Annotated in this window: 45 protein-coding genes and 1 pseudogene (1 of these 46 cut by a window edge); 26 read left to right on the top strand and 20 right to left on the bottom strand. The window is 69.7% G+C overall.

Going from position 1 to position 41,268, the window contains the following annotated elements:
- The 7 genes from ACLF3M_RS24955 to ACLF3M_RS24985 all read right to left on the bottom strand — a co-directional run.
- Positions 1–941: the 5' portion of a CaiB/BaiF CoA transferase family protein gene (locus ACLF3M_RS24955; protein ID WP_430659698.1), read on the bottom strand. The gene continues 235 nt to the left of window position 1, outside the view; only the first 941 of its 1,176 coding nucleotides appear in the window; its start codon is at positions 939–941; its stop codon lies off the left edge, out of view.
- Positions 938–1,981, bottom strand: coding sequence for an amidohydrolase family protein (locus ACLF3M_RS24960; RefSeq protein WP_430659699.1), 1,044 nt, complete (start codon positions 1,979–1,981; stop codon positions 938–940). The genes ACLF3M_RS24955 and ACLF3M_RS24960 overlap by 4 nt, the downstream gene beginning before the upstream one ends.
- A gap of 4 nt (positions 1,982–1,985) precedes the next feature.
- The gene (locus tag ACLF3M_RS24965) at positions 1,986–2,738 is read right to left on the bottom strand and encodes an RraA family protein (protein ID WP_430659700.1); all 753 of its coding nucleotides are present in this window, start codon (positions 2,736–2,738) and stop codon (positions 1,986–1,988) included.
- Entirely contained in the window at positions 2,735–3,718 is a 984-nt protein-coding gene (locus tag ACLF3M_RS24970; protein WP_430659701.1) for a Bug family tripartite tricarboxylate transporter substrate binding protein, read from the bottom strand. Before ACLF3M_RS24970 ends, ACLF3M_RS24965 begins: the two co-directional genes overlap by 4 nt.
- Before the next feature lie 50 nt (positions 3,719–3,768).
- A complete protein-coding gene (locus ACLF3M_RS24975) occupies positions 3,769–3,990 on the bottom strand; it encodes a ferredoxin (RefSeq protein WP_430659702.1) in 222 nt (73 codons plus the stop codon).
- A gap of 147 nt (positions 3,991–4,137) precedes the next feature.
- The gene (locus ACLF3M_RS24980; RefSeq protein ID WP_430659703.1) at positions 4,138–5,040 is read right to left on the bottom strand and encodes a LysR substrate-binding domain-containing protein; all 903 of its coding nucleotides are present in this window, start codon (positions 5,038–5,040) and stop codon (positions 4,138–4,140) included.
- On the bottom strand, positions 5,037–5,975 hold the full coding sequence (locus ACLF3M_RS24985; protein ID WP_430659704.1) for a LysR family transcriptional regulator: 939 nt from the start codon (positions 5,973–5,975) through the stop codon (positions 5,037–5,039). The genes ACLF3M_RS24980 and ACLF3M_RS24985 overlap by 4 nt, the downstream gene beginning before the upstream one ends.
- A 138-nt stretch (positions 5,976–6,113) precedes the next feature.
- Between ACLF3M_RS24985 and ACLF3M_RS24990 the strand changes: the two genes are divergently transcribed.
- From ACLF3M_RS24990 to ACLF3M_RS25030, 9 genes are all read left to right on the top strand, one after another.
- Positions 6,114–6,611: a Rieske (2Fe-2S) protein gene (locus ACLF3M_RS24990; protein WP_430659705.1), complete on the top strand. Its 498-nt coding sequence runs from the start codon at positions 6,114–6,116 to the stop codon at positions 6,609–6,611.
- A 26-nt stretch (positions 6,612–6,637) separates the two neighbouring features.
- Entirely contained in the window at positions 6,638–7,615 is a 978-nt protein-coding gene (locus ACLF3M_RS24995) for a phosphotriesterase family protein (protein WP_430659706.1), read from the top strand.
- A 13-nt stretch (positions 7,616–7,628) separates the two neighbouring features.
- A complete protein-coding gene (locus tag ACLF3M_RS25000; protein WP_430659707.1) occupies positions 7,629–8,879 on the top strand; it encodes an alpha-hydroxy acid oxidase in 1,251 nt (416 codons plus the stop codon).
- 2 nt (positions 8,880–8,881) lie between these two features.
- A complete protein-coding gene (locus ACLF3M_RS25005; RefSeq protein WP_430659739.1) occupies positions 8,882–10,114 on the top strand; it encodes an NADH-ubiquinone oxidoreductase-F iron-sulfur binding region domain-containing protein in 1,233 nt (410 codons plus the stop codon).
- 19 nt (positions 10,115–10,133) lie between these two features.
- Positions 10,134–11,105 (top strand): Bug family tripartite tricarboxylate transporter substrate binding protein, encoded by a 972-nt coding sequence (locus ACLF3M_RS25010; RefSeq protein WP_430659708.1) that lies wholly within the window; start codon positions 10,134–10,136, stop codon positions 11,103–11,105.
- A 4-nt stretch (positions 11,106–11,109) separates the two neighbouring features.
- On the top strand, positions 11,110–12,198 hold the full coding sequence (locus tag ACLF3M_RS25015) for an amidohydrolase family protein (protein WP_430659709.1): 1,089 nt from the start codon (positions 11,110–11,112) through the stop codon (positions 12,196–12,198).
- Entirely contained in the window at positions 12,195–12,986 is a 792-nt protein-coding gene (locus ACLF3M_RS25020; protein WP_430659710.1) for an HpcH/HpaI aldolase family protein, read from the top strand. Before ACLF3M_RS25015 ends, ACLF3M_RS25020 begins: the two co-directional genes overlap by 4 nt.
- Positions 12,987–12,996: 10 nt before the next feature.
- Positions 12,997–14,154 (top strand): amidohydrolase family protein, encoded by a 1,158-nt coding sequence (locus ACLF3M_RS25025; protein ID WP_430659711.1) that lies wholly within the window; start codon positions 12,997–12,999, stop codon positions 14,152–14,154.
- A 153-nt stretch (positions 14,155–14,307) separates the two neighbouring features.
- The gene (locus ACLF3M_RS25030; protein ID WP_430659712.1) at positions 14,308–14,457 is read left to right on the top strand and encodes a hypothetical protein; all 150 of its coding nucleotides are present in this window, start codon (positions 14,308–14,310) and stop codon (positions 14,455–14,457) included.
- A 51-nt stretch (positions 14,458–14,508) separates the two neighbouring features.
- Here the strand turns inward: ACLF3M_RS25030 and ACLF3M_RS25035 are convergent, their stop codons facing one another.
- Positions 14,509–15,501, bottom strand: a complete 993-nt coding sequence (locus ACLF3M_RS25035; RefSeq protein ID WP_430659713.1) for a tripartite tricarboxylate transporter substrate binding protein — start codon at positions 15,499–15,501, stop codon at positions 14,509–14,511.
- Here ACLF3M_RS25035 and ACLF3M_RS25040 point away from each other — a divergent pair.
- The 6 genes from ACLF3M_RS25040 (at position 15,388) to ACLF3M_RS25065 (ending at position 19,024) form a co-directional block, all read left to right on the top strand.
- Positions 15,388–15,636, top strand: a complete 249-nt coding sequence (locus ACLF3M_RS25040; RefSeq protein WP_430659714.1) for a hypothetical protein — start codon at positions 15,388–15,390, stop codon at positions 15,634–15,636. The genes ACLF3M_RS25035 and ACLF3M_RS25040 overlap by 114 nt on opposite strands.
- Positions 15,576–15,875 (top strand): hypothetical protein, encoded by a 300-nt coding sequence (locus tag ACLF3M_RS25045; protein WP_430659742.1) that lies wholly within the window; start codon positions 15,576–15,578, stop codon positions 15,873–15,875. The genes ACLF3M_RS25040 and ACLF3M_RS25045 overlap by 61 nt, the downstream gene beginning before the upstream one ends.
- A gap of 88 nt (positions 15,876–15,963) precedes the next feature.
- Positions 15,964–16,806, top strand: a complete 843-nt coding sequence (locus ACLF3M_RS25050; protein ID WP_430659715.1) for an amidohydrolase family protein — start codon at positions 15,964–15,966, stop codon at positions 16,804–16,806.
- Positions 16,807–16,816: 10 nt separating this feature from the next.
- Entirely contained in the window at positions 16,817–17,641 is an 825-nt protein-coding gene (locus ACLF3M_RS25055) for an amidohydrolase family protein (RefSeq protein WP_430659716.1), read from the top strand.
- Between the two features lie 19 nt (positions 17,642–17,660).
- Positions 17,661–18,611 carry a Bug family tripartite tricarboxylate transporter substrate binding protein gene (locus ACLF3M_RS25060; RefSeq protein ID WP_430659717.1) on the top strand — a complete coding sequence of 317 codons (951 nt, stop codon included), beginning with the start codon at positions 17,661–17,663 and terminating at the stop codon, positions 18,609–18,611.
- Positions 18,608–19,024, top strand: a complete 417-nt coding sequence (locus tag ACLF3M_RS25065) for a PaaI family thioesterase (protein ID WP_430659718.1) — start codon at positions 18,608–18,610, stop codon at positions 19,022–19,024. The genes ACLF3M_RS25060 and ACLF3M_RS25065 overlap by 4 nt, the downstream gene beginning before the upstream one ends.
- Here ACLF3M_RS25065 and ACLF3M_RS25070 read toward each other — a convergent pair whose 3' ends face one another.
- Both ACLF3M_RS25070 and ACLF3M_RS25075 read right to left on the bottom strand, forming a co-directional pair.
- The gene (locus ACLF3M_RS25070; protein WP_430659719.1) at positions 19,025–20,122 is read right to left on the bottom strand and encodes a mandelate racemase/muconate lactonizing enzyme family protein; all 1,098 of its coding nucleotides are present in this window, start codon (positions 20,120–20,122) and stop codon (positions 19,025–19,027) included.
- A complete protein-coding gene (locus ACLF3M_RS25075) occupies positions 20,119–20,964 on the bottom strand; it encodes a hypothetical protein (protein ID WP_430659720.1) in 846 nt (281 codons plus the stop codon). Before ACLF3M_RS25075 ends, ACLF3M_RS25070 begins: the two co-directional genes overlap by 4 nt.
- A gap of 230 nt (positions 20,965–21,194) precedes the next feature.
- Between ACLF3M_RS25075 and ACLF3M_RS25080 the strand changes: the two are divergent.
- The 4 genes and pseudogenes from ACLF3M_RS25080 to egtD form a co-directional block, all read left to right on the top strand.
- Positions 21,195–21,587, top strand: a pseudogene (locus ACLF3M_RS25080) (transposase); the annotation flags it as partial.
- A 250-nt stretch (positions 21,588–21,837) separates the two neighbouring features.
- A complete protein-coding gene (locus ACLF3M_RS25085; RefSeq protein WP_430659721.1) occupies positions 21,838–22,173 on the top strand; it encodes a hypothetical protein in 336 nt (111 codons plus the stop codon).
- 181 nt (positions 22,174–22,354) lie between these two features.
- Positions 22,355–23,557, top strand: a complete 1,203-nt coding sequence (egtB, locus tag ACLF3M_RS25090) for an ergothioneine biosynthesis protein EgtB (protein ID WP_430659722.1) — start codon at positions 22,355–22,357, stop codon at positions 23,555–23,557.
- On the top strand, positions 23,554–24,513 hold the full coding sequence (egtD, locus tag ACLF3M_RS25095; RefSeq protein ID WP_430659723.1) for an L-histidine N(alpha)-methyltransferase: 960 nt from the start codon (positions 23,554–23,556) through the stop codon (positions 24,511–24,513). Before egtB ends, egtD begins: the two co-directional genes overlap by 4 nt.
- Before the next feature lie 631 nt (positions 24,514–25,144).
- Here egtD and ACLF3M_RS25100 read toward each other — a convergent pair.
- The 4 genes from ACLF3M_RS25100 to ACLF3M_RS25115 form a co-directional block, all read right to left on the bottom strand.
- Positions 25,145–26,227 carry a mannonate dehydratase gene (locus ACLF3M_RS25100; protein WP_430659724.1) on the bottom strand — a complete coding sequence of 361 codons (1,083 nt, stop codon included), beginning with the start codon at positions 26,225–26,227 and terminating at the stop codon, positions 25,145–25,147.
- Positions 26,228–26,257: 30 nt separating this feature from the next.
- A complete protein-coding gene (locus tag ACLF3M_RS25105; RefSeq protein WP_430659725.1) occupies positions 26,258–27,241 on the bottom strand; it encodes a Bug family tripartite tricarboxylate transporter substrate binding protein in 984 nt (327 codons plus the stop codon).
- Between the two features lie 49 nt (positions 27,242–27,290).
- Complete coding sequence (locus ACLF3M_RS25110; protein ID WP_430659726.1) at positions 27,291–27,941, bottom strand: GntR family transcriptional regulator; 651 nt, start codon at positions 27,939–27,941, stop codon at positions 27,291–27,293.
- A 199-nt stretch (positions 27,942–28,140) separates the two neighbouring features.
- The gene (locus ACLF3M_RS25115) at positions 28,141–30,177 is read right to left on the bottom strand and encodes an HWE histidine kinase domain-containing protein (protein ID WP_430659727.1); all 2,037 of its coding nucleotides are present in this window, start codon (positions 30,175–30,177) and stop codon (positions 28,141–28,143) included.
- A 217-nt stretch (positions 30,178–30,394) separates the two neighbouring features.
- On the opposite strand from ACLF3M_RS25115, the gene ACLF3M_RS25120 reads away from it, so the two are divergent.
- From ACLF3M_RS25120 to ACLF3M_RS25130, 3 genes are all read left to right on the top strand, one after another.
- Entirely contained in the window at positions 30,395–31,405 is a 1,011-nt protein-coding gene (locus ACLF3M_RS25120) for a manganese catalase family protein (RefSeq protein ID WP_430659728.1), read from the top strand.
- A gap of 97 nt (positions 31,406–31,502) precedes the next feature.
- Positions 31,503–32,060 carry a DUF1003 domain-containing protein gene (locus tag ACLF3M_RS25125; RefSeq protein ID WP_430659729.1) on the top strand — a complete coding sequence of 186 codons (558 nt, stop codon included), beginning with the start codon at positions 31,503–31,505 and terminating at the stop codon, positions 32,058–32,060.
- A gap of 672 nt (positions 32,061–32,732) precedes the next feature.
- Positions 32,733–32,873 carry an SH3 domain-containing protein gene (locus ACLF3M_RS25130; protein ID WP_430659740.1) on the top strand — a complete coding sequence of 47 codons (141 nt, stop codon included), beginning with the start codon at positions 32,733–32,735 and terminating at the stop codon, positions 32,871–32,873.
- Positions 32,874–32,940: 67 nt separating this feature from the next.
- Here ACLF3M_RS25130 and ACLF3M_RS25135 read toward each other — a convergent pair whose 3' ends face one another.
- Positions 32,941–33,612 carry an alpha/beta hydrolase family protein gene (locus ACLF3M_RS25135; protein WP_430659730.1) on the bottom strand — a complete coding sequence of 224 codons (672 nt, stop codon included), beginning with the start codon at positions 33,610–33,612 and terminating at the stop codon, positions 32,941–32,943.
- 59 nt (positions 33,613–33,671) lie between these two features.
- On the opposite strand from ACLF3M_RS25135, the gene xth reads away from it, so the two are divergent.
- The 4 genes from xth (at position 33,672) to ACLF3M_RS25155 (ending at position 36,535) form a co-directional block, all read left to right on the top strand.
- Complete coding sequence (gene xth / locus ACLF3M_RS25140) at positions 33,672–34,514, top strand: exodeoxyribonuclease III (protein ID WP_430659731.1); 843 nt, start codon at positions 33,672–33,674, stop codon at positions 34,512–34,514.
- A gap of 80 nt (positions 34,515–34,594) precedes the next feature.
- Complete coding sequence (locus tag ACLF3M_RS25145) at positions 34,595–34,891, top strand: hypothetical protein (RefSeq protein ID WP_430659732.1); 297 nt, start codon at positions 34,595–34,597, stop codon at positions 34,889–34,891.
- A 28-nt stretch (positions 34,892–34,919) separates the two neighbouring features.
- Complete coding sequence (locus ACLF3M_RS25150) at positions 34,920–35,648, top strand: DUF72 domain-containing protein (protein ID WP_430659733.1); 729 nt, start codon at positions 34,920–34,922, stop codon at positions 35,646–35,648.
- Between the two features lie 314 nt (positions 35,649–35,962).
- Positions 35,963–36,535 (top strand): CoA-transferase, encoded by a 573-nt coding sequence (locus ACLF3M_RS25155; protein ID WP_430659741.1) that lies wholly within the window; start codon positions 35,963–35,965, stop codon positions 36,533–36,535.
- Here ACLF3M_RS25155 and ACLF3M_RS25160 read toward each other — a convergent pair.
- The 5 genes from ACLF3M_RS25160 to ACLF3M_RS25180 all read right to left on the bottom strand — a co-directional run.
- Positions 36,511–37,521, bottom strand: a complete 1,011-nt coding sequence (locus ACLF3M_RS25160; protein ID WP_430659734.1) for a helix-turn-helix domain-containing protein — start codon at positions 37,519–37,521, stop codon at positions 36,511–36,513. The two genes, ACLF3M_RS25155 and ACLF3M_RS25160, sit on opposite strands and share 25 nt — an antisense overlap.
- A 208-nt stretch (positions 37,522–37,729) precedes the next feature.
- Positions 37,730–38,608, bottom strand: a complete 879-nt coding sequence (locus tag ACLF3M_RS25165) for a formate/nitrite transporter family protein (protein ID WP_430659735.1) — start codon at positions 38,606–38,608, stop codon at positions 37,730–37,732.
- A complete protein-coding gene (locus ACLF3M_RS25170; RefSeq protein ID WP_430659736.1) occupies positions 38,601–40,193 on the bottom strand; it encodes an aspartate:alanine exchanger family transporter in 1,593 nt (530 codons plus the stop codon). Before ACLF3M_RS25170 ends, ACLF3M_RS25165 begins: the two co-directional genes overlap by 8 nt.
- A gap of 20 nt (positions 40,194–40,213) precedes the next feature.
- Complete coding sequence (pflA, locus tag ACLF3M_RS25175; protein WP_430659737.1) at positions 40,214–41,044, bottom strand: pyruvate formate-lyase-activating protein; 831 nt, start codon at positions 41,042–41,044, stop codon at positions 40,214–40,216.
- A gap of 10 nt (positions 41,045–41,054) precedes the next feature.
- On the bottom strand, positions 41,055–41,268 hold a 214-nt coding region (locus ACLF3M_RS25180; protein WP_430659738.1), incomplete at its 5' end, for an autonomous glycyl radical cofactor GrcA.

Genomic DNA, 41,268 nt, shown 5'->3' on the forward strand with positions numbered 1-41,268 from the left:
AGGGATCGCACCCGTGCGCCGGGGACGCGGATGTCGCGCAGGAATTCCTCCCACTCGGCGCTCGTGCGCGTCGGCAGGATCTCCTCCAGCGTCGCGCGGATGCGGGGCGTCGCGGCCCAGAGCTCAGGCCAGTTGTCGATCGCCGCCAAATCTGGCCGGCCGAGCGCGGTCCAGAGCCGCTTGGACTGCCGAAAATTGTAGGCACCGAGCTGCAGCCAGCCATCCCTGGTGCGGTAGCACGCAATCCCGGCCTCGGCGGGCACCGGGACCTTCTCGCCGGGATAGTCGTCGGCGACCAGCGCGGGTCCGGTCATGACCAGCGCCAGGTCGAGCATCGAGCAGTCGATGTACTGCCCCTCGCCGGTGCGCTGGCGGTGGAAGAGGGCACTGGCAATCGCGAAGGCCGCGTTCAGCCCCGCGCCGTAGTCGACGAAGGGCGCGCCCGGCATGACCGGCACGCCCGTCGCCGCGCCGGTGCGCTGCATGATGCCGGAGAAGGCCTGCACCGTGGGGTCATAGGCCGTCGCCTGCGCCCAGGGCCCGTCCTGGCCGAAGGCGGTCAGCGAGCAATAGACGACATCGGGATTGATCTCGCGGATGTCCTCGTAGCCCAGGCCCAGCACGGGAAAGGCGCCGCTGCGCCAGTTCTCCACGACCACGTCGGCGTCGGCCGCGAGCCTGCGGAAGATCTCCCGCGCCGCCTCCTGCTTCAAGTCGAGCGTCAGCGCGCGCTTGTTCGATCCCTGCACGAGGTAGTTGAAGCCCAGCCCCTTTGCGTTCAGCGCCGGCACCGGCCCGCGGCCGCGCACGGGATCGGGCTCCTGCGGGTTCTCGACCTTGATGACATCCGCGCCCAGCAGCCCGAGCAGATAGGTGCAGTAGGGCCCCGCCAGCACATGCGTCGCGTCGAGGACGCGGATGCCTTCGAAGGGACGGCTCATTCGAGAAGGTCGATGCGGTAGACCCGCGCCGCCGTGCCGCCCAGCAGGTCGCGCCGCTCGCTGTCCGAATAGCGGGACGCGATCTTCTTGAACGCGTTCCACATCACGGGATAGCTGAACATCGCCTTGTCCACGGGGAAGTTGCTCTCGAGGATGCAGCGCGACGGCCCGAACATCTCGATGCAGGCGTCGACATAGGGCTTCGTGACGGCGACCAGCTCGTCGGAGGTCGGCGGGTCGGGCCGCAGGTGGAAGTCGAAGCCGGTGAAGCGCATGCCGAGCCCCCCGATCTTCAGCACCGTGTTCGGCAGCGCCGCGATGTCCCGCATGCTGGCCTGCCAGGCCGCGAAGACCTCGTCGCGCCGCCCGCGATAGGGGCCGATGCCGATCGGCCCGCCGATATGGTCGATCACGATGGGCAGGCCGGGATGCGCGCGGCAGGTCGCCAGCACCTCGTCCAGCTGCGTGTGGAAGCACCAGATGTCCAGGCTGAGGCCAGCCTTGTCGATGCGCACGATCGCGGCCTGGGTGCGGGGGTCGCGCAGCACGCCGGGCGGCGTCGGCAGCTTGTGCACCTCCTCGCTCGCATCCCAGGAGGTGCGCAGGCGGATGCCGCGGAAGCGTCCACCGCCGGCGCGCAGATGCGCCTCCAGCACGGGCTCGACGCCGTCGCCCAGCGTCGGGTCCAGCGAGCCCACGATCGCGGCGCAGATCCGCGTCGGGCCGTAATTGCCGCTCTCGCTCTGCGCGGCCATGCCGGCCACGAATTCGGTCTCGCCGATCGGGCGCAGCTCGGGCGGGCCGAAGGCGCGGTACATCGAATGGCACTGCACGAAGACCGTTGCGACGATGCGGTGGCCCGTGGACAGATCGGCCAGGAATTCGTCGAAGAGGTAGCGCCGCCCCGGCGCATCCCAGAGATGGTGATGCGCGTCGATGATCGGCCAGTCCGGCTCGAAGATCGGCTCCTCGACCCGCGCCAGCCAGTCCGGCCGGATGTCGAGCTGCGTCGTCGCGGCGGAAGCCGGCGTGGTGGCCATGGGCTCAGGGTCCGGGATGGTCGTCGTAGGTGGCGTCGTGGATCACGCCCTTGCGCGTCGCGACGGCGGTGTGCACGCGCTCGATCCCCAGCACCGGCGCGTCCTTCGGCAGCGCGGCCAGCCGGTCCCGGATCGTGCCGGGCTCGAAGGACGGATGGCCGGCCTTGCCCAGGTTGTCCGCGACCATCCGCACCCAGCGCCGCGGCACGACGCTGATGCCCTCGTGGTCGCCGATGATGGCGTCGCCGGGTTGCACCACCACGCCGCCGCAGGCGATCGGCACGTTCACCTCGCCCCAGCCGGAGGACGTCGTGCCCGATCGCGGCGTGATGCCGCGCGCCATGACGGGCAGGCCGAGCTCCTGGAACTCCGTGATGTCGCGCACCGCGCCATCCACCACCAGGCCGCGCACGCCGCGATGGACCATGTGCATCGCGATGAAGCCGCCGAGGATCGCACGCGTCACGTCGCCATGCGCGTTCACCACGATGATGTCGCCGGGCTGCGCCACGTCGATCGCGGCGCGCAGCATCATCCCGTCGCCCGGTGTCAGGTCCACCGTGATGGCCGGCCCCGCGATGACGGGCATCGGGCTGTAGAGCTGCCGGATCGCGCCATCCGCCGTGCCGGCGCCGCGCGCGACGTCGGAGATCTCGCAGGGACCGGCGGCGGCCAGCCGTGCGATATCGGCGGGATCGGGCCGCTCGATCCGGCGATAGACCCGCAGACCGAGCGTGCAGGGCGGTGCGTCCGTCATGTCGTGATCCCCGCTTCGCGCGCGGCCTTGGTCATCTGCTCGATGTCGGCGGCGATGCGCTGGCGGAACTGCTCGGCGCCGAAGGCCACGGCCTCGTAGCCCTGGGCCTGCACGGCGGTAAGGATGTCCTGTTGCGTCATGATCGCCGCGGCCTCGCGCTCCAGCCGCGACAGGATCGGCGCAGGTGTCGCCTTCGGCGCCAGCAGGCCGAACCAGAAGCTGGTGGCGTAGCCCAGCAGGTTCGCGGCTTCCGCCACCGTCGGCACTTCCGGCAGCAGTGCGTTGCGCCGGGCGGAGGTCACGGCCAGCGCGCGGATCGAGCCGTCCCGCAGGAAGCCCGACGACGTCCCGATGTTGTCCGTCACGACGGGAATGTCGCCGCGGATCAGCGCCGTCAGCTGCGGCGCATTGCCCTGGTAGGGCACGATTTCCGCGTTGATCCCGGCCTGGCGGATGAACATGTCGATGCCGAGGTGGTTGCTGCTGCCCGCGCCGGGGATGCCGATGTTGAGCTTGCCGGGATTGGCGCGCGCCCAGGCCAGCATCTCCTGCAGGGTCGCGAAAGGCGCGTTGCGGGAGGCGACCAGCAGCATCGGCGCCTCGACCAGGTTGTTGATGGGCGCGAGGTCGCGCAGCACCTCGACCGGCGGGTTGCGCATCGTCGCCGCGGTAACGCAGAGCGTCGACGAGCCGAACATGATGGTGTGACCGTCCGGCGCGGCGCGGGCGACGGCCTCTGCCGCGATCATAGCGCCGGCGCCGGGCCGGTTCTCCGGCACCACGGGCTGGCCGATGCGGGCGGCGAGCTTTTCCGCCGCCATGCGCGCGATGATGTCGGACGACCCGCCGGGGGGGAAGGCGATGACCAGGCGCACCGGCCGCGTCGGGAAGTTCGTGTCCTGCGCGAAGGCCGTGCGCGCGACGACGGGCAGCGCCAGCGTGGACAGCATCGTCCGCCGCCGAAGCGGGATCGCGGTCATTCCTGTTCCTCCCTCACACGCGTGCAGTCGGCCGCCGCGGCGGCGCAGTGCTAGTCGGCCGGGGCCTTCGGCGGCTCCTCGACGATCTCGATGATGGCGTTGACGGGGCAGTCCACGATGGCGCGGCGCGTGCGGTCCTCGGCGCCCTCGGGCACCGTGCCGTCGCCGATCACCGAAGCATATCCCCACTCGTCGAGCGCGAAGACCTCCGGCGCGTGCTTCGCGCAGGTGCCGAAGCCGTCGCAGAGAGCCTGCTTGAGCTGAACCTTCATGACGTCATGCCGGCGGCGCCGCATTGCGCGGTGGCCGCCGCTTCCTCCTGCTTCTTCTTCCCGCGGGGCGGGCGTTTCCTTACCAGTCTAGGCAGGCGGAAGCCGATAACGGCAAATCGTATGAATTCGGACCGGTATAACCGCCGTCTATGGAAACGCCTTCTCATGCGCCTGCGCGGCGTCGCGCAGCATGGCGGCGAAGGTCTCCGCCAGCACCGACGGCGCGCGGTTCTCCGGATGGATCAGCCGGAACTCCGCGCGGCGATCGGTATCGAGCGGGATGAGCACGAGGTCGTCGCCGGCGACCTCCCGCGCGACCAGCATGTCCACGATGGCGAGTCCCGCGCCCTGTCGCGCCAGCGCGCAGCCCGCGGCCGAGAAGCTCGCCTCGATCGCCGGGCGAAGCTCACAGCCCGCATCGGCGAAGACCGCTTCCGCCAGCAGCCGGATCGGCGAGCCCGCGCCGAAGGTGATCAGCGCCTCCTCGGCCAGGTCGCGCGCCGCGATGCGCTTCCGGTGCGCCAGCCGGTGCGAGCACTGCAGCGCGACGCCGATGCGCGACCGCCCGATCACCTCCGTCCCGCTGTGCAGGTCCTGGTTCGGACCATAGCCCAGGCCGAGGTCGAATTCGCGCCGGATCACGCGGTCCGCCATCTCGCCGCTGAACACCGCGGTCTGCAGCCGGATGCGGGCGGTGGGATACGCATCGCGGAAGCGCGCGATGGCAGGCGGCACCAGGTTGCTGACCAGCGTCGGATTGCCGATCAGCGCCAGCCGCCCCGACCCGCCGGTGCGCAGGTCGCGCGCGAAAAGCTCGATCCGGTCGAGCTGCGCGTAGATACGCTGCACCTCGGGGAACAGCATCTCGGCTTCCGGCGTCGGCACCAGGCGCCCGCCGATGCGTGCGAAAAGCTTGGCGCCCAGCGTCTGCTCCGCATGTTTCAGCACCGCGCTGACCGAGGGCTGCGCCACGTCCAGCGCCCGCGCGGCGTCGGTGACGGAGCCATGCGTCATGATGGCGTGGAAGACCTGCATCTGGCGGAGGTTCATCGCGCGCCCCGCTTCGAAGGCGCCGCGTCGTCGGTGCGGGCATGCGCCGCCAGCAATTCCTTCGTCGTCGCGCGCAACTCGTCCCGCATCGCGTCGATCAGCCGCGACGGCGGCCGGCTGAGCGGCGAGAGCAGCAGAAGCTCAATCGGCTGCGCCGGGCTGAAAGGGCGGATGACCAGCTCGGGGAAGGCGCCGGACGACAGGATGATGGGATCGATCACTGCGACACCGCCGCCGCCCTGCGCCAGGATGCAGGCGGTGCGGGAATAGGTGACCTCCGCGACCGTCGCGGGCGCCACCCCGGCCTCGCGGCAGGCGGCGTCCAGCCGGTCGCGGATCGGCGCGCCCTTGGGAAAGGTCACGATCGCCTCGCCCGCCAGCTCCTTCGCCGTGATGCGGCGCAGGCGTGCGAAGGGATGGTCGCGCCGCATCGCGCAGGCCACGAAGGTCTGGCCCAGCACCTCCGACGTCACGCCCTGCTTCGGGCTGCTGCCGTAGATCACGCCGAAGTCGAATTCCCGCCCCGCCACGCTGTCCGCGCAGACCCGGGCCGAGGCCGTGTCCATCCGCATCCGGATCTTCGGCCGCTTCGCCCGCAGCTTCAGGAAGGCGCCGGCCACGATGGTGTCCGCCGGCGTCGGCGTCGCGATGACGGAAAGGAAGTCGAAGACGCCCTCGCGTATGCCCTTCGTCATGTGCCTCACCGCCTGCAGCTGGCGGAACAGCCGCTCAACCTCCGGGAACAGCAGCTCGGCTTCCGGCGTCGCGACCAGGCGGCCGCCGAGACGGTGGAAAAGGCGCAGCGCCATCTCCTCCTCCATCTGCTTCAGCGTCGCGCTGACCGCGGGCTGCGACGTGCCGAGCAGCCGCGCCGCCTCCGTCAGCGAGGAGGAGCTCATGATGGCGTAGAGGACCTCGAGCTGGCGCGGCTTCACGCGGCCTCCTCCACATAGAGCCGCCTTATGGCCAGCCCAGAAGATACGATTGGCGCTTATGGTGACGCACTGTCAACCTCAATGCTGACAGGTGTCGGCCATGCGACCGGCGCCACGGTTCGGGGAAGAGACGCGCGCATGTCAGCAGGGGCAGTCAAGGCGCCGCCGGGTGCGAGCCGCTTCGTCGTGGCCAAGGCCAGCGACATCGCCGAAGGCGGCCGGCTGCTGGTCGAGGTCGGCGGGCGCGAGGTCGGCATCTATCGCCTCAACGGCCGCTTCCACGCGCTGCTGAACCGCTGCCCGCATCTCGGTGGCCCGCTCTGCAAGGGCGGCGTGGTCAGCGAGATCTACGCGCCGGTGCCCGGCGACATCCGGCACGACGCCTCGCGACTCTTCGTGACCTGCCCCTGGCACAACTGGGAATTCGACGTCACCACAGGCCAGTCCTACTGGAGCGACCGCGGCCCGCGCGCGCGGCTGTTCCCCGTGGGCGTCGAGAGCGGCGAGAAGGTCGCGGAGGAACTCTCCACCGGCCGCGCCGAGCGCGTCCCCGGCCCCTACAAGGCGGAAACCGTCCCGGTTGCGGTCGAGGACGACTACATCGTCCTGTCCATGCGCCCGACGCGCCCCGCCTGAATCAAGAAGCGAACGGAGGAAGCGTCATGGCGAGTGTGGAGACGGCGCGCGGCCCGGTCCCGGTGGAAAAGCTCGGCGCGACGCTGATGCACGAGCACATCTTCATCCGGAACCCCGAGCTCGAGATCAACTACCCCAACGAGACCTGGACGGGGACCGACTTCATCTCGCTGGCGCGCGACAAGTTCCGTCAACTGAAGGACCGCGGCATCGACAGCCTGGTGGACCTGACGGTGCTCGGCCTCGGGCCCGACATCCGGCTGATCCAGGCGGTGCTGGCGAAGCTCGACTTCGAGTTCAACATCATCCTCGCGACGGGCTACTACACCTACAAGGACGTCGCGCCCTATTTCCGCATGCACGGCCCCGGCCGCCGCGTGGATGAGCCGGAGCCGCTGGACCGCATGTTCCTGCGCGACATCCAGCAGGGCATCGGCGGCACGACCATCAAGGCCGCGCTGATCAAGATCGCGACCGACGAATACGGCTTCACCACGGATCTCGAGCGCGTCTTCGCCGCCGCCGCGCGTGTCCAACTGCAGACTGGCGTGCCGATCACCACGCATACGAGTGCCAAGAAGAAGGGTGGGCTCGACCAGCAGGCCTTCCTCAAGAAGCATGGCGCAGACCTCACGAACGTCATCATCGGGCATTGCGGCGACAGCAACGACCTCGATTACCTGCAAGAGGTCGCGGACCAGGGCTCCATCGTTGGCATGGATCGCTTCGGCATCGACAGCTACAACAGCGGGGAGAACCGCATCGCCACCGTCGCCGCGATGTGCAAGCGCGGCTATGCCGACCGCATGATCCTCTCGCATGACGCCGCGGTGTTCAGCATCAACACGGAGCCGCAACACCGCGCGAAGATCTTCCCGAACTGGCACTACAACTACGTCTCCGACGACGTGATCCCCGCGCTGCGCGACCTCGGCGTAACGGAGGCGCAGATCCGCCAAATGATGGTGGAGAACCCGAAGCGCATCCTCGCCCCGCGCCGCTGAGGATCGCGCGCGCATGATGATCGCCGGCTTTGATGTCCGCCTGCGTCCCCGCGACCGCTACGTCACGGTGGAGGATTACCGCCGCGCCGCGCGCCGACGCCTGCCCGATTTCGTCTGGGCCTATCTGGATGGCGGCGCGGAGGACCTGGTGACGCTGCGGGGCAACCGCACGGGCTTCTCCGCCTGGTCGCTGCGCGCCCACATGCTCACCGGCAACGGCAAGCCCGACCTCTCGACTGAGGCGATGGGCGAGAAGCTCAGCCTGCCCGTGATGATCGCGCCGACCGGCTATTCCGGCCTGGTGCAATGGGACGGCGACATCTGCGCGGCGAAGGCCGCCGCCAAGGCCGGCACGCGGCATGTGCTGAGCACCGCCTCGTCCTGGTCCATCGAAGAAGTCGCCACCGCCGTGCGCGGCCACATGCCGGGCTTCCAGCTCTATCCCCGGGAAGGCGAACTCGCGGCGAACCTGATGCGCCGCGCCTGGAGTGCTGGCTACCACTCGCTCTTCGTCACGGTGGACGTGCCCGCAGTCGGCCTGCGGGAAGGCGAGAAGCGCATGGGATTCTCGATGCCGCCGGTGCTCGCACCGAAGGCGCTGCTGGACATCGCGATGCATCCGCGCTGGGCCGTGGACGTGCTGCGGCACAAGCGCGTCTCCGGCCGCAACTTCGTGAATGGCGGGAAGCTGTCGGACGCCGCGGAATCGCTCGCGATCCAGACGCGCTACGTGACCCAGGCCGCGCTGAGCTGGGAGGACTTGGCCTGGATGCGCGACCAGTGGAAGGGGCGGCTCTACGTGAAGGGCATCCTGGAGCCCGGCGATGCCGAGAAGGCCGTCGCGCTCGGCGCCGAGGGCGTCGTGGTGTCGAACCATGGCGGGCGGCAGCTGGAATACGCGCTGCCCTCCATCACCGCGCTGCCCGGCGTGGTCGCCGCGGTGGCCGGAAGGGCGGAGGTGCTGCTGGACAGCGGCGTCCGCCGCGGCACCGACGTCGTGAAGGCGGTCGCACTGGGCGCGACGGCGGTTTTGGTGGGGCGGCCGTACCTCTATGGCCTCGCGGTCGAAGGCCAGGCCGGGATCGAGAAGGTGCTGGAGATCTTCCGCAGCGAGATCGAGCGCACGCTGATCCTGATGGGCGTGAAGTCCGTGCGCGACCTCACGCCCGACCACCTGATCCCGCGCGACGGGCGCAGCGACGATTCCGACGATCCCTCCACCCGCTTCGCCGCACCGGTGCGGCCACATGCGCCGGGCGCGTGAGCATGATCCCGGCACTGTCCGATCGCGACGACGCCGCGGACGGGCTGGCAGTCGGCGCGCTGACGGCGCGTCTTCTTGCCGATGACGCCGCGCACGGGCCTGGCCTGACCGGCCAGGCGCTGATCGAGGCGGTGGAGGCGGCCGGCCTGCGTGGCCGCGGCGGCGCCGGCTTCCCCGCTGCGGTGAAGCTTGCGACGATGCGCGCCTCGCCCGGTCCGAAATACCTCGTCGCGAATGGCGAGGAAGGCGAGCCTGCATCGATCAAGGATCGCTGGCTGATGCGCCGCCGGCCGCATCTGGTGATCGAGGGCGCACGCCGCGCGGCGGAGGCGATCGGCGCGGAGGAGACGTTCCTCTACGTCTCCGACCCGCACTCCGGCGCCAGCCTGCGCGCGGCGCTCGCCGGGTGCGGCGAGGCGATGACGGTCCACGAGGTCGCGCCAGGCTATGTCGCGGGCGAGGAGACCGCCGTCGTCCGCGCGCTGAACGGCGGCCCCGCCAAGCCAACGGACAAGCCGCCGCGGCCGTATCAGTCAGGCGTCCGCAACCGCCCGACCCTGGTCAGCAATGTCGAGACGCTGGCCACCATCGCGCTGATCGCGATGCAGGGCAGGGGCGGCGACACCATCCTGCTGACCATCACCGGCGCCGTCGAACGTCCCGGGCTGTATGAGGTGCCGCTCGGCACGAAGCTCGGCGAGGCGCTGGACCGACTTGCCCGCCCATTCCCTGGCATGCGCGGCGTGCTGATGGGCGGTTTCTTCGCGGGGCTGCTGAACCGCCGCGCGCTGGATCTCCCGCTGACCCATGATGCGCTGCGCGAGGCCGGCAGCGGCCTCGGCTGCGGCGCCATCATCGTGATTGGCGCTGACGACTGCCCGATCGCCGCCGCCGGCGATGTCATGGCCTACTTCGCGCGCGAGAATGCCGGCCAGTGCGGCGCCTGTTTCCGCGGCACGCCCGCGATGGCCAAGGCGATCGAGGCGCTCGGCCTCGGCACCATCGACGACGCGGGCTTGGCGAAGCTCAAGGACTGGTCGGTGTCGCTGCGCGGCCGCGGCGCCTGCGGCACGCTGGACGGCGCGGCGCATCTCGCCTCCACGATCTTCCGGGAATTCCCGGAGGAGGTCGCGCGCCACCGCGCCGAGCCCTGTCCGCGCTGCCGCGCGCTGCTGCCGGCCGGCACGACGACGCGCTTCCGCGCGTCCCGTCAGTTCGACTGCGCCGCCGCATGACCGGGAGGAGACGAGCGCCATGATGGATCGCCGCCATTTGCTCGGCCTGGTCGGCGCCGCCGCGCTGCCGCAGGCCGCCCTTGCGCAGGGTGCCTTTCCCGCGCGGCCCGTCACGCTGGTCGTGGCCTTCCCGCCCGGCGCCTCCACCGACATCACGGCGCGCCGCATCGCGCCGCGCGCCACGGTGGCGCTCGGTCAGACCATGGTAGTGGAGAACCGCACCGGCGCCGCCGGCAACCTGGCCGCAGGATATGTCGCGCGGGCGCCGGCCGACGGGTACACGCTGCTGCACACCAATTATGTCAGCCTGCTGATCGCCAAGGCGGCCAACACGCGGCTGGACTTCGATCCGTTCGAGGCCTTCGTCCCCGTCGCGCAGATCGGGCCCAACGTGAACATGCTGGTCGTGCGTCCCGACCTGCCGGTGCGCACGCTTCCCGAACTTGTCGCCCTGGCGAAGCGCGATCCCGACAAGCTGACCATGGGCACCATCGGTATCGGCTCCGCCTACCACATGGGGCTGGAATGGCTGAACCTGGCCTTCGGCATGCGCATCACCCACGTGCCGTATCGCGGCGCGGCAGAGGCGGTGAACGACCTGCTGGGCGGGCGCATCGACATGATGTTCTCGAGCCTGACGCTGGCCAAGCCGCATCTTGAGGCCAACCGCATGCGCGCCATTGCGATGACTAACCTGGAACGCGCGCCGATGTTCCCGGACATGCCCACCATTGCGGAGCAGGGCGTGCCGGGCTTCGACCTCATGACCCAGACCGCGATCTTCGCGCCCGCCGGCACGCCGGGCGCCGCCGTCGCCAAGGTGAACGACGCCATCAACGCCGCGCTTGCCGACGGCCAGGTGAAGGCGCAGCTGGAGAGCGACGGCGTGATCCTCACGCCGATGACGCCTGCCGCCTTTGCGCAGCAGCTTCAGGGCCAGCTCGCGACGATCCGCGAGGTCTTCGCCCGCACCGGTATCCGGCTGGAGTAGCGCCATGACCACCGCCCTGCTGGAAGGCACGACGCGCGACGCCGTCTGGACCGGCCTCGTCATCGATTGCGACGTGCACGCCAACGTGCCGTCGCTGACGGCGCTCGATCGCTACCTCGATCCCGTCTGGGTGGTCACCGCGAAGGAACGCGGCTGGAAGGGGCCGGTCGGGCTGCGGCTGAGTTACCCGCCTGGCGCGCCGACCACCGCGCGCGCGGAATGGCGGCACGGCGCCGCCACGCCCGCCTCCGACCTCGCGACCGTGCAGAAGGAAATCCTCGATCCCTGGCGGGTCGAGCGCGCGGTGCTGAACTGCTACTACGCCATCGACGCGATGCGGCACCCCGACTGGGCCGCGGCGCTGTCGCGCGCCGTGAACGACTGGCTGATCGACGAATGGCTGTCGAAGGACCCGCGCCTCGTCGCCTCCCTCGTCGTGCCCGCGCGCGATCCCGTGGCCGCGGCGACGGAGATCGACCGCGTCGGCCACCATCCCGGCTTCGTGCAGGTGCTGATGCCCGTGCGCTCCGAACGCGGCTACGGCCAGCGCATCTTCTGGCCGATCTACGAGGCGATGGCGCGCCATGACCTCGTGATGGGCATCCATTGGGGCGGCCAGGCCGAGCAGGGGCCGTCGCCCACCGGCTTCGCGTCCTGGTACATCGAGGAATACGCGGCCGAACCGCAAGTCTTCGCCGCCCAGCTCACCAGCCTGGTGATCGAGGGCGTGTTCCAGAAGTTCCCGTCGCTCCGCGTCTCCATGCTGGAAGGCGGCTTCACCTGGCTGCCGACCTGGGCCTGGAACCTCAACAAGAAGTGGAAGGGGCTGCGCCGCGACTTCCCCTGGGTGGACCGCCTGCCGACCGAGATCATCCGCGACCATTTCCGCTTCTCGATCGCCCCCACCGACATGGGCCCGCCGGATCAGATGAAGCGCGTCCTACACTGGCTCGGCAGCGAGGACATGCTGATGTTCGCCACCGACTATCCGCACCTCCACACCGACGACCTCGCCGCCCTGCTCGCGCTGATGGCGCCCACGATGAAGGCCAACGTCATGTCCGAGACCGCGCGCCGGTGGTACCGGCTGTGAGCGGCGTCATCTATGGCGAGAGCGGCGCCGACGCGCCCGCCGGGCCGACACTCCGCCATCGCCTGAAGGCCGGCGAGACGGCCTACGGCGCCTCCTGCTCGCTGGGCTCGCCCTTCATCGCGGAGATCATGGTCCGCGCCGGCCTCGACTACATCTACATCGACCAGCAGCACGGCCTGACCTCCTTCGACACGCTCGTGCACATGCTGCGGGCCATCGACCACACGCCGACGGCCGCCATCGTGCGCGTGCTGTCCAACGATGCTGGGCTGATCGGCCAGGTGCTGGATGCCGGCGCCGACGGCGTGATCGTGCCGATGGTCAACAGCGTCGAGGATGCGCGCCGCGCCGCCGCCGCCTGCCGCTACGCGCCGCTAGGGCAGCGCAGCTTCGGCGCCTTCCGCGCCTCCATGACCCGCGGCAGCGACATCCACCAGGCGAACGAGCGCGTGATGTGCTTCGCGATGATCGAGAGCGAGGCCGGCCTGCGAGCCGCGGACGACATCGCGGCGGTGCCCGGCGTGGACGGCATATATATCGGCCAGGCCGATCTCGCGGTCAGCCTCGGCCTGCCCTCGCAGGTGCGCATCCAGCCCGGGAAGCACCAGAACGCGGTGGACGCCATCATGCGGGCCTGCAAGACCGCCGGCATAGTGGTCGGCCTCAGCGGTCACCCCGTCGAGATGCGCGATGCCGGCTTCCGGCTCATCACCATGGCGACCGACCGCAGCATGATCGAGGCCGGGGTCAAGGACCTCAAGGCCAAGATGGCCCTGGCGCGAGGATGAGGAGGCAGCGATGAGCGACGTCATGGCCCGTCTGCCGGCGACCGACGCGGTAGAGAAGCTCGCCGTCATCGACGCGGATTTCCATCCGATGCCGGTGCCGACGGACCCGCAGGTCGCGGTGCACATGTCGCAGCGCTGGAAGGACTACATCGCGCAGTTCGGCATGGGCTACACCAGCACCAGCCCTTTCGCGCCGGCGATGCGGGAATACACGCACCGGCTGGATGCGACGGACGCCAACGGGCGTGTCGGCGTCGATCCCCTGTGGTGCCGCGACCAGGTGCTCGATCCCTTCGACATGTCGGCGGTGATCCTGACCTGCCCGCAATCCTACATTCTGAACTCCGGCGGCAACATGCCGGTGGAGTGCTCTCTGGAGCTCACGCGCGCCTTCAACGACGCGCTGGTTCACACCTGGATGCCCGCCGACCCCCGCTACTATGCCGCCATCGTGCTCGCGCGCGACCTGCCGAACGCGGCAGCCGAGATCCGACGCTGCAAGGAAGGGCCGGGCGGGGACCGCTTCGTCTCCGTCCTCATCTCGCCGGCCGGGCAAGAGCCCCTGGGCCGGCAGCGCTATTGGGAGATCTTCGAGACCTGTGTCCATTACGGCCTGCCGCTGACCTTCCATGTGCCCGGCATGGGCCGCCAGCAGACCGCGGTCGGCAACACGAACTACTACGGCGAGATGCATATGAACTTCGCAAATCTGCCGATGACCCTGGTGCCGAGCCTGATCTTCGAAGGTGTCTTCGACCGGTTTCCGACGCTACGCATTGCGCTCGTCGAGCTCGGCTGGTCCTGGGCGGTGCCCTACTCCTGGCGGCTCGACAATGCCTGGAAGAAGCTCCGGTCCGAAGTGCCGCATCTCCGGCACAAGCCGTCTGACTATCTGCGCGAGCATTTCTGGTTCACCACTCAGCCGCTCGAAGAAGCTGAGCGACCGGAGGACACCGAGGAGGTCTACCGCATGTTCGAGGAATCGGGCTTCGCAGACCGCCTGATGTTCAGCTCGGACTACCCGCACTGGGACTTCGATTCGCCCTACCATTCGATGCCAGAGAGCTTCCCTATCGAGCGCCGGCGCCGGATCCTTGGCCAGAACGCCAGCAAGCTCTTCGGGATTGCGACGAAGCCGAATAGCGGGATCCCGGCGCGAGGCGCGTAGGGTGCCGCGCTCCGAGACGTGGTCAATGGTCCGTCTGAGATCGAGGTGTACGACTACGCATCGGTGCCTGTGGCACGCGTGATCCTGACTTCCATCTAGTAGGCTGCTGAAAAGCTATGAGCGGTGGGCGGTGAAGGCTGCTTTATGGCCGCGATGGAAGCGGATCTCGCCGACGAGGGTGCCATCGGCCTCGAGTTGGGCATCGCCGTCGCCGGAAGCGTGGCCCATCTCGTCGCTGCCCGCCCAGGTGAAGTGGATGCTTTCGCTGCTGGGGTTTTCCGCCGCAGGCAGCGGACGACGTAGTCGTTGTACTGGCCATAGAGGCTGGCCGCCGCGACCACGCCGAAGCCAACATCATGCGTGTCCATCATCGCGAAAAACTGCTCGGCCGTCGCATCCTCGGGCGGATGGTGCCAGGCCCAGGGCTGGATCGGCATGTCGCGGGTGTAGAGGTGGAAATGCGTGTCCACCAAGGGGGCGTCGGGCAGGGCAGGGATCTCCGTCATTCGCGTGGCACGCGGCGGCCTCGGCGACGGATTTCCATAGCGGCACCTCGGCGCGCAGCCGGGCCGCCAGCACAGCGGGGCCGTCCAGTAGCATATCCGCGCCGACCTCTGCCAAGCGTTCGCTGAGCAGGGAGCCCCTAAGCAGCGGCGCGAGCTCGCGCATCAGCGTCGCGACGGCGTCGGCCGGCAGGTCGCGCGGGCCGAACAGGCCGAACAAGAGCTGCACGCCGTCGTAGCTCGGCACGATCTCCGCCACCGCCGGCACCTCGGGCAGCAGGGTGCGCGTCGGCGCGCAATTCGCCAGCGCGCGCAGCCGCCCCGCGCGGATTTGCGGCAGCACCTCGATCGGGCTGAGGAAACTGGCGTCCACCTCGCCCGACTGCAGCGCAGTCGCCGATGGCGCGGAGCCGCGATAGGGCACGTGCAGCAGGTCCACGCCCGCCCGTGCGCGCAGCAACTCGCCGGCCAGGTGCACCGTGGTGCCGATGCCGGATGAGGAGAAGCTGACGTCGGCCGGCTGCGCCCTCGCCCGCCCCAGCATCGCGGCGAGGTCGGGAAAGGGCGAGTCGGCACGTACCATCATCAGGGTCGGCGACGCACAGATCGGCAAGCTGGTGCTCACCGTGTCGGACCTCGCGGAGACCATGCCCCGAGCGACCTGCTCGTCCAATCCGTCCTGCGCGCGCTGACGCTGCTGCGCGAACTCAACCGGCAGCAGAACACCACGGTGGAGCAGCTGCACCGCGCGACGGCGCTGCCCAAGCCGACCATCATGCGGCTGCTCGGCACGCTCGGCGCGGCGGGGCTGGTCGCGAAGGGGACGCGCGGCATCGGCTACCACGTGACGCGGCCGACAGCAGCGTCTCGCCCTTCCACGGCACGATCGGCCTGCGGCACAGCCTGGTTACGCGCGCGTTGGGCCGCGCCTATCTCGCCTGGTGCCCCGAGGCGGAGCGGCGGGTGGTGCGCGCGATGATCGCGACGGTCCGCCGCCAGGGTCATTCGCTGCGCGATCTGAAGGTGGAGCCGCGCTCGTCCAACACCGTCGCCGTGCCGATCATGCAAGGCGAGGAGGTCGCCGGCACCATCGGGCTGAGCTTCTTCCGCTCCGCCGCTACCCAGCGGGCATTGACGGAGGAACTAGTGCCGGCGCTGAAGCAGGCTGCACGGGAGATCGCCGTGTCCATGCAGCGGCTGCGGCGGGGACGGGGCTGAGTGTTCCGCCAGGCGGAATCCACTCGCTTCCTGCTTCCGGAGCGAGGCGCTGAGGCCTAGCCTGCCCGCAGCAGGGCGAGGAAGCGACATGCAGGGCACGGACGCACCGCAGCGCGCGCGCTTCGCCGTGCCGGCGCTTGCCTGCGACGCGCATTGCCATGTCTTCGGCCCGGCCGACCGCTTCCCCTATGCGCCGAGCCGCCGCTACACGCCGGGGGACAAGCCGAAGGAGATGCTGGCCGCGGTGCATGCCGGCCTCGGCCTGGGCCGTGCCGTCATCGTGCAGGCGAGCTGCCACGGCACAGACAACCGCGCCATGCTGGATGCGCTGCGCTGGGCGCCGGCGCGCTATCGCGGCGTCGCGATGATCGACGACGCCACGACCGATGCCGAATTGCGGGCGATGCAGGACGCCGGCGTGCGGGGTATCCGCTTCAACTTCATCAAGGCACTGGGCGGTGCGCCGGACATGCGCGTCTTGCACCGCGCCGCCGACCGCGTGCGGCCGCTGGGCTGGCACATGGTCATGCAGCTTCAGGGCGACGGCGTGCGGGAGATGGAGGCGACGATCCGCAGCCTCGACATGCCCGTCGTCATCGACCACATGGGCCGCGTCGATCCCGCCCTCGGCGTGGAGGGGCCGGCTTTCCGCACCCTGCTCGACCTGCTCCGCGATCCCCGCATTTGGGTGAAGCTGAGTGGGGCGGAGCGCATGACGACCGCGCCCTTCGATCAGGCGCTGCCCTTCGCCCGCGCGCTGCTGGGCGCCGCGCCGGACCGCGTGCTGTGGGGCACCGACTTCCCGCATCCGAACCTGACGACGCCCGTCGACGAGATGGAGCTGCTGAACCTGGTCCCGTCCTTCGCGCCGGAAGAAGCAGACCGCCAGCGCCTTCTCGTCGACAATCCTGCCGCTCTCTACGGCTTCTGAAAGGAACGCGATGCCTGCCGTCGACTCCCATGCGCATGCCTTCGACCTCTCGCGCCAGGGCTGGGGCGGCGATCGCGGCTTCGACGTCCAGCCGAACGAGCTCGGCACGGCCAGGCAGTTCCTTCATGTACTGGAATGCCACGGTTTCACCCATGGATTGCTGATCAACCCGCTCGGTGGCTACGGCGCCAACAACACCTACATGCTGGAGGCGATCGCCGAAGCCAAGGGAAGGCTGAAGGGCGTCGCGCTGCTGCCGAACGAAACGCCGGAAGCCGAGATTCGCCGCATGGTCGAGGGCGGCATCGTCGGCATCCGCTTCAACCTGGAATTCCCGACCAGCCCGCCGCTGCACGGGCCCGCCGGCGAATGGGCGCTCGCCCGCGCGCGGGAGGTCGGGTGGTTCGCTCAGGTCCACTACCACCATGGCCCGTCCATCGTCGCGGCGATGCCGATCCTGCGGAAGGCTGGCGTGCCCGTCGTGGTGGACCATTGCGGCCGGCCGGAGCTGGAGGCAGGCATCGGGCAGCCCGGTTTCCAGGCGCTGCTGGAACTCGGCCGCAGCGCGGATGCCTATGTGAAGCTGTCCGGCATCTTCCGCTTCACCGCCACCGGCTCGCCCTACGAAGACACTGATCCCTATGTCCGTGCGCTGATCGAGGCCTTCGGCGTCGATCGCTGCGTCTGGGCATCCGACTGGCCCTTCCTGCGCGCCAAGGCGCGCACGGATTACGGGCCGCTGCTCGCCGCGCTGCATCGCGTGGTGCCGGATGCGGCGGACCGCGAGAAGATCCTGTGGACCAATCCGGCGCGGCTGTTCCGCATGCAGCCGTGACCGGCAAGGGAGGAAGGCGATGATCACGCGACGCGGCGCCCTGGCGGGCGCCGGCATGATGCTGGCTACGCGCGCGGCTCGGGCGCAGGGCTATCCGACCCGGGCCATCCGCGTGATCGTGCCCTATGCGCCGGGTGGCGCGGACACCTATATCCGCCCGCTGCTTGGCCCGATCTCTCAGGCGCTCGGCCAGTCCGTCATCGTGGATACCGTGCTGGGTGGCGGCGGCTCGCTTGGCGCGAACCGCGTCCGCACCGCCGCGCCGGACGGCTACACGCTGCTCTTTGCCGGCACCGGCGCGCTGACCGCGGCGCCGCGGCTGCAGAACCTCGGCTACACCGCGGCGGATTTCGCGCCGGTCGCCAACCTCGTCTCCATCCCCTTCGTGATGGCGACGCGGCGCGGTGCGAGCTTCACCGACTTCGCGGGCTTCCTGGCCGCGGCGCGCGCCAGGCCCGAGGGGCTGAGCTACGGCTCCACCGGCGTCGGCGGCACGCCGCATCTCATCATGGAGCAACTGTCCAAGGTCGCGGGCATCAGGATGCTGCATGTGCCCTATTCCGGCGTAGCGACGGCCTCCGTCGCGCTGCTCGCCGGCGACATCGACCTGGTGATGGGGGCGCCGAGCTTCGTCATGCCTCTCGCAGATCGCGGCGTCGTGCCGCTGGTCCAGACCGGCGCGCGACGGATGTCGGTGATCCCCGACGTGCCGACCTTCCGCGAGGCCGGACTCGATCTCGAGATGGTCACACGCTTCGGCTTCTTCGCCCCGAAGGGCACCGACGCCGCGATCCTCGATCGCTGGGGCAGCCTGGTGATGGAAGGCGGCGCGGAGCCCGGCTATGTCCAGTCCATGCAGCGCAACTTCAACGAGGTCGAGCTGCTCGACCGGCACCGCTTCGCCGCCTTCCTGGCCGAGGAGGACGCCGCGACCGATCGCCTTCTGCGGGAACTGAACATCAGGGGATGACGGACGGCATGCCACCGGGCTTCGAGCCCTGGCCATCGCGAGCCGGCGACGACTTCCTGTCGCATAACGGCCCGCTTTACCGGCGCTTCGAGGGCGGCTTCACGTTGGGCTTCCGGGTGGAGAAGCGTCATTGCAACCCCGGCGGCACCTGCCATGGCGGCATGCTGTCCTTCTTGGCGGACATGCTGCTGATCGGCGGAAGCCATGCCGCGCTGAATTTCCACGACTTCACGCGGACGATCAGCCTGCATTGCGACTACCTCGACGCGGCGCCGATGGGCGCCTGGCTGGAAGGCCGGATGGAGGTGGTGCGCGCCACCCGCACCCTGATCTTCGGGGAAGGGCGGCTGACGATCGCGGGCAAGCCCGTGCTGCGCGTCGACGGCATCCTGCGCCGGCCGACGCAGCGCTGATCACGGGACGGCGCAGCGCGCCAGGACCTCCGGGTCGGGATCGCAGCCGAGGCCCGGGCCCTGCGGCACGGCAAAGCGCGCGCCCTGCGGCATGACGGCGTCGCCGAAGGGGCCGGCACCGAGGTCGAAGAAATAGGCCTCGACCGGCGTCGTCGGCGCGATGGCCGCCAGCAGGTGGATCGTCGCCAGCAAGGCCGGGCCGAAATAGGGGGAATGCGGCGCGAAGCGCGCGCCGCGTCGCTTCGCGATCTCCGCCACGCGCAGCATGGCCGACAGCCCGCCGAGCTTGGCAACGCTGGGCTGCACCACGTCCACGGCCTGCGCCATGCGGTCGAAATCCAGGATGCTCGCGGCATTCTCGCCGCAGGCGATGACCCGGCCGCTGTCGCGCCGGAGTGCGGCGAGCGCCTCGTAGTCGTCTGGTGGATGCAGCGGCTCCTCGACCCAGGCGAGCTCGACATCGGCGAGTTCCGCCAGGATGGCGCGTGCGCCATCGGCAGACCAGGCGCAGTTCACGTCCACCATGAGTTCGCCCTCGGCGGGCATGCAGCGCGCCGCGACGCGGATGTTCGGCGCCGTGATCTCGTGGAGCTTGATTCCACGGAAGCCGCGCGCCAGGGCTTCCTCCGTGTCGCGCGTCACCGCATCGGGCGCGCCATAGCGCGGCAGGCTCGCATAGGCCGGCACGGTGTCGCAGCCTGCGCCGCCGAGCAGGCTATGCAGCGGCAGCCCGGCTTCCTTGCCCTTGATGTCCCAGAGTGCGACCTCCAGCCCCGAGACCGCATGCATGAAGGCCCCGGATCCGCCGAGGCCGTGAAACCGCCGGATGATCGCGTCGCTGCTGCCGGCGGGATCCGTCGCATCCAGGCCGATGACGCTGGGCCCGACGATCCGTCGCAGCATCTCCCGCACCACGGGCCAAGATTCGTAGAGGCCGAAGCACTCGCCCCAGCCGACCAGCCCGCCCTCGGCTTCCACCCGCACCAGCAGCGCGTCGAAATGGCGCCGCGGCACGCCGGCCAGCGTCGGCGTCGCGCCGCGGTGATGGACGGCCTGGCGGTAGACGACCGCCTCGACCGCGGCGATGCGGCGCATCATCCCTGCCGGGGCATGGGGTAGTCCGCGGCGTTCAGCACCCAGCCCGGCTTCATCGAGAAATCCACCCGAGGCGGGCAGAATATGTCCACCATCTGGCCGGCCTTCTCGGCCCGCGAGGTGTGGATCGAGGGCGGCGGAATCACCGTGACCGACGGCGCGCCGCAATACTCGTGCTCGTCCTCGAACCAGTGGTTCATGTTGGTCGTCCAGGGCCAGCGGATATGGTGGGTGTAGCCGCCGTCCAGCACCAGCGAGCACTGCTCGAAATTGTCGTGATGGTGCGGCGACATCCTGGTGACGTCGCGCGGCCCCTGCGCGGGCTCGAGATAGTTCACCATGAAGGTGGTGCAGCGCCAGATCTTGCCGAAGCGGCCGGGCTCCGGCGGGACATCAAGCGTGTAGCTCCGAACCTTGAAGCCGTCGGACGGCGTCGGCCAGTCCTGCAGCGGCGGGATGGGGGGATCGGGCTCCCTGAAGCCGTCGGCGTTGCTGCACTTCGCCGCCAGATCCTCCGACCGCGGGGTGAACAGCCGCACGATGCGGCCCGCGGCCTTGATCGTGATTCGGCTGTCGCCAGGTGGAACGAAGGTCACGGTGTAGCCCGGGACCTGCTTCGTCTCGGCGCCGGCGGAGACCTCGGCCGCGGTGCCGGCATCGGGCTGCAGCAGCACGTATTCGTCGACCTGGCCCCTGCGCTCGAGCACGGCGCCGGCCGGCACCTCGGAGTAGGCGATGATGAAGTTGCGGCCGCGCGCGAACCAGCTGCGCAGCCCGTTCGCTTCCTCCTGCGGGGGCTGCTCGTAGAACTTCGCGTAATGCGCCCCGAAGAAGGGGCCGCTCACCGCCTTGCGCGCCCGCGCATCAGCTTCCTCTTCCTCGGCTATCGCTGCCCAATCCGAAGGCGTTGAACCCCGGGCTCGAAATCACGAGAGCGTTCGGCACCAGCCTTGGGAGCGGCATCACGCGCCAAACGCATGCCGCCGTACTTGCTGCGGGCGCGATACGCGCTGGTTGCTTCGAGGAAGGCGCGATGCTCAGGCGAACCGAACCTCCCTTTAGCATTACAGTTGCACTTGTGGCGGGCGACGGCACCAAAGGGCCGCGCCTGCACGACTGGGCTTACCTCGAACTCGCCCATCTCGAGGCGGATGACCGCGTCGGGGGCTTCGAGGGCGTCTGGACGCGCGGACTGCTGATTCGTCGCCATGTCACCGATGGCGAGCTCGCCTACTTCACCACATGGTGGCAGACGGGCACCCCGGTCGAGACCCTGGTCACCGTCGAGGGTCATCGCTGGGCCATTGAGGATGCCTTCGAGACGGCAAAGAACGAACTCGGCCTCGACCACAACTAGACGCGCTCCTGGCATGGTTGGCACCGCCACGTCTCGCTCTTGATGCTCGCCTTTGCCGTTCTCGCCGTCACCCGCCATTGCGCAAATGTCGCAGCCGAGCAAACGACACTTCCCGTGAGTCGCAATGCCCGCCGCTCGTCCGCTGGTCGCTCCAGGAGGTCCGTCCGCCGGGTATCCCCGAAAGTACGCGGCCAGCCTCCAACTCGCATAAGCGCCACATCGAACCTTTCAGGAAGCGGTGTAGCTCTGCAGGCAATCGAGCCCTCGACAAAGCCATAGATGAAGAGCAGGCCGAGGGCGCGCCCGGAGTGGAAGCGGTACGGACGGGCTTTGAAGCGGAAGAACCGTTCGCGCCAAGAGCATGTTTCAGCGCGCGGACGAACAACACCGGGTTGCCACTCTCAACGGCTATCTCGCAGTTCCGCCGAACAATGTCATCCTGCCAGTCGGCAAGGGCGTCCGCTTGCTTTTCAATCATCCAACCGCCTCCGATGCGCGCTCCGAAAGGCAGGTGGCGCGGCAGCCCGGTTCGGAGGTCAGGACGGGCGCGACGTTCCTGGCGCGGGTTAACAGCCTTAGCGGGATCAGCGGCGGTGCAGGCCAGCCGACGGCGATGCGGGAGCGTGACGACCTCTGCCACCGGCTGCGCCTTTGTCAGCGCGGCGACGTGCGCCTGCCGCCCGATGAGCGAATTTAACCCGCGAAAACTCGCCCGTCGGGCGGACCGATTTCAGATCCGCGGTCAGGCGCCGGTCAATGAACGCAGCAATGCGGACCCCAGCAGGGCAACCGCAGCCGTGGTGAACCGTCATCAGAAGTCCAGAGTGAGCGTCACGAAGCCCACGGCAGCGCCGCACAAGACTTGGGACCACCGATCCATGAACGTGATTGATCGCCAGCAGACGGAAGCCCCTCACGCCATCGTCGAGCGCTACCGCGGTGTTCGCAACAGGACCGAGGCTCTGGCCGCACCACTTTCGCCCGAGGACCAGGTCGTCCAGTCCATGCCGGATGCGAGCCCAACCAAATGGCACCGGGCCCATACCACTTGGTTCTTCGAGACCTTCCTGTTGCTGCGCTTTTTGCCGGGTTACAGTCGTGTGGATCAGGACTACGCCAGTCTCTTCAACTCCTACTATGTCGCCGCGGGGCCGCGGCATGCGCGCCCCCAGCGCGGTATGGTGACCCGCCCAAGCAATACCGAAGTCGCTGCGTATCGCGCGCTGGTGGACGCCGCCATGACGACGCTGTTGCGCGATCCACCGCCCGAGGCATTGCCGCTGATCGAGCTCGGCCTTCAGCATGAGGAGCAGCATCAGGAGCTGCTTCTGACCGATATCCTGCACGCGCTCTCCAGCAATCCGCTGCGTCCCGCCTATGACCGCGGCTGGCGCGAACCGCCAAGCGCGGAGGGTCCGGCGTGCATGCTCGACGGGCCTGAGGGGGTCGTGGAGATCGGCTGTAGCGGCACGGGCTTCGCCTTCGACAATGAGGCACCGCGCCACCGTACCTTTCTAGCGCCCTTTCGCATCGCAGATCGGCTCGTGAGCAATGGTGACTGGCTCGCCTTCATTGAGGACGGTGGCTATCGGGAGCCACTGCTCTGGATGAGCGATGGCTGGACCGCCTGCCAGGCCGAGGGCTGGGGGGCGCCGCTCTATTGGGAGCAGCGCGACGGTACCTGGATGCAATTCGGCTTCGGTGGGCTGCGGCCTCTCGATCCGACGCTCCCGGTCCGTCACATTTCCTGGTACGAGGCCGACGCTTTCGCGCGCTGGGCCGGCAAGCGCCTGCCAACCGAACAGGAATGGGAAGCAGCCGCTGACCTGCCCGGCTTCGCCGATGCCGCGCGCATCGGTTGGCAATGGACCGGCAGTGCCTATCGCCCCTATCCAGGCTTCAAGCCCTGGGCCGGCGCCGTCGGAGAGTACAATGGCAAGTTCATGATCGGGCAGATGGTGCTGCGCGGCGGATCGCTGGCGACGCCGCCTGGCCATGCGCGCCAGAGCTATCGCAATTTCTTCCCGCCCGGGGCGCGATGGCAATTCACCGGCCTCCGCCTCGCGGAGGATGTGGCGTGAGCGGCGCAGAGGCGCGCGACGCGGCCACGGCCCAGGCTGCGGCGCTGCGCGCCGATGCTCTGGCCGGTTTTTCCGCCAGTCCAAAAACCCTGCCGTGCAAATGGCTCTATGACGCTGAAGGTAGCCGCCTCTTCGAAGCCATCACCCGGCTGCCGGAATACTACCCAACTCGGACCGAGCTGCGGATCCTGGCCGAAAGCGGATCGGACATCGCCTGCGCGGTCGGTCCCGGCGCCGCGGTGGTGGAATTCGGACCCGGTGACGGCACCAAGGCAGTGCAGCTGTTGGGTGCGCTGACGGCGCCGGCAGCCTATCTGCCGGTCGATATTGCTCCTGAATGGTTGGATGCGGCCGCGACCCGCGTGGCGGTGGCCTTCCCCCGCCTGAAGGTCCGACCGGTGGTCGCAGACTTTGCCCTGCCGTTCGATCTCGCCGGACGCGCCGCCGGCAGCACCACTCATCTCGGCTTCTTCCCCGGCTCAACTATCGGCAATTTCGAACGGGAAGGGGCTCTCGCCTTCCTGCGTCGGGCCCGTGCCAGCCTGCGCGCTGGATCGCGAATGCTGCTCGGCGCCGATCTCGTGAAGGATGTCGCGGTGCTGGAGGCAGCCTATGATGACGCCGCCGGCGTGACTGCCGCCTTCAACCTGAACCTGCTCGCACGGCTGAACCGGGAAGCCGGGACAGATTTCGATCCTGGCAGCTTTCGCCATGCGGCGCGCTGGAACTGCAGGCTGGAGCGAATGGAAATGCATCTGGTTTCGCTGCGCGAGCAGTCGGTCAGGCTGGCCGGGCGCGTCTTTCGCTTCGCTGAAGGCGAGAGCATCCACACCGAGAGCAGCCACAAATATCGTCCCGACCGGCTGCGCGAACTGGTGCAGGCGGCCGGCTGGCGCCCGGCCAGGATGTGGACCGATCCGGAGCAACTCTTCTCAGTGTGGCTGCTCGAAGCGTAGAGCGAGGCCGACGATTGGCGGGGCAGGGGGCGCCCCCGAGCAATTAGCCCGCCCCGCGCCGGGCACGCTCGGCAGAGAGGCTCCGTCCATCGGCCGAGCGCCGCGGGCATCAGCGGCAGCCGCTCGCCGCAGCAGATCCTCCGTCGCATCCACGATGTAGGCGCCGTAGTCATCGCCACGCTGGTGTCATGGACCGCGGCGACCAGCCTCACCGGCAGGCCGGCGCGCAGCCCTCGCACGATTGACGAGTGCCGCAGGCAATAGGGCACCAAGTCGGCCGACAGTTCGGCGGCTGCCGGCGCCGAGCGCCACGCCTGGGTCATCTTGCTTGCGACCGTCCAGGCGCGGCGATCCGTCCGGACCCATGCCGGCAGCCGGCCAGTCTCCTTGTCGCCCGCAGCCTGCGTGTGGTGCCATCGTTGCAGCAACGGCTCATGCCCGCGGCGTCCCTTCGTCAGTGCGGTCAGCCTCCCGAGTGTGTCCGCCGGCAGCGGCACCGCGATGTGCGATTGCGACTTGCTACCGCGCCCCTTGTTCGAGGTCGGGACCATGATCCGCGCATTGGTGGCCTGCAGGTCATCCACGGTCAGGCGCGCAGCTTGCTCACGGCGGCAACAGGGGTTCGAATCCCCTATGGCACGCCAGGCCTTCCAGCCTCGTGCCGTTCAGCGATCCACGACCGCGCCGTCGTGCTCTGGATGAGGCCCCGCATGTAGCCGAGCGCAAAGCCGCGGCTGCGGTGACCCCAGGCCGTATCCGCGACGACGTGCGGGTGGTGATCCGGCGTGAAGTAGCCGTCGAAGCCGGCGTCGCGGTACGTCCGTATCGCCCGCACCATGTCCACCTTGCCCTCGTCCCAGAATGCCTCGACGAACTTCTCGCATCCGCCGGTCACGTTGCGGAAGTGCACGAAGGCGATGGCGCCTCGCGCGGCGAAATGCTCGATGGCCCGGTACACGCCCTCCGGCTCCAGCATCTGCGCGAAGCAGCCCTGGCAGAAATTGATCGCGTTCGACGGGCCCGGGTGGATGTCGAGCAGGCGGTCGAACGCCTCCGGGCTCCGCATGATCCGCGCGATGCCGGCGAGCGACGGCACCTGCGGGTCCGCCGGATGCAGCGCCATCCGCACCCCGACCTCGTCCGCGACGGGCAGCACCGCGCGAAGGAAGTAGGTGAGGCTCTCCCAGAGCTGCTCGTCGGACACGATCCCGATCTCCGTCGCCGGCGCGTCGCGGGCGAGGGCGTGATCGAAGCCCTCCGCCAGCGCCCCGCCACGGATGGGGATGCCGACATCGGTGTGCCAGTTCACGTGCCGTGCGCCGGCATTGAGGTGCCAGCTGTATTGCAGGATGCCGATCCCGGCGGCCGCCATGGCGCGGAGGGACCGGCACCAATGCTCAATCTCCTCGTCGCGTCCGGGAAGCCCGAGCAGCGCCCTGAGATAACGGTGCGGCGGGACGTGGCCGATCGCGAAGAGCTCCAAACCCTGCGCGTCGAAGGCCGCGCGCAGTTCGATCAGGTCCTCCGCCGTCCAGTACGGGCCGGAGCGGAGCCGCTCGGTCAGCGCATCCGACACGGCGCGCGTGCCTTCGCGGTTGCCGGCGAGTTCGCCGGCGATGTTGATGGTCGCGCCCTCGGCCCCGAGCTGTCGGATGTAGGCGAGGCTCTCGGTGTCGAAGGCGCCCTTCAGGAAGAACCGGTCGGCGATGCGCAAGGTGAAGATCCCATTATGCCGCGGCGCGCGTCAGTCCGGCCGGATGCCGAGTTCGCGGATGACGGCAGTGTAGCGCCCGAGATCGCGGTCGATGACCTCGGCGAAGGCGTCCGGCGTGCTCGCGACGACCTCCATGTTCTTCTCGGTGAAGCGCCGCCGCATCTCCTCCCCCTGCAGGACGCGGGTGAATTCCGCGTTCAGCCGGGCGATGATGGGGGCAGGCGTCCGCGCCGGTGCGAAGAAGCCGATCCAGACGCCGCTCTCATAACCCGGCAGCCCTGACTCGTTGACGGTCGGGACGTCCGGCAGGAGGCTCGACCGGCGCAGGCCGGCGGTGGCGAGCGCCCGCATGGTGCCGGCCTGGATGTGCGGCACCGCCGAGGTGCCGCTCAGCAGCAGCTGCGCCTCGTTGGCGAGCAGCGCCAGGGTCGCCGGCGCGCCGCCGCGATAGGGCACGTGGACGAGGTCGATGCCGGCCGCGCGCTTCAGCACCTCCATGTCGATGTGCTGCGGCGTTCCGTTGCCGGGCGAAGCGTAGTTGATCCGCCCTGGCTGGGCCTTCGCCAGCGCAATGAGCTCGGCGACGTTGCGCGCCGGCAGTGACGGGTGGGCGACGACGATGATCCCCACCGTCACCGCGAGGGTGATGGGCGCCAAGTCCTTCTGCACGTCGAAGGGCGTCCGACCGAAGAGCGCCGGGTTCATGACGAGGCTCGATTGGTCCACCATGATCGTGTGGCCGTCCGGCGCGGACCGCGACACGAACTCTCCAGCGAGCATGCCGGAGGCGCCAGGCCGGTTCTCGACGACCACCGGGTGGCCCAGGCCGCGTGACACGCCTTCCGCCAGCATCCGGGCGACGTCGTCGTTGCCGCCGCCTGGCGGATAGGGAACCACGAGACGGATCGGGCGCGAGGGATAACCCTCCTGCGCCAGGGACGGCCTGGCGAGGATGGTGGCGGCGGCTGCGGCGACGAGCGACCGGCGCGTGGGCCGGTCGGGCAAGCTGGTCATCGTCGTTCCTCCCGTTTTTCGTCGCGTGCAATCTGCCGTGAGGCGAGTGTCACGCGACGCGCCGTTCCCTGGCCTCGGCGAGTTCGAGCAGGTCCTGCATCGCTCCGCGCGACGCCTCCAGCGCGGCGGCGGTCGCGGTGTCCGCGTCGCGTCGGCGCAGTGCGTCCAGCAGGGCGTGGTGGCTCATCACCGCGCGGGCGAGACGTCCAGGGCCGAAGCCCAGGCGCAGCCGCAGCGCCTCCACTAGCCCCCAGGTCCGTTCCATGACCGCTGCCGCGTCCGGGTTGCGCGCGAGCGCGAGCAGCGCGCGCTGGAAGGCGTGGTTCGCCTGCATGGCCGCGGCGCCCTGACCGGCCGCCACCGCCGCCTCGTAACGATGTTCGAGGAGCTCGAGCTCGTCGAGATCGGCGTTCGACGCATGTCGTGCGACGTCGGGGATCAGCAGCCCCAGCACGGCGCCGCGCAGACGGTAGAGGTTGCGGATATCAGCCGGCGCCAGCGCGCGGACCCAGGCGCCGCGGTTGGCCTGTGATTCGACCAGGCCTTCACCTTCGAGCAGCCGCAGCGCGGCGCGGAGCGGCGTGGGGCTGACCCCCATGCGCGCGCAAAGCGCCGAGACGGTCAGCTTGGCCCCGGGCGGAAGGGTTCCGTTGAGGATCAGGCGACGGAGCTGGGCGGTGACGGCATCTTCGGCGGTCATCCCAGGAATTTATCAAATCCTGCGGATTTGGTAAAGTCCGGACTCGCCCGGGAGCCGATCACCTACCCCCCCCGGCGAGCGCAGCAGCGTGCCGTCGTCTCCCCTCCCGCCATGCCGTTCTTACGAGGCTGCCCGAGCGGGTTTGCTCGGTCTGCGCCGGCGTCCACCGCTCCGTCGCGCGACGGCCGGCGTAGCCTCGTCAGGCTACGCTCGGCTCGCCCGGCGCGAGAGAACGACCGAGAGGCACCGTCATGACGCAGACCAGCCCGTCCGCCTCCCAGGCGCGCTTCACGAGGCCACCGAGCTGGTTCTGCACCGTCGCCTCGATCACCCGGGACCCGAAGCCGCGGCGCACCGGCGTGCTGTCCACCCGCGGCCCGCCGCTCTCGCGCCAGATGATCGTGAGGCTCGCGGTGACCCTGTCCACCGCCCAGGTGACCCAGACGCGCCCCTCCGCCACCGACAGCGCGCCATACTTGGCCGCGTTCGTCGCAAGCTCGTGGAACGCCATCGACAGCGCCTGCACGGCATCCGGCGCCAGGGCGAGGTCGGGTCCCTCGATCGTCACCCGCTGCTCCAACGAGACCGCATCCGCCCGCTCGCCCTCGCCGGGCTGGAAGGTCGCCAGCTCGGCTTCGACGAGCGCGCGCATGGCCGCGCTCTCCCACTGGCCCGCGGCAAGGATCGTGTGCGCCCGCGCCAGGGCAGCGACCCGGCCCTCGATCGCCTGCGCATAGGCTATCGCGTCGTCCTTGCGGGTGAGGCGCAGGGCGGCCTGCACCACGGCCAGCGCGTTCTTGGCGCGATGGCTCACCTCGCGCATCAGCAGCGCCTGCCGCTCCTCGGAGAGCTTGCGCTCGGTGATATCGACGTTCACCCCGAACATGCGGCCGAGCCTGCCATCGGGCCCCGCGAGGCGACGGCCCCTGCCGGTCATCCAGCGCATCTCGCGCGTGCCGTCCGGCCTGCGCCGCCATACCCGGAAGTCGGCGTCGAACTCGCCGGACGCGAAGGCGGCCGCGCCGGCCGCCTCGACCAGCGCGCGGTCCCCGGGATAGACGACCTCGTCGAGGAAGCGCGCGTAGTCCATCGGGCCGTCGGCCGCGCGATCCATCCCGAACAGCGCATATTGCTCATCCGACCAGTCCACCTCGCCCGTGTCGGGGTCCAATACGAAGGTGCCCGTCCGCGCCGCCTGCTGGGCGATCCGCAGCTTCGTCTCGTTGTCGCGCAGCGCGGCCGTCCGTTCCTCCACCCGCCGCTCAAGGCCGGCATTCACGGTGGCGAGGTCGCGCTGCTTGCGCTGCAGGAGAAAGGCCAGGACAACGAACCCCGCCCAGGCCGGCAGCCCCACGGCGAGCTGCAGCAGCAGCGTCCCACGCCAGCGCGCGACGATCACCGGTGTCGGCCGGGCCACGGTCGCGTAGAGCGGCAGCTCGCCGACGCGGCGGAACGCGATGAGGCGGGCCTCGCCGGCGCGCTGGTCGGGCGGCAGGCCGAGCGTCTGCCCCATGTAGGTCCCGGCGGTCTCACCGGCGCTGGCGGCGTCCCGCAGCCTGCTGCGCGGCGGGATTTGCGGCGACGGGACCGGCAGCCCGGTGCTGCGGGCAAGCAGCGCTCCGTCGGCGCGGACGAGGGAGGCCACGTCGCCCTGCGGTCCCGCAATGGCAGCGAGGCCGGCGGACAGGCGGTTCGGGTCCACCGACACGTTGACCAGCCCGTCATAGGCGCCGGCCGGCAACCCGTTGCCCGTCTCGGCGCGCCGGCGGCTGACGCCGAAGAAGAGATTGTTGTCCAGCCGGCCGATGGTGATGGCGCTGATGTGCGGGTCCGGCGCATCGGGCTCGCGCAGGGCGACGACCCATTCGCGGTCCGGGAAGCGCGTGCCGCGCGGCACCGGGTATATGTTCCCGGTGAGCAGGACCTCGGCCTCGCGGTCGAGGACGACGACCGTGTTGACCCCCGGCAGCGAGGGCAGGAGCTGGCGCAGCTCGCGATGCAGGTCGCCCTCGCGCGCGCGGATCTGGTCGTCGGAGAGGCCGCGCAGGACGTGGTTTGTAAGGTCGGCGGCGAGCAGATTAACGTCGAGAACGCGCCGGGCATACTCGGCCGCGGCCTCGGCGCCACGCGCGAGTTCGCGCTCGGCGGAGTTCCAAGTGTCGCGCCAGGCCAGCCAGGCGAACACGACCAGGATGAGCAAGGGAACTGTGAGCGCGGCGATGACGAGTGCGCTCAAGCCCTGGATTGCGCTGCGCGGCGCGGGCCATTGGATGCCTGCGCGCGCCCTGTCCTCCCGCGTGCTCCGCAGGAAGCTCATGTCCTCGCCCCCGAGGCCCTGTGAACCGGGCCGGTTGAGCCGCGAACCCTGCACCTTGCCGCGGTGAAATCAAGTCTGCCGCATGACGGAACCGCGGAGGTGCCGTCGGCAGGCTCGCTGCAGCCCGTGCGACGGCGTGGTCGGCATCGTCCAAGCGGCATGTCCGAACTTCGGCCCTCAAGCTTCGTTGAGTGTGCTCCACGATCGCCCGGAGTGCCACGTAATGTTCTTGCGCGTCGACAAGCTGCAGGTCGAGCTTCCCGCCCCGAAGAAACAGGATCCCAACGCTGCCGCCGCGCTGCAGGAGCTGCTGGGCGGCAAATACGGCGAGATGTCCACGCTCGGGAACTACATGTTCCAGAGCTTCAATTTCCGCAGCAAGGCGAAGCTCCGGCCTTTCTACAGCATCGTCGCCGCCATCACGGCCGAGGAGCTCGGCCATGTCGAGCTGGTGAGCAACGGCGTCGCCATGCTGGCGAACGGGCCGGATTCCGACGGCGACGAGACCGGCGACGCCGATATCTCGAAGGCGCCGTTCGAGGAGATGCGCGATATCCGCCTCGCAGCATCCTTCCTGTCGAACGGGGGCGGGGCCATGCCGGTGGACAGCAACGGGGCATCGTGGAACCGCGACTTCGTCACTACGACGGGCAATGTCGTGGTCGACCTGCTGCACAACTTCCACCTGGAGTGCGGCGCGCGTCTCCACAAGCTGCGGGTCTACGAGACGCTGACGGATCCCACGGGTCGCGAGGTCTGCGGCTACCTGCTGGTCCGCGGCTCGGTGCACGCGCATGCCTACGCGCTCGCGATCAAGCAGATCACCGGGGCGGACATCACCAAGGTTCTTCCGACGCCGAACATCCCGCTGTCGAAGATCCCGGAATGCCAGAAGTACCTGGCCGAAGGCTCCCACCGGCGGCTCTATACCTTCAGCCCGGCCGACTACAAGGAGATCGCCGGGATCTGGGGCAATGGCGAAACTGCGCTGCCCGGGGATCCGCCGGGCGAGCTCGAGGTCGTGGACGGCATGCCGCAGGGCGGCAAGATCCATGATCTGACCGGCGTCGCCTCGGCGTTCACGCCGGACTACGCGCCCGAGGAGATGTTCGAGGTCGCCGCCCGGCTCTACAAGGCGTCGCGCTGAGAGCCCGTTTCGGAGCGGCCTGGATGGAGGGACGCACGGAGCATCGGCGAAGCGGCGCGTCGGCGCCGCTCCACGCACCCGGACGAGGATTGCTCCCTTGGATCAAGTCACGCCGACCGTGCCGCCGCCGAGACCCGAGGACCTGAGCAGCGCGCTCAAGCGGAACATCCAGGCGCTTGACGCACGTCGCAGGCAGGAAGCGGCCGAAGCGCCGATCGAGGCGCGGGTCGCCGAGGCGATCACACGCTTCGCCGGCAGCATGCGGTTCGTCTACGTGCACCTCGCGCTGTACGGCGCCTGGATCGTGGCGAACATCGGCGTCGTGCCCGGCGTGCCGAGGTTCGATCCGTCCTTCGTCGTGCTGGCGATGGTCGCGTCGGTGGAGGCGATCTTCCTCTCCACCTTCGTGCTCATCAGCCAGAACCGCATGGCCGCGGCAGCGGACAAGCGCGCCGATCTCGACCTGCATGTCAGCCTTCTCACCGAGCACGAGCTGACGAAGCTGGTCGAACTCGTCACCGCCATGGCCGAGCGCGCCGGGGTCCGCGCGGATGCCGACCCGGAGATCCAGGAGATCAAGAAGGACGTGGCGCCGGAAGCGGTCCTCGACGAAATCGAGACCAGGCAAGCCACGGACGGCAAAGGGTCGGGCTGACCTCCTTCGGTCGCCGGCACGCGCGAATGCGCCGGCACTCGCTGACTTTGATGGCGTGGCGCCACACCGTCCTGTTCCGGCGAAGCGCAGTACCTCGGCGTATGCGCCGACGCAGCGGGCCGGCTCCATCGTCGCGCGCATTACGTGCAGCCTTTTCGCGGAAACACAGGCTTGTGAGCGGGGTGGGGCCCGGTGATACCGTCCGACGCCTTGGGGGTGGGTGCCATGGCATTGGGAATCGCGAGGCCGTTCACGGCGGGCATGCTTCGTCCGCGTTTGCCGCGATGGCTGTTCGTCTTCTCGCGCCCCAGACCCGAGCCCTTCACGCCTTACGACTGGGACGCCGATCGAAGGCGCCGGGGCTCTTGGATGTTCGCCGGGGTCGCTGTGCTCGGTGCCTTCGCGCTGGTTGCCGTGATGAACGACTGGGCACCGCAGGGATCGGCGCCGCCGGCGGCCCCTGTCGTCCAGGGGCCTCCCCCGGCCCAGCCTTCGGCCACTGAAGCGCAGCCCGATACGCGCGTTCAGCCGGTGGCTTCAGCGACCCCAAGAGCTCAGCCAACCGTCCCGGCGGTCGCCGACGTTCCGGCGGCATCGGCGCCGCCGCGCAGCGCGGCGCGGGAGACCGTCACGACGGGAAGGTCCGGCAACAACATGCGCGCGGCGCCATCCATGTCAGGCGCGGTGGTGTGGACGGCCCCACTCGGGACGCGGCTGCAGATCGTCGGCCAGCAGGGCGTCTGGCTGAACGTGACGACCCCAGGCGGCGAGCACCGGGGCTGGATCCATCGCTCGCTGCTGAGAGACCCATGAAGCGGCCGATCAGCCTTGATGTGCTGCGGCCCCGACCGCGTTTCGCCGGCGTCATCGCTGCGGTCATTCACGACACGCCTCGCTGAATCACCGCGCGACACCACGCAGCGGTGCGGTCAAGCAGGTGCTGCAGGACATCTGCGTGGCTTCGGCCGGATCTGGCAGGAACGTGGAACGAGTGGTCGGCTTCCTCGACCTGCAGCAGCGTCGCGCGCCGGCCCAGCTGCGCGATGACCGGCGCGAGCAGCGATGGCTCGGCCAGAGCATCGCGGGTGCCCTGCAGGAACAGCATCGGCACACGGACCTGCGCGAGGTGCCTCGCGCGCTCGGCGGAGGGCTTGCCCGCGGGATGCAGCGGGAAGCCGAAGAACACGAGACCCCGCACACCGGGCAGCGCCGCCTCGGCTTGCGCCTGCGAGGCCATGCGGCCGCCGAATGATTTGCCGCCCGCGAAGAGCGGAACGGAAGCCAGGAGCTCGCCCGCGGAGGCAACGGCTGCCCGGACCGCCGCCTGCGCCAAGGGAGGCCGGTCCGGCCGTCTCGAGCCGGCCTCCATGTAGGGGAATTGGAACCGCAAGCAGGCAATCTGCCGCTGCACCAGACCGTCCGCGACAGCGGTCATGAAGGGGTGCGTCATGCCCGCCCCCGCACCATGCGCCAGGACGAGGCACGCGACCGGGTCGGACGGCGCCTGCAGCATCGCCGAGACGGCGTGCGTCTCATCCACCCGGATCTTCATGTCACCTCCGGCGCTGACTCGTGGGACCGCTGCGATCCGCCCCGCATGAGACGCCAAGAGTGAAGGTCGCCACGTTCAACATCAACAACGTGAACAAGCGTCTGTCCAACCTGCTGGGCTGGCTCGCCGCGGCACGGCCCGACGTCGTCTGCCTGCAGGAACTCAAGGCGGCACATCATGCCTTCCCGATCGCGGCGATCGAGGCCGCGGGATACCGCGCGGCGTGGCAGGGGCAGGCAAGCTGGAACGGAGTGGCGATCCTGGCGCGCGGCGCCGAGCCGGTGGTGACGTGCCGCGCGCTGCCTGGCGATCCCGCCGACACCCAGGCGCGCTACATCGAGGCGGCCGTCAACGGCGTCCTGATCGGCTGCCTCTACCTGCCCAACGGCAATCCGCAGCCGGGGCCGAAGTTCGACTACAAGCTGGCCTGGTTCGAACGGCTGATCGGGCACGCGGCAGCGCTGCAGGCGACCGGCGCGCCCGTGGTGCTCGCCGGCGACTACAACGTCGTGCCGACGGATGCCGACATCTATCCCTCGAAATCCTGGGGCAACGACGCCCTGCTGCAGCCCGGGAGCCGGGACGCCTTCAGGCGCCTGCTCGCCCAGGGCTGGACCGATGCCCTGCGAGCCCACCAACCGACCGGCCCGATCTACACCTTCTGGGACTACAAGCGGGATCGCTGGCAACGTGACGCCGGGCTGCGCATCGACCACATCCTCGTCAACACGCCGTTGCGCGACCGGCTGCGCAGTGCGGGCGTGGATCGCGAGGAGCGCGGCCGCGAAGGCGCCAGCGATCACGCGCCCGTCTGGGCTGTCCTGGACAGGCCGTCGGCTCATGCCGGGACTGGCCGGCGACGCGCTGAAGCACCTGCGCGACGAAGGGGGGGCGAAGCGTGAGACCGAGGGCTGCGCCTTCTGACGGCGAGGTGACCCACGGGCTGCTGTGCGGTTCGGCCTTTGGCTGCTAGTCCGCGCGCATGAAGAGCCCCCGTGCCAGCAACTCCCCCGAGGCGAACCCGGCAGAAGCGGCGCAAGCCGCGGAGTCCCGTGCCGCCAGGTATCGCGAACGCTTCCGTCAGGCGCAGTTGATCGCTTCGCAGGTCGCCAAGGCACGCATGGCCGGCGCTGTGCCGGGCGAGAACGAGGCGGACCGCCTGGTCGCCGAGTTTCACGCCCGCGGCGGCCAGGTCACCGTCTGCCCTCCGGGCAGCGACGTGCCCCCTGGCACCGAGCCCGGCGGCAAGCCCAGCGGTCGGTCGTCCCGCCGATCCTGAACGGGGGCAGCAGGCCTGCTGCCTCGGCATGACGCAGCGAAGGCCGGCGGTCGGCACTGCGGGCTGGAGCATACCGAAGCAGCACGCGGCCGCCTTTCCCGACGGCGGCACCCATCTCGAGCGCTACGCGCGGCGCTTCCCGGCGGTCGAGATCAACTCGTCCTTCTACCGCTCCCACAAGCGCGCGACCTATGTGCGGTGGGCAGCGAGCGTCGCGCCGGGGTTCCGGTTCGCGGTCAAGGTCCCGAAAGCCGTGACGCATGAGCGCAGGCTGCGCGACGCGGAGGAGCCGCTCGAGCGATTTCTCGGCGAGGCAGAAGGCCTTGGCGACCGGCTTGGCCCGTTGCTCGTGCAGTTGCCGCCCTCGCTCCGCCACGACCGCGGCCTGGTGGACGGGTTCTTCGGCCACCTTCGCCGGCGCTTCGCCGGTGAGCTGGTGTGCGAGCCACGCCATGCCACCTGGTTCGCCGAAGAGGTCGAGGCCCGGCTGTCCGAACTCCGGGTCGCACGCGTCGCCGCGGATCCCGCGGTGGTGCCGAGCGCCGGCGTGCCGGGCGGATGGCCGGGCGTCACGTACCGCCGCCTGCATGGGTCGCCGGAGATGTATCGCTCGGGCTACGCGGGCGCGGTGCTCGACGAACTGGCGAGGCAGATCCGAAGCGACCAGCAGGACGGGCGAGAGGCCTGGTGCATCTTCGACAACACGGCGCTCGGCGAGGCGACGCGCAATGCGCTGGACCTGGTGGACCGCCTCTAGACCAGGGCGAGGCCGCCTCATCCCGCGCTTCCTGCCAAGCGCGCGAGAGCGGCGTATTTCGATAGCGCTGGGATCGGACAAGGCTGCTCCCGCCACGTAGAGTTCGCTCGCGATCGCGCGCAGCGTGCGCTCGCGATCAATCGGCTCGGACCGCACAGCGTCGCCGCCCCCCTCGTGCATCGCCGTGCAGGGCCGGCGCGCCGCGCCTCCTGCGGCGGGCCGGTGCCGCGGCGACGCAGGACGGGGACGGGACGGTGGGCAGGGCCATCTCGGCGGCAGAGGCGGCAGACCTCATTCCCGATGGCGCCAGCATCATGCTGTGCGGCCCGCCGCCCGCGCATGCGCCTGCGCGCGTCGTGCAGGCCCTTGTCGCGCGACGGGCGCGGAATCTCACAGTGATCGCTCCCGATCTCGCGAGTCCGGGTTGCGGGGTGAGCCTGCTGATCGAGGGGCGGTGCGTGACCCGCGTGGTCGCGGCGCATCTCGGCAGGAACCCGGTCGCCCGGCGGCGCATGATGCGCGACGGTTTCCAGCTCGAGCTCACGGGGCAGGACAGGCTCATCGAACGGATCCGCGCCACCGGTCACGGCTTCCCGCCCGTCCCCGACCGACGCGGCGAGGCGGAGCCCGGGCGCACCGAGGGAGGGTCGGTCCTGGTGGACTTGCCGCTGCGCGCGCAGTTCGCGGTGCTGGCCGCGAGCGAGGCCGATGCCTGGTTCAACCTGTCCTATGCGGCGAACGGGCTGGCGCTGGCCACGACGATGGCGCAGGCGGCGGATTGCGTGATCGCCGAGGTCGATATCCTACACGCCGGCCGGCCGCTGCCGTCCGCGGTGGTGCAGACTTCGGGTGTCCTCGTCAGCTACGTCGTCCGCCCAGCCCGCTGAGCCGCAGCCAGGGCGGCGGGCGCGTGCTCGTTGGACGCTGCGGCGAACAGGGTCTCGGAGGGCGTCTCGCCGAAATGCTCGCGATAGTCGTGGGAGAACTGGCCGAGGTGCCAGAAGCCGTGCGACAGCGCGATGGACTTCACGAGCTGCGGACCGCCGTCCTGGCGCATCAGGGCGGCACGGACGAGATTGAGACGGCGCAGCTTGAGATAGCGATGCGGACTGACGCCCAGCGTGCCGTGGAACGCCTCCATCAGCGTGTGGGTCGAGACCGACAGCGCGCGGCACAGCTCCTCGGTGTAGATCGGGCGTTCGAGATGCGCGTTGAGATAGGATTCGGCGCCGAGGACGACCCGTCGCCAGGCGTCGCAGGTGCGGCGCCGGCGCCCCCGCACCGTGCCCTTCGCCTCCCGCATCAGGTCGCGCGCGAGACCAAGCAGGGACGCGCGCAGCGCCTCGCGGGCCGGGTCGCTCGAGAACACCTCCGGCGCCGCTTCCGCCATGCCGGATGCCGAGCGCAGGAGACTTGCCATGCGATGCCAGCTGTCGGGTTGCGCGACGCGCAGGACGTATTCGCCCGGCGCCACCACGGGCGACCCGGCATCGCCGCCGAGGTGACGATCCGCCACCTCCGGCGGCATCACCAGCACGGCGTAGGTGTTGTCCTGCATGTTGGACCGCACGAGCTCGGCCCCGGGCCCGTACAGGCAGAAGCCGAAGCGCGGCAGCGTCGAGCCGTTGAGGACGAGGGTCTCGACCTTGTCGAGGGGAAACTGGAGGGCGACCGTCCTTGATCCCGGCACCGCGATCATTGCCAGCGGACTGCACGCGCCCAGCACCAGGACCAGGTCGCCCAGCCTGATCGTGGTCTGCTCGACATAGAAGCCGTCGTGCCGCAAGGGCGTTATCTGCAGCACCACGCCCGGCGTGGCGTCCAAAACGGCGGCGGGCTCGGTGAACCGGACCGACTGGACCGGCGCGGGCATCCCCGGTACCGAACTGTCGGCGCTATTTTCTGCCCGCATACCGGCACGATAGGATGGAAGCGCCGCAATCCGGAAGCCGAGATGACGGGCCCTACCGGAAGCGGGCGGCGCATCCCCTCCCTTCACGTCAATGTGAGTGCAGGCACGTAGAGCTTACCTCGGCCCCACATCACCGCAGGGTCGATAACAGCTGCAGGCAGGTCGCAGGTCAGGACCGCGGGCGAGCCCGGCGGTAGAGTAGCCAGTAGATGCCGGCGACGAAGATGGCGCCGCCCGCCACGTTGCCGATGGTGACCGCTGCCAGGTTATGCGCCACGCCCGGCAGTCCGACATGGGGGAAGGCCGAGGGATCGAGCCGAACGGCGGCCCAGAATCCTGGCCCCGCGTGTTCGCGGACCAGCCAGCCGAAGCCCAGGAAATACATGTTGGCCACCGCGTGCTCGAAGCCGGCGGCGACGAAGGCGGCGATCGGCAGCACGACGACGACCAGCCGATGCGCCGGCAGGCGGCTCGACAGCGAAAGCCAGACCGCGAGGCAGACCAGCGTGTTGCACAGCACGCCGAGGATCAGCGCCTGCGAGAAGGGCAGCGCGGCCTTCGCCTCCGCCGTGCGCAGCGCCATGACGCCGACCTGCCCGCCGCCGAAGAGGTGATGGTCCGCCAGAAGCACCAGCAAGGCCGTGCCGAACGCGCCGGCGAGGTTGCCGATCCACACCAGGCTCCAGGCCCGCAGGATGCGCGGGAGGGCGAGCCGCCCGCTGGCCCAGGCCATCACCATCAGCACGTCGCCGGTGAAGATCTGCGCGCCGCCCAGCAGCACCAGCGCCAGGCCCAGCGCGAAGACCAGCCCCGCGATGACGCGCGCGACGCCGAAGGGCAGCGCGCCCTCCGCCCCGGTCAGGGCGACGTTGGAGAAGATGGCGCCGAAGGCGATGAAGGCGCCGCCGAGCACGCCGAGCACCAGCAGCGTGACCGCATCCTGCCCGGCCTTGGCGACGCCGTCGGCCTCGGCCTTGGCCGCCATCTCCGGCGGCAGGCGGCCCTCGATCCCGGCGAGCGGGCCGGGCGGCGCCGCGCCGTCAGCCACCGAGAACGAGCAGGCCGATGACCTGCACCGCCACGACCTTCACGATTGTGGCGGAAGGGAAGATCATGGCGTAGCCGATGTCCGGCCGCTCGGTCGGCGCCATGCGCGTGGCATAGACCAGGATCGCAGGATTGCCCGTCGCGCCGGAGGCGACGCCGAGCAGGTCGTCATAGGGCAGCTTCAGCAGGAAGTGGCCGACCAGCAGCACGATCGCGACCGTGGTCAGCAACACGAGCGCGCCGATGATCAGCAGCAGCGGGCCTTGCGAGGCCACGGTGCGCACGAACGCCTGGCCGGAATTGATCCCGACGGTCGCCAGGAACAGCGTAAGCCCGAAGTTGCGCAGCACGATGTTGGCCGGCAGCGGCATGACCCAGGAGATCGGGCCCGTCCGGCGCAGCCGCCCCAGGATCAGCGCGACGATCAGCGGGCCGCCGCCGATGCCGAGCGTGACAGTCCCGACCCCTGGAATGGGGATCGGGATCAGGCCGAGCAGCACGCCGAGTACCATCCCAAAGCCCAGCGAGACGTAGCTGAAGTCGCCCGCCGACTTCACGGTGTCGCCGAAATGCGCGCGCGCTCTGGCGGCATCGTCGTTCGCGACGATGACCCCGACGCGGTCGCCGATCTCGAGCATCAGGTCGGGCGAGGGCACGAGGTCCACGTCGTAGCGCCGCACATGCACGATCTGCATCGCGACGCCGGCGGGCATCGGCAGGTCGGACAATGGCACGCCGCAGAGGTTCTGCTTCGAGACGAAGAAGCGGTGGTAGTTGACGTCGGTGCGGTCCTTCGCGATGCGCCCGGGATCGAGCCGCCCGAGCGCCGCGGCGGCATCCTGCAGCGCGGCCGCGGTCTCCGCCGCGATCATCAGCCCGTCGCCGCGGCGCAGCTCGATCGCCGGATCGGGCAGCCGGTTACGATGCTCCTGCCGAACGGAGGACACCTGCACCCCGGCCGGCAGGGTCGCCATCAGCTGGCCGAGCGTCGTGCCGGCCTCCGGCAGGTTCTCGATCGTGATCTCGCCCATGTGGAAGCGCAGGGGCTTGGGCGGGAAGGTCGGCTGCACCTTCCGCGTCATGAAGTAGAAGCACAGGATCGGGCCGATGACGCCGAAGGGGTAGGCGACGGAGTAGCCGATCGAGGGCTCGCCGTTCTTCATCGTGTCGAGCGCGGCCTGCAGCGTCGCCGTGCTTGTCATCGCCCCGGCGAAGAGGCCGAGCGTGTGGCCGAGCTTCACGTCGAAGACCGCGCCCAGGCCGAGCGCGACGGCGAGCCCCGCCGCGACCGCGACAAGGGCGAGCAGGTTGTAGACGAGGCCCGAGCCCTTCAGCCCCTCGAAGAACTGCCGTCCGTAGAGGATGCCGATCCCGTAGAGGAACATGACCAGGCCGATCAGCCCGATCGGCCCGCTGATCGCCGCCTTCGGCGCGATGGCGCCCAGGAACAGCCCGACGAAAAGCACCGCCCCGATGCCGAGCGAGAAGCCGAGCACCGTGATCTGCCCCACGGCATAGCCCAGCCCGACCGCGAGGAAGAGGGTCAGGATGGGCTGTGCGCCGAGCAGGTCGCTGATGAAATCCATGCGTCTCTCCTCCGGCGCGTTCAGCGCGCCCGGCAGCCGGCCTCGCGGAAGATGGCCAGCGCGGCGGCGACCTGGGCCGGCGTCGGCGTCGGCGTGTTCTCCAGGTGGTAGTCCAGGCCGAGCGCCTTCCACTTGAAGCCGCCCATCTGATGGAAGGGCAGGACCTCCACCCATTCCACGTTCCTCATGGGTGCGACGAAGCGCGCGACCTTGGCGATGTTGTCGGGATCGTCCGTCAGCCCTGGCACCAGTACGAAGCGCACCCAGGCCGGCTTGCCCATCGCCGCCAGGCGTTCGGCGAAGCGCAGCGTCGGGCGCTGCTCGACGCCGGTCACGCGGCGATAGGTGTCCTCGTCGCCGCTCTTGATGTCGAGCAGCACGAGATCGACGTGGCTGAGGTAGTCGTCGTCCGCGCGATGGCCGAGGAAGCCCGAGGTGTCGAGCGCGGTGTGCAGCCCCATCCGCTTCGCCGCGGCAAAGAGGCCCTTGGTGAAGCCGACCTGCACCAGCGGCTCCCCGCCCGAGATGGTCAGGCCGCCGCCCATGGCGCGCAGCGCCGGCGCGAAATCCTGCAGCCGGCGGATGGCATGCGCCAGGTCGATCCTCGTGCCGTCCTTCAGCTTCCAGGTATCGGGGTTGTGGCAGTACTGGCAGCGCAGGAAGCAGCCCGACATGAACAGCATCAGCCGCACGCCGGGCCCGTCCACGGTCGAGCCCGTCTCGTAGGAATGCACCCAGCCCAGGGTCTGCTCGGCGCCCTCGAAGCCGTCGGTCTCGGGCGCGTCGGGGGCCTGTCCCGTGCGCAGGTCGTAGCGGCTGCCGGCCTGTACCATCCCGTCGCCCGCCTGCATGCCCGCGCCCCTAGTAGCTGGCGTGGAAGGTGCGGCGGATGACGTCGAGCTGCTGTTCCCGCGTCAGCCGGACGAAGTTCACGGCATAGCCGGAGACGCGGATCGTCAGCTGCGGGTACTTGTCGGGGTGCTCCATCGCGTCCTCCAGCGTCTCCCTGGAGAGGACGTTGAGGTTCATGTGGAAGCCGCCCTGGCCGAAATACATGTCGAAGGCCTTGACCGCG

Source organism: Falsiroseomonas sp. HW251 (assembly GCF_050563545.1).
In the GTDB taxonomy this organism is placed as follows: Bacteria; Pseudomonadota; Alphaproteobacteria; order Acetobacterales; family Acetobacteraceae; genus Falsiroseomonas.

Bases quoted from the DNA above. Each gene is read 5' to 3' on its own strand.
- ACLF3M_RS24960 (WP_430659699.1), bottom strand. From the start codon at position 1,981: ATGGCCACCACGCCGGCTTCCGCCGCGACGACGCAGCTCGACATCCGG.
- ACLF3M_RS24965 (WP_430659700.1), bottom strand. From the start codon at position 2,738: ATGACGGACGCACCGCCCTGCACGCTCGGTCTGCGGGTCTATCGCCGG.
- ACLF3M_RS24970 (WP_430659701.1), bottom strand. From the start codon at position 3,718: ATGACCGCGATCCCGCTTCGGCGGCGGACGATGCTGTCCACGCTGGCG.
- ACLF3M_RS24975 (WP_430659702.1), bottom strand. From the start codon at position 3,990: ATGAAGGTTCAGCTCAAGCAGGCTCTCTGCGACGGCTTCGGCACCTGC.
- ACLF3M_RS24980 (WP_430659703.1), bottom strand. From the start codon at position 5,040: ATGAACCTCCGCCAGATGCAGGTCTTCCACGCCATCATGACGCATGGC.
- ACLF3M_RS24990 (WP_430659705.1), top strand. From the start codon at position 6,114: ATGTCAGCAGGGGCAGTCAAGGCGCCGCCGGGTGCGAGCCGCTTCGTC.
- ACLF3M_RS24995 (WP_430659706.1), top strand. From the start codon at position 6,638: ATGGCGAGTGTGGAGACGGCGCGCGGCCCGGTCCCGGTGGAAAAGCTC.
- ACLF3M_RS25000 (WP_430659707.1), top strand. From the start codon at position 7,629: ATGATGATCGCCGGCTTTGATGTCCGCCTGCGTCCCCGCGACCGCTAC.
- ACLF3M_RS25005 (WP_430659739.1), top strand. From the start codon at position 8,882: ATGATCCCGGCACTGTCCGATCGCGACGACGCCGCGGACGGGCTGGCA.
- ACLF3M_RS25010 (WP_430659708.1), top strand. From the start codon at position 10,134: ATGATGGATCGCCGCCATTTGCTCGGCCTGGTCGGCGCCGCCGCGCTG.
- ACLF3M_RS25015 (WP_430659709.1), top strand. From the start codon at position 11,110: ATGACCACCGCCCTGCTGGAAGGCACGACGCGCGACGCCGTCTGGACC.
- ACLF3M_RS25025 (WP_430659711.1), top strand. From the start codon at position 12,997: ATGAGCGACGTCATGGCCCGTCTGCCGGCGACCGACGCGGTAGAGAAG.
- ACLF3M_RS25030 (WP_430659712.1), top strand. From the start codon at position 14,308: ATGGAAGCGGATCTCGCCGACGAGGGTGCCATCGGCCTCGAGTTGGGC.
- ACLF3M_RS25050 (WP_430659715.1), top strand. From the start codon at position 15,964: ATGCAGGGCACGGACGCACCGCAGCGCGCGCGCTTCGCCGTGCCGGCG.
- ACLF3M_RS25055 (WP_430659716.1), top strand. From the start codon at position 16,817: ATGCCTGCCGTCGACTCCCATGCGCATGCCTTCGACCTCTCGCGCCAG.
- ACLF3M_RS25060 (WP_430659717.1), top strand. From the start codon at position 17,661: ATGATCACGCGACGCGGCGCCCTGGCGGGCGCCGGCATGATGCTGGCT.
- ACLF3M_RS25065 (WP_430659718.1), top strand. From the start codon at position 18,608: ATGACGGACGGCATGCCACCGGGCTTCGAGCCCTGGCCATCGCGAGCC.
- ACLF3M_RS25070 (WP_430659719.1), bottom strand. From the start codon at position 20,122: ATGATGCGCCGCATCGCCGCGGTCGAGGCGGTCGTCTACCGCCAGGCC.
- ACLF3M_RS25085 (WP_430659721.1), top strand. From the start codon at position 21,838: ATGTTTCAGCGCGCGGACGAACAACACCGGGTTGCCACTCTCAACGGC.
- egtB (WP_430659722.1), top strand. From the start codon at position 22,355: ATGAACGTGATTGATCGCCAGCAGACGGAAGCCCCTCACGCCATCGTC.
- ACLF3M_RS25105 (WP_430659725.1), bottom strand. From the start codon at position 27,241: ATGACCAGCTTGCCCGACCGGCCCACGCGCCGGTCGCTCGTCGCCGCA.
- ACLF3M_RS25110 (WP_430659726.1), bottom strand. From the start codon at position 27,941: ATGACCGCCGAAGATGCCGTCACCGCCCAGCTCCGTCGCCTGATCCTC.
- ACLF3M_RS25130 (WP_430659740.1), top strand. From the start codon at position 32,733: ATGTCAGGCGCGGTGGTGTGGACGGCCCCACTCGGGACGCGGCTGCAG.
- ACLF3M_RS25135 (WP_430659730.1), bottom strand. From the start codon at position 33,612: ATGAAGATCCGGGTGGATGAGACGCACGCCGTCTCGGCGATGCTGCAG.
- ACLF3M_RS25145 (WP_430659732.1), top strand. From the start codon at position 34,595: ATGAAGAGCCCCCGTGCCAGCAACTCCCCCGAGGCGAACCCGGCAGAA.
- ACLF3M_RS25150 (WP_430659733.1), top strand. From the start codon at position 34,920: ATGACGCAGCGAAGGCCGGCGGTCGGCACTGCGGGCTGGAGCATACCG.
- ACLF3M_RS25155 (WP_430659741.1), top strand. From the start codon at position 35,963: ATGCTGTGCGGCCCGCCGCCCGCGCATGCGCCTGCGCGCGTCGTGCAG.
- ACLF3M_RS25160 (WP_430659734.1), bottom strand. From the start codon at position 37,521: ATGCCCGCGCCGGTCCAGTCGGTCCGGTTCACCGAGCCCGCCGCCGTT.
- ACLF3M_RS25170 (WP_430659736.1), bottom strand. From the start codon at position 40,193: ATGGATTTCATCAGCGACCTGCTCGGCGCACAGCCCATCCTGACCCTC.
- pflA (WP_430659737.1), bottom strand. From the start codon at position 41,044: ATGCAGGCGGGCGACGGGATGGTACAGGCCGGCAGCCGCTACGACCTG.